The following is a 57671-nucleotide window of genomic DNA, read 5'->3' on the forward strand; positions in this document are numbered from 1 at the left end:
GAAAAAGCGGCTGGATCGATGCGATGAAGGGTAGAAAGCACCAGCATAAAACGATCAACCGCTTTTTTCAGACCGGCAAATTCGTCTGAAATCAGAAGAGAGCGCATTTCTTTCACGCAATCCAGTTTCGTTTCCTGACCAGCATCTTTACTCACCACTATACCTTTAGGTGCCGCGGCCGCTTTAGGCGCCACTGGAGTGCTTTGACCATCCACGTTCAACAGGCGGCGCAGAATGTCCGATGCGCTCTCACCAATGTGAAGGGTTTGGCCTGCAATGTAACGGTATAGATCCTCATCAACCTCAATTGTTTTCATTCGCTTTTCACAATCTCAATGTTTAAACTCTGGGGGATTATAGCGAGATCTTCGCTGAGACTCTACGTTAAACCCATTACTAATAAGATAAAATGTCAGCACTTCTGAATTACAAACTTGAAGGTGAGGGTCACACCGTTGTTTTGATCCATGGTCTGTTTGGTAGTCTGGATAACCTTGGGCTACTGGCTCGCGATCTAAAAAACGATCATCAAGTTCTGAGTATCGACCTGCGCAATCACGGTCACTCATTCCACTCTGACGCGCACAATTATGCGCTGATGGCCGCCGATGTAGATCAGCTATTGACCCACCTCAACATTCAACAAGCGACCATTATCGGTCACTCCATGGGTGGCAAAGTGGCGATGAAACTCGCCGATATAGCGGCAGAAAAAGTGGCGCAACTGGTGATTCTGGACATGGCGCCCGTCGCATACACCGAACGCCGCCACGAAAATGTGATTGCCGGATTGGAAGCCGTCTTGGAGCAAAAGCCGTCATCACGCAGCGAAGCCATGGCGATTTTAGCCAAACACGTTGAAATCGACGGAGTGCGCCAGTTTTTGGGTAAATCGATGATGAACCAAGACAGCGTGATGGTGTGGCGTTTTAACGTCGCGGCACTGAAAGCCAACTACGCATCAATCATGGGCTGGGAACCGATCGCACGCTGCGACATACCCACCCTGTTTATCAAAGGTGGCGACTCCAATTATCTGACCGCCGAACATCAAGCGCAGGTGCAAGCCCAGTTCAGTCATGCCAAAGCGCATGTCATTGCCAATACGGGCCACTGGCTACATGCGGAAAAACCGGCGGAAGTACTGCGCGCGATACGTAAATTTATCCTGTGAGGCAGCCCGCTTCACCACGCAACATCCACGATGTTCTCTTCATACAAGTGTGAAATCGATTCTCATCCGCGCATTAACTTTGCCGTATAACAATGGTATAGTGCGCGCAAGCAAATTGGCATAAAGGATAACCATGCTGTACGACTATATGAACATGATCGAATCGATAGGACTTGATCTCCTGTTTGCGTCTATTTTCTTCCTCATCGGGATGGCAATTAAAGACGTATTGAAACAAGGTAATGTTCCGGTATTTGGCCGTCGTATTGTGTGGCTTGTTCTGTTTTTAGGTTGTGCTGGCTTTATTGCCAAAGGCATTATCCAACTTAGTTGGGAAGGGACTGGCTTGGGCTGATGCCTGAGCGTTCAACCATCCGCCACCCCATTACAATTTAAAGGTAAAGACTCTATGGCAAGTGTAGGTATCTTTTTTGGTAGCGATACAGGTAACACCGAAGCTATTGCAAAGATGATTCAAAAACAACTCGGTAAACAACTTGTTCACGTTCAAGATATCGCAAAAAGCAGCAAAGAAGACATCGACAACTTCGATCTGCTACTGCTTGGTATCCCGACTTGGTATTACGGTGAAGCGCAATGTGACTGGGACGACTTTTTCCCAGAACTAGAAGCGATTGACTTCTCAACCAAGCTGGTTGCTATCTTTGGTTGTGGTGACCAAGAAGATTACGCGGAATACTTCTGTGATGCGATGGGCACTGTGCGTGACATCGTAGAAGCCAAAGGCGCCACAGTTGTGGGTCACTGGTCAACTGAAGGTTACGAGTTTGAAGCGTCAAAAGCGCTGGTTGATGAGAACCACTTCGTGGGTCTGTGTATTGATGAAGATCGCCAACCTGAACTGACTGAAGAACGCGTGACCAAATGGGTCAAACAAGTTTACGACGAAATGTGTCTGGCTGAACTTGAAGACTAATCCATAAAAAATCCCCAGCCAAGGCTGGGGATTTTTTTATCCATGAAGAACACATGACCACGAAGAACACATTACCAAAGAATGCTTCCCAGTAGCGGTGCAATCAGCACAGTGACCATCCCTGCAATCATCATCACCACACTCGAGACTACCCCTTCTGAATTGCCGATTTGATAAGCCTTAGCGGTACCCGCACCGTGCGCCGATGCGCCCAAGCTAGCACCTTTGCCGAGGCGAGAACGAATCGACAATACGGTCAACACGACTTCGCCCACAGCCATACCAATCACCCCAGTCAACACCACAAACAGCGCGGTTAGGTCGCTCTGACCCCCGATCGATTTGGTGGCTTCTACGGCAAACGGTGTGGTAATGGAGCGCATCGCGAGACTACGCTGCAATAATTCTGGCAAGTTTAACCAACGCGCCAACAGCACGGTGGAGCCGACCGCCACAATCACCGACACCAGCACGCCAACCGACAACGACAACCAGTGGCGCTGAATCAAATGGCGGTTGTCATACACCGGAATCGCAAATGCCACCGTTGCCGGGCCAAGCATCCACAACAGCCAATGTGATTCAGCCATGTAATCCTGATAAGGAATGTGAAAGCCCATGACCACTGCGACTAACAGCAATGGCGCCAGTAGTAAGGGCATCAAAAAGATGGAGCGTTTGCGACGATAAAGTGATTTGCTGCCGTAGTAAAATGCCAAGGTCAGCACCAGACACAACACGCCCAAGAGTGAATCATTCAAGCTCATCGCTTAAGCTCTCCGCAATTGATTGCTTTTACGACGTGCCAATTTGAGTTCAAACCGATACAGTTTATCCACCACCCAAGCTGTCGATGCGATCACCACAATCGTGCTCACAATCAGCACCACCATAATACGCAGCCCTTCTTGAATCATCAGATCCTGATAGTTCACGACCGCCACCACCGCAGGGACAAAAAATAGCAGCATTTCCGCCAATAACCATGTCGCGCCGCGGCGCAACCAATCCACCTTCACGATGTTGCTAAACACCAAGGCCAGCAACAGCAGCATCCCGGTGAGGTTGGCAGGGATGGGTAAATGAAACTCACGCACCAGAAAGTCTGCGATAAACCAAATCAACGCCAGTACCGCAATCTGGCTCAGCGTCATTAAGCTATTTCCTACCCGTTTCATGCTTGCTCTTCGCTTGTTTTGTGAAATTAGTCACAGTATAAGCAAGCTTAAAACCGTCACAAAATGACTTTTTATTATCAAATTTATGCCAAAATGGAATAGTTTAATTCAACGGGCACAATCATGGACATCAAAGCACTGCGTTATTTTGTCGAGTTGGTGAATGAACAAAGCTTTACCCGCGCTTCAGAAAAATTGTTTGTCACGCAACCCACCATCAGCAAGATGATTCGCAGCTTAGAACAAGATGTCGGGCAACCACTTTTGCATCGCGAAGGCCGACGCTTTTGGTTAACCGACGCTGGCGACATCGTGTTTCAGCGCGCGCAAGAGATCCTCGCGCAGATGTCGCAGCTCGAAGCGGAACTCATCGATTTGAATGAGCTACAACGCGGACATTTACGCTTGGGGATCCCGCCGATGGTCGGCCATGTCTACGCCGGCCTAATTCGCCGCTACCGCCAAACATACCCAAACGTCGAAATGACCATCGTCGAATATGGCGGGCGAAAAATTGAGCAAGCGGTATCTGAGGGCGATCTCGATGTGGCGGTGACGATGTTATCTTTAAATGCGGCGCAGAACCTCAACACCTTGGAACTCGACAGCTATCCGATTCGTGCAGTGTTGCCCGATACCGCGCCTTGGCGCGATCTCGAGACCGTTCATTGGCAGGATCTAAAAGACGAACCGTTCTATGTTTACACGCAAGAATTCACGCTCAGCGAATACATCGACACCTTGTGCCAACAAGAGGGCTTTGCGCCGCAAGTGGCCGCTCGCAGCAGCCAATGGGATTTCTTGGTCGCGTTGGTCAAAAGTGGGGTTGGTGTGGCCTTCTTACCCGAACCGCTGTGTCACCGCATACAGGGAGAAGGCGTGGTGGTCAAAACCATGACGCCTTCCATTGACTGGCAACTCGGCGTCATCTGGCATTCAGAGCGTTATGTGTCACGCACCGCCGACGCGTGGATCAGCCTGTGCCGTGACTATCGAGATCAAAAGTATCCCCAACCTTGAATGTCCTTTAGGACAGTGTCTGGGAATCAGCCAATTCGCGCTCCTGCGTCGGGTCGTCCGCATCTTCGCGGTATTTCGGTTTCTTCCGCACATACAGTTTGCGATGCACTTCAGACACTACTTCGCCATGCGCATTTTTAACGTGGATGATAAATTCGGGGAAACATTTATCACCGCAGGCCGTGGCACTTAAAATCGCATCCAGTTGCTGCTGAGGGATCAAAAACTCCGCGTACAAATCGGTATGACCCGGCTTAATAAAGTTGATGCTGGCTTCTTTGTCCCACACATAATATTGATCGCCTAAAATGCCCATCAACATCAGCGAGTAAACTGGGTCTGTGAGCGAAAAAATGCTGCCACCGTATTGGGAGCGATTAGCGTTTTTGTTCCACCAACGCAATTTCAGCCGCATGCGGGCTTCGCGAAAATCGTCACTGATGGATTCAATTTTTATCCCCGCGCCCCAGAATGGCGGCCAGCTATTCAGCGCCCATTTGACAATATTTGGTTTATATAGCTTTGCGAGAGTTTTATTCATGCTTTCCGTGCCTTAGACTCGATTTCGACCGCCTACATCAGTGCTTAAATCGACAGGGTCTATTAATCACGACGTAGACTTAACGCTCAGTTAATGTTAAACAATTGTAACTGGTCAGAGCACTTTTAGCAGTGATATCACGCGGCTTTACGAAAAAATAGTAGTAACCCTTTGAAGTTCGTGGTTTATTGTTCGCTGTGACTAACCTATAATGTTGGACAACATTGACTTCTGTTCATTACTGCAGATCATCAACGGGAAAGTATATGTCAGACAATAACCAAGCGCTAAAGGATGCTGGTCTTAAAGTAACCCTTCCACGGCTAAAGATTTTAGAAGTACTACAACAGCCTGAGTGCCAACATATTAGTGCTGAAGAGCTGTACAAGAAGCTGATTGATCTCGGTGAAGAGATCGGCCTTGCGACAGTTTATCGAGTACTAAACCAATTTGATGATGCAGGCATCGTGACACGCCATCACTTTGAAGGCGGCAAATCAGTATTTGAACTGTCGACTCAGCATCACCATGATCACCTAGTGTGCCTCGACTGTGGGGAAGTAATTGAGTTTTCGGACGAATTGATTGAACAACGTCAGAAAGAGATTGCTTCACAGTACAACGTACAACTGACTAACCACAGTTTGTACCTGTACGGCAAATGTGCAGACGGGAGTTGTAAAGACAACCCAGACGCACACAAAGCGAAAAAGTAACCATAAAAAAACCACCGCAAGCGGTGGTTTTTTTTCATGTCGGCGAAACCGAATCAGAAGTAGTCACGTACCAACACTTCCGCAATTTGCACCGCGTTAGTCGCTGCGCCTTTACGAACGTTGTCCGCCACAACCCACAAGTTCACGCCGCTGTGATGACTGATGTCATTGCGAATACGGCCGACCATCACATGATCTTTTCCGCCAGCATCACGCACTTGCGTTGGGAAGTCTTCCCCTTGGAACACTTCCACACCATCCGTTTGTGACAATAGCTCAATCACCTGCTCGGCATCGATTGGCGCACTGGTTTCCACGTGTAGCGCTTCCGCATGACCATAAAACACGGGCACACGAACACAAGTTGGGTTCACCATGATCGACGGATCATTGAAAATCTTTTGCGTTTCCCACACCATTTTCATCTCTTCTTTGGTGTAGCCATTGTCCATAAACACATCGATTTGTGGAATGCAGTTAAACGCAATTTGTTGGCTGAATGCTTTGTTCTCCGCAGGAATCCCGTTGAGCAGCTTCGCCGTTTGGCCAGCCAATTCATCGATGCCCGCTTTCCCCGCCCCTGAAACCGACTGGTATGTCGTCACGTTGATGCGTTCAATGCCCACCGCGTCGTAAATCGGCTTCAGCGCCACCAGCATTTGAATGGTAGAGCAGTTAGGGTTGGCAATGATGTTGCGGTTACGAAACTCTGCAATCGCTTCAGGGTTGACTTCAGGCACAACCAACGGGATATCGTAGTCGTAGCGGAAGTGCGACGTGTTGTCGATCACAACCACACCCGCATCCGCAGCAATCGGCGCCCACTGTGCAGACAGATCACCACCGGCAGAAAACAGCGCAATGTGCACTTGTGACCAATCAAACTCTTCCACGTTCTGGACGCGGACTGTTTTGCCGTTGAAACGGTAGGTTTTCCCTTCGCTACGCTCACTTGCGAGCAGGTACAGTTCGCCGACAGGAAACTTACGTTCCTGCAGCACTTCTAACATGGTTTCGCCTACGGCGCCTGTTGCGCCAAAGATGGCAACATTAAATTCTTGGCTCATTCGTTACCTCAATTTTAAAACCTAATTTCGCCAGTGGCTCCAGATGACAAGTCGCCTCTCCAACGAGTGTGATCGCGCTATACTCACGTCTGTCCCAATATTGTTTACGCATTTGGTCAAACGCGCCAGGTTTGTGTATTTCGCGACGGAACAGGGCGTCATCACGACGCACATCGTAAATCAGTTGTGTGAGTGTCAGCAGCGTCGCTTCATCCCATGCACGATCTAACGTGACTTCTGGGATTGGCGCCACAGGCAACAAGGTTGAAGGGTTCGCCCACAACGCGTTCCCAAGAAACTCACAGTAACTGTTAAAAATCATCGTTGTGCCACGCGCTTTACCTTCAAGGCCATATCCGGCCACGTGCGGTGTAGCAAACGCCAGCAGCGGCAGCAATGCCATATCCACTTGCGGTTCAAATTCAAATACATCCAACGCCGCGGTAAAACCATCACCCTGTTGCAGGCGCGCTTTGAGCGCGTCGTTGTCGACCACTGGACCACGCGCAGCGTTGATCAGAATCTGATCGCTGCGCAGGTTCTCCAACACCGTGCTGTCAATCAAATGATGGGTAGGCCATTCCCCCTCGGTGGTGATCGGCGTGTGCAGCGTGATCACATCCGACTGGCTCAACAGTACGTCCAGCGGTGTGAATTCACGGCTGTCCCCTTGTGCCTGTTTCGGTGGATCGTTCAACAGCACGTTGATCCCCATCCCCATCAAACACTCAGACAAATACGTCCCCACCTGACCGGCACCAATGATACCGACGGTTTTATCAAATACCGAGAATCCCTGTTGCTGTGAAAGCACCATCAGCACGCTGAACACGTACTCCGCCACGCCCACTTTGTTACAGCCTGGCGCCGCGGTAAAGAAAATGCCACGCTCTGCCAGCAGTGCTTGGTCCACATGGTCCATGCCTGCCGTGGCAGTGCCGACGAATTTTAACTTGTTGGCTTTGCTAATCAGCGCTTCATTCACCTTCGTTACAGAACGAATCATCAGCGCATCCACATCCACCAAGTCGTCTGCCGTCAATGTACGGCCCGGTTTCAGAACCACTTCGCCAAGCTGACTAAACAGCTCTGCGGCGTAAGGCATATTTTCGTCGATCACAATTTTCATAACAGAGTTCACACTATTTGAATTGACTGGTTGTTGTGTTGGAAAGTTTGCAAGGCATTGTGCAGAAAAGCACTGCCGGTGTCGAGGACTAAAGGGGCACGAATAAAAATGCCCGATGGCAAATTCGCCACCGGGCAACATCCAGAACAAAAGGATCCTATCCCGCTCTCCATGGGACAGAGTCTGCGTCTGTTCGATCAGCGAAGCCGATCAGTTCTGGAAACCTTTTACCTAAAGGTATGAGGTGCTTAACCTTGGTATTTTTTGATCACGAGCGTTGCGTTCGTGCCACCAAAACCAAAGCTATTCGACATCACTGTCGTTAATTCTTGTTCACGCGTCTCTGTCACAATGTCCAGACCTTGCGCCGCTTCATCCAAATTTTCAACGTTGATACTTGGCGCAATGAAGCCGTGATGCAGCATCAGCGTTGAGTAAATCGCTTCGTGTACACCTGCAGCACCCAGCGCGTGACCTGTCATCGCTTTGGTTGCCGAAATCGCAGGGCTGTTGCCACCGAAGATTTGTTGAATCGCGCCCAGCTCTTTCACATCACCTACTGGTGTTGATGTGCCGTGCGTGTTCACGTAATCCACTGCGTCTACGTTTTGCATCGCCATCTTCATGCAGCGCACTGCGCCTTCACCCGATGGTGCAACCATGTCGTAACCGTCTGAGGTTGCGCCGTAGCCCACGATCTCACCGTAGATTTTCGCACCACGCGCCAATGCGTGTTCTAACTCTTCCACCACGACCATACCGCCGCCGCCAGAGATCACGAAACCGTCGCGGTCTGCATCGTACGTACGAGACGCTTTTTGTGGTGTGTCGTTGTATTTGGTTGACAGCGCACCCATCGCATCAAACATCATGGTCAGTGACCAATCGAGTTCTTCACCGCCGCCGGCGAATACGATGTCTTGCTTGCCAAGCTGAATCAATTCCATGGCGTTACCGATACAGTGTGCAGATGTCGCACAAGCTGAGCTGATCGAGTAGTTCACACCACGGATTTTAAATGGAGTCGCCAAACAAGCAGAAACCGTTGAAGACATCGTGCGCGGCACCATGTAAGGACCAACACGTTTCACGCCTTTCTCACGCAACGTATCAACTGCCGTGACCTGGTTCATTGAAGACGCACCGCCTGAACCCGCGATGATACCAGTACGATCGTTTGACACTTGCTCCGGAGACAGACCAGAATCCGCAATTGCTTGTTCCAGAGATAGGTATGCATACGCCGCCGCATCACCCATAAAACGCATTTGTTTACGGTCGATGTGCTCAGCAGGGTTAATTTTCAGATCACCCCAAACTTGCGAGCGAAGACCGTTCTCTTTGAATTGCTCAGAAGCATTGATGCCTGACTTACCTGCTTTAAGAGACGCTAAAACTTCTTCGACGTTGTTACCGATACTTGAAACAATACCCATACCGGTGATTACGACTCGTTTCATGTGACATTCCTATAATTCAAAATTCCGCTAAATAATAACGAAGAAGGACAACAAAAGTGGTCAGCTTTCCCATAAATCCGTACAATCTCAGCCCATATTTCCGCCAGATTTCATAGAATCCATTCATAATGACTTCCATTACTCACGCGCAGCTCGGCTGGAACCATGTCGGCACACCGGTTTCAGACCAATTTGACGATGTCTATTTCTCGAACGTCAATGGCTTGGAAGAAACCCGCTACGTGTTTCTGACTCAAAATCATCTCCCACAAAGATGGCATGAATATGACCAACGTCGTTTTGTGGTGGCTGAAACGGGCTTTGGGACCGGCCTCAACTTCCTCGCCCTATGGCAATGGTTTGACAAGTTTAGACACCAAAACCCGCAAGCGACACTAAAATCGTTGCATTTCATCAGTTTTGAGAAATATCCGCTCAATAAAGACGATTTAATCAAAGCGCACGAGTCCTGGCCTGAACTGGCCGACTACGCCAAACAACTGCACGAACACTACCCGATTGCGGTGCCGGAATGCCATCGCATCGTGTTGGCAGACGGCGCCGTGACGCTCGATCTGTGGTTTGGCGACATCAAAGATTGCATGCCAAACGTTCCGGTTCCCGCCCAAGGTTTAGTGGACGCTTGGTTCCTTGACGGCTTTGCGCCCAGCAAAAATCCGGAAATGTGGAATCAAAATCTGTTCAACGGCATGGCAAAACTGGCCAAACAAGATTGCACCTGCGCCACCTTCACTTCAGCCGGCTTTGTTCGCCGTGGCTTAATTGAAGCCGGGTTCGCGATGAAAAAAGTCAAAGGCTTTGGCACCAAACGGGAAATGATCGTGGGGTCCCTCACCGAGAAACATCCTGACAGTAACATTAAACCGTGGTACAAGCTCAACTCCCTAGAGAACGTTCATGATGTGGCCATCATTGGTGGTGGTATCGCCAGTGCAGCGCTGGCGAAATCGCTGAGCGAGCGCGGTGTGACCGTCACCTTGTATTGTGAAGATGATGCCCCCGCACAAGGTGCTTCCGGCAATCGTCAGGGCGCGGTTTACCCGCTGTTGAATGGTGAGCACGTGGGGGTATCCCGTGTGTTTGCGCCTGCATTTCTCTATGCTCGTCAATTTGCCGAACGCGCAGCAAAGCACATCGACTTCGATCATGATTGGTGTGGCGTCACCCAACTGATGTGGGATGACAAATCGGCCGTCAAACTCAATAAAATGATCGACGGTGAGTTTTCAACGCAATTGGTGACCCAACTCGATGCAGAGCAAACATCCGCCATGATGGGGCTGCCCGTCTCGGTGCCGAGCGTTCATTACCCGCTCGGAGGCTGGCTGTGTCCGGCGCAGCTCACCACCGGGTTGCTCACAAAACTCAGTGAGGAAGGCAAATTAACCGCGCATTTCAATCACCGCGTGACGGCCTTGAATTGGGATGCAGCCAACCAAGTGTGGCACCTCAACGTTGCAGAGCGCCAAGCCGAGCACCAATGTGTGATCGTCGCCAACGGCCATCAGTTTGATGCCTTTGAGCAGACTCAATCGCTGCCACTCGGCAAAGTCAAAGGTCAGGTCAGTCACATTCCGACCAATGACACGCTCCAACAACTGCGCACCGTGCTGTGCTATGACGGGTACATGACCCCCAATAACCCAGCCTCAGGCACCCATTGCATCGGCGCCAGCTATGATCGCACGCACCTCGATTGCGAATTCGACCCTGCCGCGCAAATCGAAAACGGTGCCCGCCTGACAAAATGTATTGCCGACCAACACTGGCCAACATTGGTCGATACCCGCGACAACGCCTCTCGCCAAGGCATTCGTTGTGTTAGCCGCGATCACTTGCCGTTTGTGGGAAGTATCGGCAACCTAGATGCGATTTTGCGTCAGTATCATGACCTCGTCCATCAAGATGAGCAGCATGCCGAACCAGTCGCGCACTACCCGCACTTGTATGGCTTGCTAGGATTGGGCTCGCGCGGCCTCAGCTCCGCGCCATTGCTGGCGGAAGTGTTGGCCTCCATCATTTGTGGCGATCCGCTGCCGCTGCCCGTCGATGTGATGGAGACACTGCACCCAAGCCGCATGTGGGTACGCCGCTTGCGCAAAGGCAAAGCGCTCAGCGAACAATAATCGCGCCCATCCGCCAAAATACAAATCAGTAGACACACAAGTCAGCAGACACAAAAAAGCCTCGCAATGCGAGGCTTTTTCTTGATGAAAACTGTGCAAATTATGCCAGTGTTGCCACCGCTTGTTGAATTTCAGTGGCGATGGCTTCGTTGGTCACTTGACCGCTTGCGAGATCAAAGTTGTCGTAGAAGCTCGGTACTGAAACCGACGCTTTGACATTGCCACCAAAGAATGGCGCTGAACCTTTTGCCGCCGCCAAGACCGATTGTGCGCCGCCAGGGCCCGGTGAGGTTGCAAGGTAAACGGCCGGTTTGTTTTTAAACATTTCACGATCGATACGTGAGGCCCAGTCAAACAAGTTTTTGTATGCCGCTGGGTAGTGGCCGTTGTGCTCAGCAAAAGAGATCACAAACGCATCAGCTTGCGCCAAATCGCGTAGGAAGCCTTGTGCACCTTCAGCTTGGCCAATCTCTTTTTCAAGATCTTCACTGAACATCGGAACGTTGTAGTTGTTGATGTCCAGAACCTGAACGTCAGCGCCATCGATGAGATTCGCTGCATAGGTTGCCAAAGCTTTGTTGATTGATGTTGAGCTAGTGCTAGCCCCAAATGCGATAACTTTCATGCTGATATCCTTAAGTGCTCATTTGATGAAACTAGATTAAACATTCAGCACGCCAGCCACAACCGTAAAAATTGTAAGGAGTTATTCGAATAAATTGAATGACCCAGACGCAACCTGCCACGTCGGTCAATTACACCAACGCCACCAGTTCACGCCACAGATCCGAGACAATCACGCGGTCGGCCGGATTGAGCTCTGAACGCGCCGCATCCAAGCTCTGTTCAATGCGATTTTTCAGCTCTTCCACATCCTGCACACCGTCGTCTTCGCACGCCGCCGCCGATAACGAGATATGACCACGCAGATACCCTCCCGCAAACAATTCATCAGGGGAAGCGGTTTCGATGCGGGTGTCGATCAGCTCAAGGAGTTTTTCTTCAAATTCAATAATCATATTTATCTCGTTACTTCACTAAAAATTGGTCTGCGGTTAAAGGTGCGATGTGGTAAAAAGCGCGCAGTGCCTCCGACAACATCTTCACTCGCTGCGGCAATCCATCGGCTAAAATACGCAGCACTTCTTGATGCACCGTGTGCATAAACGCCAGTCGATCAGGCTCAAAATCGCCGTTGAGGTTGTCACAACTGACGGTAAAAGGAAACCCTGCACTCCGTGACAAAATCCATTCGTATGCCTGCGGGCGCACTTCCACTTTCTCAAACGCCGCTTGAACCGCCTCCGTGCGGCCATCCGGTTCATACCAATAGCCAAAGTCTTCCAATAGACGGCGCTCTGGCCCCGCCACGCACCAATGGGCGATTTCATGCAACGCAGAGGCATAGAACCCGCGCGCGAAGATGATGCGGTGATAAGCCACGCTATCATCGGCAGGTAAATAGATCGGTTCATCGCCTCCAAGTTCCAACTGAGTGTTGAATGAGGCAAAGAACGTCTCATTAAAAATGGTGATCAAATCTGTGTAGTGATGAGTCATAACATTACGGCTAACGATCCTCGACGCGGTGCATTCTGGCGATTTTTTTGTTCCGGGTAAAGATTTGCAACAAAGTTCATTAGTTTTAGTAATCCGGCAAACGGTTTCTTTGCACAAAATCTCATTCGTCAACGACGCGCTTTCCCTCTACACTTGCGCCTTTTATGGCGCATACGATTCATAGGGTCTTTTTCGATGCTTTTGAGTGTTTTATATATTATCGGGATTACCGCAGAAGCCATGACAGGCGCATTGAGCGCAGGCCGACGCAAAATGGATTGGTTTGGTGTCATGCTGGTTGCCAGTGCAACCGCCATTGGCGGGGGCACGGTGCGCGATATTCTGTTGGGTCACTACCCGTTGGGTTGGGTGAAACATCCAGAATACTTGGCCATTACTTGCTTAGCAGGGGTTCTGACCACCGGCATTTACCAATGGGTAATCAAACTCAAAGGACTGTTTATTCGCTTGGATGCGCTGGGGCTGATTGTGTTTAGCATCATCGGGACCAAAGTTGCGATGGGCATGGGCCATCATGCGATGATCTGCATGGTTGCGGCGCTGGTCACAGGCGTATTTGGTGGCCTGCTGCGCGATTTGATCTGTCGTCAGCAACCTTTGGTGCTACACGATGAGCTTTACGCCTCGGTCACCTTGGTCGCCTCCGGTTTGTACTTGGGCATGCTAGAGCTGGGCATCAACGACGTCACCACCACCATCGTCACCTTGGTGGTCGGTTATACGCTGCGCATGGCGGCTGTCCGCTTTAAATGGCGCTTGCCGTCATTCCATCTGGAAACGGAAAACTCATTGCACTGATGCAGTGCAATGAGCATTGATACATAAAAAAACGCCCCTATCATTGGGGCGTTTTTGTTTGATGTTTGTGGTGCGATTAAATCATCGGCGTTTCCGTGTGCACGCCGTGGTTTTGACCACGGTGACGCAACAGATGATCCATCAACACAATCGCCAGCATTGCTTCAGCAATAGGCACTGCGCGAATGCCCACACATGGATCATGACGACCTTTGGTGATGAGCTGCGTTGCTTCACCCGTGCGCGTGATGGTGTCGCCCGGAACCGTGATACTTGATGTGGGTTTCAGGGCAATGTTTGCCACCACATCCTGACCGGTTGAAATGCCGCCAAGAATGCCGCCCGCATGGTTGCTTGCAAACCCTTCAGGCGTCAGCGGATCACGATGTTGGCTGCCTTTTTGCTTCACCACATCAAACCCGTCACCGATTTCTACGCCTTTCACCGCGTTGATGCTCATCAGCGCGTGAGCAATATCGGCATCCAAGCGATCAAACACTGGTTCACCAAGGCCCACTGGCAGATTGGTGGCTACAACCTGAATCTTGGCACCAATCGAATCGCCCTCTTTTTTCAGATCACGGATCAGTTGATCAAACGCATCCACTTTGTCGACATCCGGACAGAAGAACGCGTTGTTGTCGATTTCATTCCAGTCCACTTTGTCGATCGACACATCCCCCATCTGTGACAGGTAGGCGCGAATCTCAACGCCGAATTCCTGCTTGAGGTACTTCTTGGCAATGCCACCTGCCGCCACACGCATCGCGGTTTCACGTGCCGACGAACGGCCGCCGCCACGGTAATCTCGAATGCCGTATTTCTGATGGTAGGTGTAATCCGCATGACCCGGACGGAACTTGTCTTTAATGTCGGAATAATCTTTGGAGCGTTGATCGGTGTTTTCAATCAGCAGTCCAATCGAGGTGCCGGTGGTTTTGCCTTCAAACACCCCCGAAAGGATTTTCACTTCATCCGGTTCACGACGCTGTGTGGTATAGCGCGATGTGCCCGGACGGCGACGATCCAAATCCACCTGTAAATCTGCTTCACTGATCTCTAAGCCCGGAGGGCAACCGTCAACGATACATCCCAGTGCGATACCGTGACTTTCCCCGAATGTCGTCACTCGGAAATGTTGTCCGATACTGTTTCCTGCCATTACTTCCTCAAATTAGCTTTCCGCAAGCCTGAACGTTTGGCTCGCGGCACACATTACAATTCTTCGTGGATTCATAGTCGCTTGATTACGAAATGATGTAAAGCCCCAAAATCGAACAATTTTGCGAGGCACAAAAAAGCCGGCGCAATGGCCGGCTTAGGTCGTTAATATGGCTAATTTGAGCGGCTTAGTCGCGGTAAAGCGAGAAATCGCTCGCGCATTCCACCAGTTGTTCACGGGTCAGCAGGAACACGCCGTGACCGCCGTTTTCAAACTCCAACCAGGTAAACGGAATGTGCGGATATTGATCCATCAAGTGCACCATGGAGTTACCCACTTCACACACCAGAATGCCGTTGTCTGTCAGGTAGTTTGGTGCATTCGCCATAATGCGGCGCACCAGTTTCAGGCCGTCAGTTCCGGCAGCCAAGCCAAGTTCTGGTTCATGTTTGAACTCATCAGGCAGACTGTTCATGTCTTCCTGATCCACATACGGTGGATTGGTGACAATGATGTCGTACGGTGCTTGCGGCAAGTCACGGAACAGATCCGAGCGAATCGGGAACACTTGTTGCTCCAAACCGTGATCTTGAATGTTTTGCTCAGCCACTTGCAGCGCATCGGCTGAAATATCAATCGCATCCACTTCGGCATCTGGGAACGCATGCGCACACGCAATCGCGATACAGCCACTGCCAGTACACAAGTCCATAATACGAGTCGGTTCATTGATCAGCCACGGTTCAAACTGGGCTTGAATCAACTCACCAATCGGTGAACGTGGCACGAGCACGCGCTCATCGACGAAAAATTCTAAACCACAGAACCACGCTTTATTCGTCAGGTAAGCGACTGGGGTACGGTCTTTGATTCGTTTGATGACACGTTCAACCACGCGCAGACGTTCACTGCTGGTCAAACGCGAGTTCAACACGTGAGGAGGCACATCAATCGGCAAATACAGCGTTGGCAGAATCAACTGAACCGCTTCATCCCATGCGTTATCGGTGCCGTGACCGTAAAATAAATTCGCAGCATTAAAGCGGCTCACTGTCCAACGAATCATATCTTGAAGCGTATGCAGTTCAGAAACCGCTTCATCCACAAAAATCTTATCCAAAATTGCCTCCGAAAAGCGCTACAATACTGCTAATTCCGATTAACCACAGAATATTTATTCCCTAATGAGCAAAAAAGACACCGATTTCAACGACGATCATGATTTCGATGCTGATGATGATTTCGCTTTATTTCAGGATGCAGTAAAGGGCGTTAAAAAGTTTTCGCAGGATACCATAATCCAGCAGCCAAACAGAAACCCCAAACAAAAAGAAATCCGCCGTAGCGCACGCGAAGCGCGAGACAACGACTTCTATTTTTCCGATGAGTTTGTCCCCATGCTGAGCGAAGAAGGCCCGATGCGTTATGCCCGTAGCGATGTCTCAAAGTACGAAGTCAAACGCCTGCGACGCGGCGTCTACGTGCCAGATGTATTTCTTGATATGCATGGCATGACACAACAAGAAGCCAAACGCGAATTGGGTGCGATGGTCGCGTACTGCATTAAAGAAGGCGTCCATTGTGCTTGTGTGCAGCACGGGATTGGCAAACACATTCTGAAACAGAAAGTGCCCTTGTGGCTGGCGCAGCATCCCGAAGTGTTGGCGTTTCACCAAGCGCCACTCGAATTTGGTGGCAATGGCGCATTGTTGGTGCTGCTGTCGGTGCCGGAGAAATAACACAACGCCCCAATCTTTGGGGCGTTGTTGTTGATGGGGTCAGTAGCGCATGTCCGGCGGAATCGGCATGTTCTCGTCTTTCAATTGTGGGCGCTGGCCGCCCTTGCGTCGGTATTGTTTGAGCTGGAATACGTACGCCAACACCTGCGCGACCGCCACGAACAAGCCATCCGGAATTTCTTGCTCCAATTCAGTGGTGTGGTACAGCGCACGCGCCAAAGGCGGCGCGGGAATAATCATGATGTCATGCTCGCGGGCCACTTCCCGAATCTTCAAGGCCAAATGGTCGATCCCCTTGGCGACCACCACCGGCGCTCTATCGGTATTTTGCTTGTAACGCAGCGCCACCGAGAAGTGATCCGGGTTGGTGATGATGACATCGGCCTGCGGCACATCGGCCATCATCCGTCGCTGGGCGGCTTCCCGTTGCAGCATACGAATTCGACCCTTCACTTCCGGTTTACCTTCCGTGTCTTTGTATTCGTCTTTCACTTCCTGCTTGGTCATTTTCAGTTGGTTGGCGTGTTGCCAAATCTGAAACGGCACATCAATCGCCACCACCACCAGCAACGAACAGCTGATCAGCAACACGAAGTTGAGCAGAATATCCAACGCATGGAAAATGTTTTGCGGAAAAGTATCAAGGCTAAGCTGAAACAGATCCTGCTTTGACGCTTCAATCAAATAGAAGGCGACACCGGCCACCAGCAAGACTTTCAGAATGGATTTGAGCAACTCGACCCAACTTTGCAGGCCAAACATACGTTTCAAACCGCTCAGTGGATTCATTTTCGAGAATTTTGGCATCGCTGCTTCGGCTGAGAAGTTAATGCCCCCCACCCCAGCGGCGCCAATCAGTGCCGCGACAAACAGCGTGATGAGAATCAGCAGCAGCGGCAGGATCAAATTGACCATCGCACCCGAGACGATATCAAACAGCTTGTTGACGTCGAAAATCTCTTCGCGGCTCAGATTGAACAAGCGCCCCATGGCAGCATACAACCCGCGTGCGAGCGCATCACCGAACCACATCAGTGATAATGCGCCCACCACCAGCACGGAAACCGACGCCAACTCCTTCGAACGCGCAACCTGGCCCTTTTCTCGAGCCTGTTGCAACCTTCGGGGCGTGGCCTCTTCGGTCCTTTCTTGTCCGTCTGATTCTGCCAATTCAGCCTCCTAAACGGGTCAACACGCGAGACGAATCAGGCGACAGACTTGCTGCTCGCCCTCCGCCCAGAACAGTTCATAATGCGAGAAAAGTCCGCTGAGGATGTACCAACACAGCAGCAAACCGACCAACAGCGCAAACGCAAAACCGAGTGAGAAAATGTTCAACTGCGGGGCCGCCCGCGTCATGACACCAAACGACAAGTTCACAGTCAGCAGCGCAACAATGCCCGATAGCGACATACTCAGCGCCACTTTGAACATGGTGCCAAGCCATAGCGCCAACTCACGAAAATCAACCGCGGTTAACGAATGGGTACCAATCGGTAAGCTCTTAAAGCTGAGCACCACCAGGTGAATCATTTTTAAGTGCCCGTCGCTGACCAAAAAGAACAGCGTGGCCAGAAACATGAACAATTGACCGAGCAGCGGCGTGTTCTGGCCGTTGGCCGGATCCACCATCGATGCAAACCCCAAGCTCGATTGCATGCCGAGGATTTGCCCCAACATCACGAAAGTTTGAATCATAAACTGCGTCACCATGCCCATCGCCACCCCAATGATGATCTGATTCAGCGTGGTCAAAAAGCCATTAAACGACAACAACTCAAGGTCGGAAGGCACTGCAGGAATCGCCGGCATGACTGCAAACGTGATCGCAAGCCCAAGGTAGAGACGAATACGGGTGGAAACAAAACGCGCCCCGGTCACCGTCATCACCATCAACATCGCGGAGATACGGGCGTAGGGCCAAAAGTAGTTGGCAATAAACTCAAGGATGACGCTGGTTGGGTACTCCATAAGCCGCCCTAATACAGCACCTGAGGCAAGCGCTCAATCATGGCGAAGAAGAACTCCATCATCATCTGCGTCATCCAGTGGGCAAACAACATCAGCGCCAACAAGGTCACAATCAGACGCGGCAAAAAGCTCAGCGTCTGTTCGTTAATCGAGGTGGCGGCTTGGAACACCGCCACCACCAAACCAATCAGCAAGCTTGGCACAATGATCGCACACACCATGATCAGCACCATCCACAGCGCATCACGGAACATTTCGACAAAGACTTCAGGTGTCATGATCGTCCCCCGCTACATGGCAAAACTGCCGGCCAGCGTCGAGAGGATAAGGTTCCACCCATCCACCAACACAAACAGCATCAGTTTAAACGGCAATGAGACAATCATGGGCGACAGCATCATCATACCCATAGCCATCAGCACCGAGGCGACCACCAAGTCGATGATCAAGAATGGCAAAAACAGCATGAAACCAATCTGGAACGCGGTTTTCAGCTCCGACGTGATGAACGCCGGGATCAGCACCGCCATCGATACATCTTCCGGGTTTTGCACTTCTGCGCCCGCAATATTGACGAACGTTTCCAAATCTTTGACGCGCGTTTGCTTGAGCATGAAGGCTTTCATCGGCTCCTGAGCGCGATCAAACGCCTGGCGCGCCGAAATTTGCTCATTGAGATACGGCTGAATGGCCTGATCATTAATCTTGTTCAGCACCGGCGACATGATGAAAAAGGTCAAGAAGATAGCAATGCCGACGATAACTTGGTTAGATGGCGTCTGTTGCAAACCCATGGCTTGGCGCAGAATCGACATCACTACCACAATCCGGGTGAACGAGGTCATCAAAATCACCATCGCAGGCAAGAAGCCCAGCATGGTCATCAGCGCCAGAATTTGCAGGTTGACCGAATAGTCTTCGCTACCATCCGGGTTGGTGGTCATGGTGAACGCAGGAATGCCGCCGCTGCCACTCGCGCTGCCCAGCGCCATGGTGCGGGAATTGCCCTGCTCTCTTTCCATCGCAGACACCGTCACGCTGCTCGCTCCGGCGGCCGTGGCCGGAATCGGCGTCTCTAACTCCTGCTGCGCACTGGCGAGCGGCGCAAACAGCAGCGCGCTCAACCACATCACCATCGCCACACGGTGCGTGAGCACCGACAGCACATTACTCAGACGTTTTCTTATCATGCTTTTTCAGTAGCTGAGTCAATTGGTTCGAGAAAGGCGTTGACTCCAGCTCCTCCTGCTTGAGTGGCGTTTCCAATTTTGAAATCAGTTGAATCGACTGCGATGTTACGCCGATCAGAAATTGTGCGTCACCGGCCTGCACAATCATCACCCGCTCTTTGGTACCGACGGGCAACTGGCGAACCACGCTCAGCCCCTTTTGCTGGCCAAATGCAGGCACGCGCATGCGTTTCAACAGCCAAGCCATAAAAAGGATCAGCGCAATAACGAACAAAAGCGACCCGAACGTGGTCGCTAAATCCAGTGATGTGTTTTCGGCCGCCAACGCAGGCGCCGAAAACAATCCTAAGCTTATGAACTTTTTCATAAGCTATCTCAGTTTCTTAATGCGTTCAGTCTGGCTGATCACGTCGGTGAGACGAATACCAAATTTGTCGTTGACCACCACGACTTCGCCATGGGCAATCAAAGTGCCGTTCACCATCACATCCAGCGATTCACCCGCAATGCGATCCAGCTCAACCACGGATCCTTGGTTCAATTGCAGCAGGTTACGAATACTGATTTTTGAACGCCCAACTTCCATAGAAATGGTCACCGGAATGTCCATGATGGTGTCGAGCTTACGACGTTCATCATCGGAAATTGGCGAGGTGGTGTCTTTGAGTTCATCCAGAGGTGCCGCGAGCACTTCATCGACATCGATGTCTGGCGCGGAAGGATCTTCGCCCAGCGCCGCTGCCCACTCATCTGCCAGCTTTTGATCATCTGATTTTGACATCTTTGTTACCTATTGTTTTATTCTACCGTTTCTTCATCTTCATCCTCGTCGTTCTCCAGCTCAGCAATAATATCTTTGCCTAAGAACGCAAGGTCGGTTTTCACCACATCCGGGCGACGGATTTTTTCGGAGACCTGGACCGCCAGCTTCTCTCCCGAACGCCCCATTTTCACGCGATACGTCGGTAATTCTTCGACGAACATGGTCGCATGTTCGGGCATTTTAATGGGAATGATGTCGCCGACTTGCAGCTCCATCAGATCGCGAAGGGCCAAATCTTGTTCCAGTAGATTCACACGAAAATTCACCGGCACATCCATGATTTCTTCCCGCAGCGCAGAACTCCAGCGCACGTCGGTTTCCATCTTGTCCGATTGAACACCGGCATCAAGCAGCTCGCGAATCGGCTCCACCATGGAGTACGGCATCACGATGTGGAAATCGCCGCCTCCGCCATCGACTTCGATATGGAATGAACTGACGACGATCACTTCAGTCGGACTGACGATGTTCGCCATGCTGGGGTTCACTTCGGAATCGAGGTACTCAAATTCAACCCCCATCACTGGCGCCCAAGCGTCTTTGTAATCACCAAATACGATTTTGAGCAGCAGCTGAATAACGCGACGTTCAGTCGGCGTGAATTCACGCCCTTCAATCCGCGCGTGATAGCGTCCATCACCGCCAAAAAAGTTCTCCACTAAGATGAACACCAAGCGCGCTTCCATGGTCACCAAGGCCGTCCCTTTTAACGGACGAAAACGCACCATGTTCAAACTGGTCGGGACATACAGCGTGTTTTGGTATTCGCCAAATTTCATCATCTGCACGCCATTGATGGAGACTTCGGCGGTTTTGCGCAGCATGTTAAATAAGCTAATGCGCATGTGACGAGCAAAACGTTCGTTGATCAGCTCCAGCGTCGGCATTCGACCACGCACGATCCGATCTTGCGACGAGAAGTCAAACGAGACCGCACTGGCGTCCGAGGTGTCTAACTCTTCTTCGGCTTCATCGACGCTGTCTACCCCGTGGAGCAGCGCATCGATTTCGTCTTGGCTTAATAAATCAGTCACAAGTCACCTACTGCATTACAAAGTCAGTAAACAGAACGCGTTCAATCACCGGTTGACCAACCACTTTGGTCATCGCCGCTTTAATGTCATCGGTCGCTTTGTCACGCAATTCCACACGTCCAGTTGCGCTGCGCAATTGCTCCACAGTGGCAGATGCAAACGTTGCCAACAACGTACTTTCGACCAACGGCGAGTGGTAACGCGCCAAGCCTTCATTTTTGCTGCCGCGCACCATCAACTGCACTTTGATCTGCACCATGCGATCGCGCGTGTCGCCGCTGACATTAAACACGAACGGCTGAGCGATGTTGACGTAAGACACCGGGTCTACGGGAGCTGCCGCTTCTTGGGTTGTTTCCGCTTTCGCGTCAGCACCGCTGTCTGAGCCCATGAGGAAGAAAGCAGCACCGCCCCCGCCAAGCAGCAGCACAACGGCCGCCACAATGATGATCAGCAGTTTCTTTTTGCTCTTCGGGGCGTCTTGTGGGAGTTCTTCAACAGCCATAACCTACTCTATGTCGTTATTTTCTATTTAGTTTAAGCGTAATAACTGATTCCATCACGCTTTGATGCCACATTCAAATCAAGTTTGACGTCTGTATCAATATTTTCTTCACCGCCAAAGTGCTCATTGCCTGCCGATTGACCAGACTGGCCGCCGCTTCCCGCCGCATAGCGCTGTTGCTGCCCCGAGTTCTGTTGCTGCACCGACGTATCCGCCAGTTGCACGCCTTGCTGGGCAAGCATCTCTCTCAACCTTGGCATCGAGTGTTCTAGCACATCACGCGCCTGTTGGTTTGAGACGGTAAATTGCACGTTTGCACCATCGCCATGCATGTTCAGGCGAATGTGCAAGCGGCCCAATTCGGGGGGATCAAGACGAATGTCAACATGCTTTAAGTTTTTCGACATCATGACCTGCACGCGCTCGGCCATTTCATCGGCTGTCATTTCTTTGCTCAGTTGCATCGGCACCGATTGCGGCTGCTGCACTTGCTCACCGCGCAGGTTCTGCGTCACGTTTAAGCCTTGCTGACCCGCCGCAGCGGCCACTTGATGGGCGAAATGGCCATCACTACCGGTGCTGCCCTTCACATCCTCAATGCCACCCAGCCCTTTGGTTTGCAGCGCCGCTTTCAGCATCGCTGGGGTAAGAGACTCTGCTTTGCCCGCGAGCTCAGCATGCAGCATGGGAACGGCGTGGCTTGCCCCTGGCGCGGGATGCGCTGAAGGATGGGCAGCATCGGCTTGCGCTGCGGGCTGACCTTGCGCCGCTAACGCGTGTTGGGTCTGCTGTAATGAAGACTGCGCTTGCTGCTGTTGAGCCGGTGTTGCATGCTGCGCTCCCGACGCGAGGTGCGCTGACATTGCTGATTTGGCTTTCGTACCATCCTCATCGCTCACGTCATCTAACGGCGCATGATGCGCCTGATCGGCATTGGCTTTTGCCCACGGCATTGCCGCGGCTTCCATCGGTGACAGTGGCTGACTGTTTGGATCCGTTGCGCCATCTGTCGGTCCGGTTTGGGTCTGAACGGCCATGAGCGCCGCCATGTCACTGTCGCTCAATGCATGGGTATTTTTGTTCGCTTTGGCTGCTTTCAACTCGGGTGACACGTCATCTTCTGCGACCGAATTAGAGACCTGAAGGCGCTGCGCTTGCAACGCCTGAAGTTCATCCTCACTCAACGATTCAAGTGCGGGATCTTGCTTGGCTTGAAGCTGCGCTAACGCATCATCAGTTATCGCATCGGCCTGCACCTTGCCACCACTGCTGGCTTGTTCAGTGGCAACCGAGGCGGCCAGCTCACTTGTAGGAACCGTCTGAGGCAAACTCTTGCCGTTGTGCTGAGACAAAGCTTGATTCGCTTGTTGCAGCCGACCGAGCAACGCGCCACCGTCGCTCATCGCCTGAGCCGTTTGGGCGGACGTTGCAGCGTTAGCTTTGTTCGCATCGCTGGCGACAAAACGTTGTAAATTCTTTGGAATTTCAGCACGTTGCTTTGACGCATTCGCACTGTTGGGTTGATTTTGATTGGCTTTGCTACTGTCGGCAGGCTTGCCTTGTTTGAGCACGGCATCGGTGCTGGTCGCAGCTGTATTTTTGGCGGCTGCACTTTTCGCGGGATCAGCACCGGGGGTGGCAACTGGCGTCACTTGACCCGCACTCACTGATGGCGTGCCCACCTTGGTGTTTGCATTCGCGTTTGCGTTTCCAGTGCCAACACGCTGACCTTCCGCATTAGGTGTCGCGCCAAAGAAAAACGCAGACAACTGATCCAAAAAGCTCCCGTTGTCTCCGGCGTCACCCTCTTTAACGCTTTGTCCAGCAACGCCTTTAGTCACCGCGGTGACTTTCGCATTATCAACTGAAGAGGTGGAATTGACGTTCATATTCACTTAGCTCGCATTTCGTACTGCATCAAACGCTACCGCAAGACCGGCTGTCAGTAGCACAGAGTTTTCAAACTTATTGCGTATCGTTTTGCAAAAAACACGCCAATTCCATCTAATCCATAAGGAAATTAGCGAAAGTTGGAATCAGTACGACGTCGGTTAAAGCTGAGTGTTGAAAATTCATCCATCAGCTTCTGTTCACGTTTTTCTTGCAGGCGAGCTTTTTCCGTGTGCTTCTTCTCAATCAGCCATTCGTAGGAGCGGCGCTGCTTGCGCACTTCCATCCAATGCTGTTCACAGTTCTCGACCTGAGTTTTGAAGTGCTGCTCGGCATTGCGCTGTTTGGCCAGTGTTTCATCGAGCTGCGTTAAAAAGCGGTTCAAGTGGCCATATTGGCTAGCGGTTAACCCGGCTTGACCGCGCTCCACCAGTTGCTGGCAATATTCAAGTCGATATTGCTCAATCTGCTTTAACTGATGGTAGTAACCATCTAGCTCACTGCGCGCTTTACCAAGCGCCATCACAGCTTTGTCTTCGTTGTCTCGTGCTTGATCAAGCAAAAACTCCAGCGCGTTATCCATTCACTTACCCCAAACTCAAGACGTTTTTCAGCATGCTTACGCACATCTCATACGGCACGGAATCTTTCATGCCCTGTTGCAGGTAGTTGTCCAACTTTGGTTTCAAGGTAAAGGCACTGTCGATGGCCTGATCGGTGCCCGGCTTGTACGCGCCAATCGACACCAGATCTTGGTTCTTGCGGCAAATAGACAGAATCTGACGCACGGCTTTTGACATCAGAACATGTTCATCGGTGGTGATTTGCGGCATGACCCGGCTGACGGATTTCTCGACGTCAATCGCAGGGTAATGACCAGCATCGGCCATTTCACGCGAAAGCACGATGTGACCATCGAGGATCGCTCGCGACGCATCGGCAATCGGATCTTGCAAATCATCGCCTTCGGTCAGCACGGTAAAAAATGCGGTAATTGAGCCTTGATGCGGGCCACCGTTACCGGCACGTTCCACCAGCGCAGGCAGTTTCGCAAACACCGATGGCGGATACCCTTTGGTCGCGGGCGGTTCACCGACCGACAGCGCGATTTCACGCTGAGCCTGAGCGAAACGGGTCAACGAGTCCATCAGCAGCAACACATCCAAACCTTGATCGCGGAAATACTCCGCAATGGTCAGGGCCGTTTGGCACCCTTTCAAGCGCATCAGCGGTGACGCATCGGCAGGCGCCGCAACCACAACAGAACGTTGCCGGCCATCGACGCCTAAAATTTCTTCAATAAATTCTTTTACTTCGCGGCCACGTTCACCAATCAGCCCGACCACCACCACTTGCGCTGTGGTGCCACGCGTCATCATGCCCAGCGTGACCGATTTACCCACACCGGAACCGGCAAACAGCCCGATACGTTGGCCTTTGCCAACGGTCAGCAGCCCATTGATCGCTTTGATGCCCACATCGAGCGGCTCGCTGATCGGTTTACGGGCCAGCGGGTTAATCGGCTGCGCATTGAACGAGGCGCGTTGGTCGGTATAAATCGGCCCCAGCCCATCAAGTGGATTGCCCACGCCATCAATCACGCGCCCGAGCAGTTCCATGCCCACCGACAAACCTGCTTCTTCAGTGAGCGGTGTCACTTTTGCACCGGGCAGGACACCCGTGATCTGTTCACTCGGCATCAAAAACAGACTGTCCCCAGAAAAGCCCACCACCTCCGCTTCCATTTCACCGGACATGGTTTGCACTTTGCACAGCGAACCTATCGGCGCTCGACAGCCAGTGGCTTCAAGCGTCAGCCCCACCACGCGAATTAACTTACCGGACGCCACTGGGCGACTGGTGAGTCCTTCGGTTTTGTACTGCGCTAAACGATCCGCCAGTGCCAGCATTATTCATTACCTTGTTGATGACGATTGGTGCCACAAAAACTGTGTAGCACGTTGCGAATGCGCTCTTCCATGCGGTAGTTCACACTCGATTCCGCCGCTTCAATTTGCACATCGCCTCGGTTGAGCGCGGGCTCATTGACCAACGTCCAGTGACGCTGCTCCAGCTCTTGCTCGCCGTACGCTTGCTTGATGATGTCGCCATCGTCTGGATTGAGTTTGAGCGTGATGGCGTGGCCTGCAATCGGCAGCGCTTCAACAGAAGCTTTGACGGTGTCGAGGATGACTTGCGGATTGGTCTGCACTTCAACGTGCACCACTTCTTTCACCAGCGTCAGTACCATGTCCACCAGCTGTTTTTCCACCTGCGCGTTCATCAGCTCCAGTGGCTGCGCAAACTGATTGGCTAGACCGACGAAGGTATGTACATGCTCTTCAATCACCGATTGACCCGCTTGCAGCCCTTCGTCTTTCCCGGCAACCAGTCCTTCTTCATGGCCAGTCTGAAAACCGGCCTCTTTGCCTTGTTCGAATCCTTGCTGATAGCCTTCGGCTTGTCCCTGCTCAAGACCTTCCTGATGGGCAAGCTGCTTGATCAGTTCGATGTCTTGCTCAGTCAGTTGAACCGGCTCTTCATTCTCCGGTTCATCAAAACTCGGCATCCAGCTGGGATCGTAGTTCATCGCCGTTTCACGAGCGTGTTTATGCGTTTCCGCGCCATAGTCTGGCAGCCCCCACTTTTTCGGAGGCTCCACTGTGTTATCCGACCCTAAACGAATAAAACCGCGTTTTCTATCACCTGACATGGTTCACATCCTACCCAAAGATAAAAAGGGCCCGCTGATTCAGCTGGCCCTTGGCATTACAAGAATTCGTCTGCCCCGCCAGACAACATGAGTTCTCCGTTGTCGGCCATTCGGCGGGCAATCGCCAAAATTTCTTTCTGCGCCGCTTCCACATCGGAGACCTTGATGGGCGGCATCGCCTCGAGGTCGTCTTTCATCAGTTCAGCAGCACGTTTCGACATGTTCTTGAAGATCTTGTCGCGCAGCGTATCGTCGGCGCCTTTGAGTGCTTTTTGCAGCACATCTTGAGGCACATCGCGTAGCAGTTTCTGAATCCCTTGATCGTCGACTTCGACCAAGTTCTCGAATACAAACATCAGATCCTGAATCTGCGTTGCCAAGTCTTCGTCTTGGTCGCGCATCTGGTCCATCAACACACCTTCGATGTTGTTGTCCAGGTAGTTCATGATATCTGCGGCTGCTTTCAGGCCGCCAATTTTCGCAGCTTGCGCGCCCGCTTGACCAGCGAACTGTTTCTCCATGATTTCGTTCAACTCCGCCAATGCCGATGGTTGAACTTCTTCCAAGTTGGCAATTCGCATCATCAAATCAAGGCGATCCCGTTCAGAGAACTGCGCCAGAATCTCGGCGGATTGATCCGGTTCGAGGTACGACAACACGATGGTTTGAATTTGCGGGTGCTCGTTGACGATGATACTCGCCACCTGACGGGGATCCATCCACTTGAGCGAGTCCAGACCTTTTGAGCCGGTACCGAGCAGAATTTGATCCACCAAGTTATTGGCTTTGTCTTCACCCAGAGCGGCGATCAACGCATTACGCATGAAATCTTCGCTGCCCATACCGATATTGGTGTACTTCTGAATATCTTCCAAAAACGCGCGGTGCACGGCACTCACTTTGTCTTGGCTTAAATCTTTGGCGCGGGCCATGGCACTACCCACGCGCTGAACCTGTTTCGGTTCTAAATGACGAATAATACCCGCGGCATCTTCTTCATTGAGGCTGAGCAGCAAAATGGCAGCCCGCTCTTCGCCGGGAATATTGGAAATATCAACCGATGATTCGACCACTTCACCACCATCTTTTTTTACGATTTCGTTAGGCATTTTGCATCCAGTTCTTCACAACTTGAGCCGCCAATTCAGGCTCGTTGGCCACCAGAGCACGTACTGCTTTCAGCACATCCTCATCCTTGTGTAGATTTGGCAGGTCGATGCCTGAACCAAATTCGAACAGCTCGCCACCTTCAATGTCTGAGCCAATCAGGCTGGTTTCACCATCCGCACCGATAGGCAACCCATCCGGTCCGTACAGTTGTTCGTCGTCTTCTGCCGCTGGGTTGAGCAGTTTCTTCAATGCTGGACGCACCAGCACCAACACCACCACAATAATCACCAACGCACTTGCCAACCAACGAATCCAATCGCTGAAGTTCGGGTTATCCCAAATCGGCACATCCGCCAATTGGTCCATCTCCGGCTCAGCAAACTGCATGCTCAGCACATTCAGCAAGTCGCCACGATTTTCATTGTAGCCAACGGTGCCGATCAGCACCTGACGAATCGAGTTCAGTTCACTCTCGCTCAGTGGCGTATAAGTCACTTCACCGGTATCAGCGTTAACGCTAGAACGGTTCTTCACCGCGACCGCCACGGTTTGACGGTTAATCACCCCGGTTTGTTTGCGTTCATGACTGATGGTGGTATCCAGCTCAAAGTTACGCGTGGCTTCTTTGTGCACGGAGCCTTGCCCCATCACCGAACCATCTTTCATCTGCGCCACATCTTGCGGAATCGACGCATCTGCCGGCGGTTGGTTACTTAGCGCACCCGGCACGCCAGCAACCACGTTACCGTTGTTGTAATCTTCCAGTGTGTATTCACTACGAGTGGCAGGTGTGTTCGGATCGAAGCGCTTGCGTGTTTGTTCAATCGCACTGAAGTCGAGTTCAATGTCCACCTGCGCGGTGTAGTTGCCTAACCCCAAAATCGGAATGAGGACTGAATCAATTTTGTCACGCAGGTTTTGCTCTTGTTTGCGCTCCAGCTCTTGCTCTTTGCGACGAGCAGCCGAGACCGGATCTTGCGAGCCTGAGCTCAGCAGACGGCCGTGTTGATCGGTGACTGTGACACGCGTCGGCGTCATGCCCGGTACGGCACTCGCCACCATATCAACGATCGAATCGACTTCTTCTTGTTTGAGGTTAGAGCCTGTGCGCAGGGTTAAGAAGACCGACGCGGAGGCTTCTTGATTATGACGCACAAACACGCTCTGTTTTGGCAACGCCAACAACACACGTGCTTTGTTCACTTGACGCATCTCTTCAATGGCTTTGCCGAGCTGACGCTCGCGGCTCAGTTTGAGACGCTCTTGCTCAAGGCGTTGAGACACACCAAAGCCCATGTCTTGCAGCAGAATGTCATCTCCCGCTTGACGAGACTGGTTAAGCCCGGCGCGAACCATGTTGAGTTTGATGCTGTTGTAATCGCTGTTCGGCACCAGAATGGTATTGCCGTCCAGTTTGTAGGTCTGTTTCTGTTGGTCGAGATAATCCAACACTGGGATCAGTTCTTCGGTTTCATAGGCGCCTAGGGGACGCATTTCTGGCTCTTTGACCCAGAAAAAGAGCATCACAATCAAAGCCACACAGATCGAAATCGACAGCACCAGCACGATCTGACGCAGCAGGTCGAGATCGCCCATGGCAAAATCAAGTTTGGAGGAGCTTTTTTCGTCTAAATCCGGGTTTTGCGCACCACCGTCAAGGTCGGTGCTGGACACCAATCCATGTTCACCGCCGTTAGACAGTGCCAGATCCGTCGTTTGCTTATCGTCAGCCACAGTTCACACCCTACACTTACACTGGCATGTTCATCAGTTCTTTGTACGCTTCAACAAGCTTGTTGCGTACTTGAATCGTGGCTTCAAAGGCCACACTCGACTTGTTGCGGGCGATCATGACGTCCGACAGGGAAACCCCTTCGTCCCCACGGTCAAAACGCATCTGTAAATCGCTGGAAGTTTTTTGCAGTCCGTTCACATTATTGATGGCTTGAGTGAGCATATCGCCAAAGTCAGCGCCAACTTTTTGTCCTGTTGCTGCCGGACGACTGTTGGCCGCTTCCACCATCATCGCCTGCATTTCGCTTTGTATGCCGTCTAGTCTCATCATTACCTCTGATGCCAATTCTTTGACTCAAACCATTCTCTGTGTATGAATGCAGCAATTACTGTGCCACACTCCGTACGACTGCCGTTAACCCGGAATATCGATTCCCGCATCGCGCATTTTAGCTAGTTTGTAGCGCAATGTGCGAGGACTAATCCCCAGCTTTTCAGCCATTTCTTTGCGGCGGCCGTGACATTCCACCAAGGTTTCCATGATGATGGCGTATTCCTGATCGCGCAGCTCACCCCCCAGGCCCGCGCCCGTGTTGATGGATTTGGCAAAATCAACGTCCGCCACCGGTTTGATTTCTGGCGTGGCAACGTCTCCCGTTTCCACCACCCGTTGCAAACTTGACGCATCCTGCCAATCAAGCCCTTCCAACAGAATGTGCTCTTGGTCGATGTTGTCTTGTTCACTCAAAATCAGCGCGCGCTGAATCACGTTGTCGAGTTCACGCACGTTGCCCGGCCAGTTGTAGCTCAGCAGTTTGGCAATCGCTTGAGGCGACACGGTAGGCACCGCCAACCCCAGTTTCTTACAGTGACGTTCCACCAGATGATTGGCCAGCGGCTCGATGTCCCCTTTGCGCTCACACAATGCAGGCCAAGCGATGGGGAACACGTTCAAGCGGTAGTATAAGTCTTCACGGAATTTATTTTCTTGCACATACGCTTTGAGATCGCGGTTACTGGTCGCCAGCACACGCACATCCAGCTTGATGCTCTTGCGGCTTCCTAGGCGTTCCACTTCGCGCTCTTGCAGCACACGCAGCAATTTGGCTTGCAGGTTTAAGTCCATTTCGCTGATTTCATCGAGCAAAATCGTCCCGCCCTGCGCCTGTTCAAATTTGCCCGGACAAGCTTGCACCGCGCCAGTAAACGCGCCTTTTTCGTAACCAAACAGCGTGGCTTCGAGCATGTTGTCTGGAATCGCCGCACAGTTGATGGCGACAAACGGGCCATCTTTGCGTGGTGACGCGTTGTGAATGTAGCGAGACATCACCTCTTTGCCTGAACCACTTGGGCCCAGCACCATCACGTTGGCATCGGTTTTGGCCACTTTGTCGGCCAGCAGCAGTAACTTTTGGCTTTTCTCATCCGCCACCACCGCATCGCCGTTGTCGTCGGATTTCACCGGCGCGTAGCGACTAACCATGTTCAGCAGCACTTCTGGCGCAAACGGCTTGGCCATGTAATCAATTGCGCCCTCTTTCATCGCCGAGACCGCATCTTCAATGTTGGCGTAAGCGGTCATCAGCAACACTGGCAAATTAGGCCAATGCTGTTTGATGTTGCGCAGCAGCGCCAAACCACCCATACCCGCCATCTGCACATCAGACACCACGATATCCACTGGATAAGTTTTCAGTTTCACCAAAGCGTCTTCGGCGCAATCGGCTTCCAGCCATTCATAGCCAGCCAGTGCCAAGGTATCGACCAGAGCTTCGCGTAAACCTTCGTCATCTTCAACGATCAGGACTTTGCTTTGAGCCATCATCATTCTCCAGTGTCTGATTGAGAAATAGGTGATTGACGTTCCAGAGGCAGACACATGGTGAAACATGCGCCATCCCCCGGTTCAGAAATCAATTCGAGGCGGCCGTCGTGTGCACGACAGACCATTTGTACCACGGCCAGACCAAGTCCCGTGCCCTGAGAGCGGGTGGTAAAGAATGGCTCCATGATTTTTTGTTGGAGCTCTTTCGCCACGCCGGGGCCGTTGTCCTGCACCGAAATTTTGAGTTCGCCGTTGACCGGACGGAAAAACACGTCGATTTGCGCGCCCTTGCCAACGATTTGGATCGCGTTCATGACGAGGTTACTCAACGCGGAGGCAATCGCATTGACGTTGCCCAACAAAAGCGTCTCTTCCTGCTCCACTTCTTGACCATAATCGATGTGGCTGTTTTTCACCGCCGTTTCGATCATCGGCATGAATTCGGTCACCAAATCTGCGATCGTAAACGGCTTAATTACTTTGTTGTCACCACCTTTGGCAAACAACAGCATGTCATTGACCTGCTTTTCCAAGTCATGCAGACGGTCGAGCAATTTGGTCTGAAAGCGATCGCGCGTCGGCTGCGGCAAATTCGGAGTCGATAAGTTGGCGGCGTAGAGCATCGCACTCGACAGCGGGGTACGCACCTGATGCGCCAAAGACGCCACCATACGACCCAGCGATGACAAGCGTTGCAGATCGCTGATGCGCGATTGCAGCAGACGCGTTTCGGTCAGGTCCGTAATCAAGATCAGTTGTCCGGTCGCCGAGGCTGAAATCGCCAAACGCACTTTGCGTCCGTTACGCAGTGAGATTTCATGCCCGTCATCTTCACGCGGCGCAAATGCCGCTTGAATCACGGTGTACCAACGTTCGCCGACCAGTGGCACTTCCAATAAACGGCGTGCTTCCGGGTTGGCTTCGCGCACAATGCCTTGCGTATCTAGCAAAATCACGCCCGCGGGCATCACATCCAGCACTTGTTGGTAGCGCTCGACCTGATGTTCTAATGAGTCTAAATGTGAATGCTGCTCTTGCGCTGCGTCTTCCATCGTCGAAAATCTGCCTTTAAATACAACAATAGCCTGACACGCAAGATACATGCCAGGCTATTTCTATTTATTTTCAATTACTTATCGCAATGACAATAAATTGACTCACCAATTGTGAGGTTTAAATCAACGTTGCATGTTGTATTTGCGCATTTTTTCAACCAGTGTCGTGCGGCGCATACCCAGCATGTCTGCGGCGCGAGCGACGACACCGCCTTGCGCTTCTAACGCCTGATTAATCAGGTTCACTTCCAAGTCAGCCAACAGCTCTTTCAGGTTGACCCCTTCCGGTGGTAACGACTGCGGCGCATCCAAACGACCATTGAGTTCTTCTTCCTGATCGAAACTGAATTCTTCCGAGAAGATATCCGACAGCACGTCGCGTTCTTGCTCTTCAACGGAGCTGAAACGGCTCGGCTCGGGTTGGAATTCGGGAATGTCGCTGTAACGGTACTTGGTTGGCAGATGGTTCACATCGACCAAGCTGTTCGGATACAAGATCACCATGCGCTCGACAAGGTTTGCCAATTCACGCACATTACCCGGCCAATCATGTTCCATCAACGAGTTAATCGAACGTGGCGTAAAGCAAATCGGCAACCCGCCTTCCGCTTCCAAGCGCGTCATCAGCTCTTGCAGCAACAACGGAATGTCTTCTTTACGCTCTTTCAGCGCTGGCATTTCAATTGGGAACACATTGAGGCGGTAGTAGAGATCTTCGCGGAAACGTTGGTCTTCGATCATGGTTTCCAGATGGCGGTGCGTCGCGGCAATCACGCGGACATTGGCTTTGATGGTGGTGTTGCCACCGACACGCTCAAAGCAACGCTCTTGCAGTACTCGCAGCAGTTTGACCTGCATGCTCATCGGCATGTCACCGATTTCATCCAAAAACAGCGTGCCACCCTCAGCCAGTTCAAACCGACCTTTGCGTGACGTGATCGCGCCCGTAAACGCGCCTTTTTCGTGTCCAAACAGCTCGCTTTCTAGTAGCTCGGCCGGAATCGCGCCACAGTTGATCGGCACAAATGGCCCATTACGACGAGAAGAGTGATAGTGAATATTGCGCGCAACGACTTCTTTACCCGTGCCCGATTCACCCAGAATCAGCACGTTCGCTTCCGTCCCGGACACTTGTTCAATCAAATGACGCACTTCTTGAATGCCGTGGCTCTGACCGACCAGACTACGAAATAAGGTGTTTTTGCGGGCGGTTGCCAGCACGTGAATGCCTTTACGCCCTAAGAATTCTTTGCAGTGTCTCAATGCTTCGCTCAGCTGCGGGTAATTGAGCGGAAAATCCAACTCACCCACAAACTGCGGGAATTCTTCCAGAGAGTATGGCTGCTTATTCGCCATTAAAAGTGGAATGTGATTGGCCTTTGAAAGAGACTCAGATAGTGATTCAGGCAACGCCTGAGATTGAATCGAACCAAGAATGCATCCAGCCCACACAGCAGACCAGTCAATCTGATCCAACTGAGAAGACTCAATCACCTCACATTGCTCTCCTACAAATTCTAATATGGTACTGAGACTCAGACGAATAGACGGATCGTCCTCGCTCACAAGTAGTTTTGCTAAACCTTGCATAGGTGAGAATATTTGCCTTAATTCTGGGATGTTGTGGTTGCACCTTTGAAAATCATCGACAGGCCTTTGATATTTTAATATTCGCCTGACTAAACGATAGACAATCTGTGGAATTCAGCAACAAAAAAGCCACTCGGCTAGTTAGTGGCTTCTATTCTATTTAATTAAAAAAATAAGGCAACCAAGCAATTAGCTGGTGTGATGTTAGTTATAAGTTTCAGAAATATCTCACAGTCCCACTTCTGAAGCGGTCAAATTGTGATACTCCGCCGGGATCTGATCCCAAGCCGACTTAATCTCACGAATAATGTCGATCACATCATCCAATAGCTGCGGTTCATTCTGATGGTTTGCTGCCGTGATCTGCGTGATCATGAACTCGTACAACTGATCGAGATTTTGCGCGATATCGCCGCCATCATCCATCGAAAGGCAGCTACGTAGGCTGATAATGATATCTAACGCCTTACCAAGACGTTCACCTTTCGCCGGGATGTTGCCCTGCATCATGGCCGCTTTACCCTGAATCAAACGCTCGATAGCACCGGCCATCAGCATTTGCACGATTTTATGCGGTGAGGCCGCACTGAGCTGGCTATCCACTGATACTTTTTTGTACGCCTGTAAAGAACCACGCATAGTCTTCCTCTTTATAAAAACTTTTTGTATTGCTGAACTGATTTATTACCGTGGCGATATTTATGAAGCGTTTTGCCTATCGCGGCGGTTTTTAACTGCATCAATTCAACAAGATGTTGTGTATCTTGAACGGCATCACGCCACTCATTGGAACGCGCAAAGCCCGGATGCTCTGACACGTAGGTCAGAAGCTCCTGCAATAACTGTTCTCTTTTATCGACCAGCGCGGTAATTTCTTCACTGTTTATGTCATCAACTGCAAGCTTTTCTTTCATTTGGTGATTCAAATCACACAATGCTTGAAGTGTATTCATCATCTTACTGGCCCAATGCGTTCATCATGCTCGCCAGTTGCGACTGCATTTTGCCGGTGGCATCCTGCATGGCCGAAAATTTGGCATGGGTCCGTTTTTCCAACGTGTCCATGCGGCGGTCAAGCGCCAGTTGGTCGTCCGATAAACGGCGTGTCTGATCACCCAAACTTTTTTCACGCGTGCGAATCGAACCGGTCACGCCCGTCATACTCTGAATCGCATCTTCAACACGTTTGGCAAAGCCGCGATTGCCGCCAAAGAAATCACCCAGCTTGGTGAAGTTATTATTCAGCTGGCGATTGAGCATATCATAATTGATTTCCAGCGTCCCTTGACGGGTTGTGGTGATGCCAAACTCAGTCAGGCTTTTGATCTCGTCCGGCGCTTGCTCGATCGCCGATGAAAAGACCGCTTTCAAACGCGAATCGGCACTACGCACAATGCTGTCACCCGCCAGCGGGCCAGCGGCACCGGTGCGCGGATCCACGCTGCTCAGTTGTTTGCTGATTTGGAAGAACTGGTTATAGGCCGCGACAAACTGTTCGATGTCGTCACGCACGCCATCGCGATCGTATTCAATCCCAATTTCTGCTGGGCGTTCACCGGTGTTGGTTTTGCTTTTGAGGGTCAAATCGACGCCGTCAATCGCATCTTCAATCACGTTGTTCTCGCTGGAAAGTTTTGCCACACCGTCGAGCAAGACCAGTGAATCTTGCCCCGCTTGCACTTGCGTCATCCCTTGATACGTATCAAACGATTCCTGCGCAGCTTTCAGTTTGGCTTGCACCGCTTCCGCTTTCTCAATCGCTTCGCGCTCTTGCGGCGACATCTTCGCACGTTCAGCCTGCTTAGCCTCTTCCGGCGTCATTTTGCCGCTTTTCACCGCTGCATCAATCGCCGCTTTCTCTTTGGCCAATTGTGCATCCAGCTTCGCCTGTGCCTCTTTGGGCGTGACATACGAATCGGTCAGCGTACCGGAAGCCGTATTGTTCCAACCGGGAACATCTGGCGCTTTTTCGCGCGCTTTGGCATCCAGTTCGGGTTCCGGCTCTGAATAAGAATCGAGCAAAGTGCCGGAGGCGGTTTCTGTCCAGCCGGGAATGCGATCTTCGGGTTTAAGGTATCGATTGACCTGAGACCCCGCCACCGCGGCTGCTTTCAGCGCAGCATCGGGTAATTCGCCCGGGCTGCCTTCGGGTTTTGGTTCGCCATCGGCTGCATTTTGCGCGGCCTGGTCGATGTGCTCCGCCACAGATTGATCCACCTCACGGGCGGCATCGCCGATCTTCTCTGCCACTTTAGCGGCAATTTTTTGCTGCTCCGGCGTGAGAGGGGCAAGGAGTTGCTGCGCTTCCGCGCGTGCTTTTTCTAAATCTTTGACTCGGTCTTCGAGCGTTTTGTATTCCAGACGTTTTAATGCATCACCGGGCTGAGCTTCTGCGCGCAGACCAATGCGATGTTCTTGTCCGGATAAATTGGAAGCCACAATCAGACGCGGGCCGTCAACGTCGTTGATGACGGAGGCGCGCACACCTGGGTTGGCTTTTTCGCCGTTGATGCCGCGAACGATATCAATCAGCTTGGAATTGGCATGTACATCGACATGAAAGGATTTGTTGCCTAGCGAAATATGCAGCTTACCCGGCCCAAATTGAGCGTCTTCCGGAAACACCTCAGACGCCAACTTATGGCTCTGAGCAAGCTGCAACACATCGACGGCGTATTTGCCCGCAATGGCATCGGTGGTCGCGGTCGCTGAGACGGCCTTGTCGTCAGAAGTATCGACTTTGCGCGCAGCAAACGCCTTCTCCTGACGAAAGTTCGTCATCAGATTTTTCATCGTATCCAGCGACTCTCTGAGTCTGCCGTAGGCACTGATGCTCGAATCAATTTCGGTTCGCTTATTGTCAATGCTTTGCTGCTTAGGCACACGCTCCGCATTCACAATTTTGCTGACCATTGAATTGATATCAAAGCCAGTGTTCATCCCCATTGGGCCTAAACTCATCCAATCACCTCAAAAAATACGATTACGCCTTCACCACTAACAGGCCCGATTTATGGTTCTGTTCCTTGGCGAGACGCCGCAATACTTCAAGCATTTCCTCTTCTGGGATCTGACGAATGATGTCGCCGGTTTTGGCTTCATAAATCGTCACCACTTCGCGTCCAGATTCTTCATCTACTCTGAACGCCAGCCCCTTGTTGATCGAATTGACGAAGTCGTTCATTCGCTCAACAATTTTCGCGCGTTGCTCCTCGTTGACCCGTTCCCGCTCGCGAGATTGTTCAACGGCAGCTTCCAGCATTTGGTTCTGGCTGCGTTTCAGCTGTTCAGTCGCGTGCTCCGACGTTTTTTCTGTGCGTCGCACGGGACGGTAGTCTTCCCTTGAATCAGAAGCGCTTTTCACGCTTTCGTTTTCTGAAGCAAGTTTAATGCCACTTTGCGAGCCGTAAGGCTGGATGTTCGATGTGTAGGATGGTACTTCCATAACAATCTCCCTTCCACCTTATAGGTAGTTTCATACCACGTCAAAACTACCCATGAAGCTCATTCAACCCGAGGGATTAACCCAACAGGCTCAGAGCTGCAGATGGTGACTGCTTCGCTTGTGCCAACACAGAGGTACTCGCTTGCTGCAGAATCTGTGACTTGGTCATCGCCGTTGTTTCACGCGCGTAGTCGGTATCTTTGATACGGCTGCGAGACGCGTTCACGTTTTCGTTGATGTTATCCAAGTTGCTGATCGCGTGACCAAAACGGTTCTGGAAAGCACCCAGAGACGCACGTTGGCTATCCACAGATTTCAGCGCGCCGTCCAGAACGGCAACCGCTTCTTGTGAACCGGCAACGCTGGTCACATCGATGTCTTTCACGGTCACTTCTTGAGCCGCGCCAAAGCCGATCTCAGAACCCAGATCACCACCAATGGTCACATCGCCAGTCACTTTTTGTGAGGATGCGAACAGTTGCAGTTTTCCGTCTTCACCGACAGACGCTTTCACGTCGTCGCTTTGACCGTTGATGTAAGTCGCGACTTCTTCCAGATCATCACCACTTTTCGCGGTAATGGTCAGTTCACGGGCTTCGCCCTGTTTGTCAGTATAATTCAGGGTTAGGTCTTTCGCGTCGCCAACCGTCCAGTCAGCTGCTTTGCCTTCCTGAGCACGGTAAGATTTACCGCCCATCGCTGCGTTGTCTGAACGCATGTTCCCCATGGTTAGGTTCACTGCTTCGCCAGAATCCGCACCGATTTGGAATGATTTGCTACCGAACGTGCCGTTCAGCAGTTTGTTACCACCGAAAGAGGTTGTTTCTGCGATACGGTTCAGTTCGTCGTTTAGCGCAGACACTTCTTCTTGAATCGCAACACGCTCAGAACGTGAGTTTGAGCCGTTAGACGATTGCAGTGCCAAGTCACGCATACGTTGCAGAATGTTGGTGCTCTCATTCATTGCACCCTCAGCGGTTTGTGCAATAGAGATACCATCATTCGCGTTACGTACCGCCATGTCCAGACCGCGACTTTGTGACGTCAGTCGGTTTGAAATTTGCAGGCCGGCTGCGTCGTCTTTCGCGCTGTTAATACGGTAGCCCGAAGACAGACGTTCCATAGATTTCTGAACACCGTCAGCTGCACCGTTCAGGTAACGCTGGGCGGTCATCGCCGAAACGTTAGTACTTACGTTGATTGCCATATTGTTGATCTCCTTAGGCGGATAGTTAGTGTGCCTTCGAGTCTCTCACCTCTCGTCAGCACACCTCATTTCTCTCGTATCCTTTAACGGCCCGAGATTCATATCCTTTAGGAAAAAATTTAGCTTTTTTTAAAATAATTTCGAATCGCTTAAAAAACGTGATGATGAACACATAATCGCAGGCATAAAAAAATCCAGCCGAAGCTGGATTTTTCTGTGATGCTTGGGGATTAACCCAGCAGGCTCAATGCCGCTTGTGGCGCTTGTTTTGCTTGCGCAAGTACAGAGCTTGAAGCCTGAGAAAGAATTTGTGACTTGGTCAGTGCAGTCGTTTCTTTCGCGAAATCAGTATCTTTGATACGGCTCTTAGACGCATTCACGTTTTCGTTAATGTTGTCCAAGTTGCTGATTGCGTGGTTGAAACGGTTCTGGAATGCACCCAGTTCTGCGCGGTGGCTGTCTACGTATTTCAGTGCAGCATCCACAATCGCGACGGACTCTTGAGCACCACCGACGCTGGTGACGTCGATTTTATCAACCGTCACTTCTTTGCCTTCTTTCATGCCCAGCTCACCGGCCAGACCGCCGCTAAACGAAACTTCGCCAGACACTTTGTTGTTTCCTGCGAACACTTGCAGTTGGCCTTTTTCGTTCACAGACGCTTTCACCATGTCGGTTTGACCGTTGATGTAAGTCGCCAGCTCTTCGATGTCGTCGCCCGCTTTCGCGTTGATGTTGATCGACTGCTCGTTGCCTTTGTCATCGTTCAGTGTGATGGTCAGGTCGTTTTTACCCTGTTCAACGCTCCAGTTTTTGTCTTTCGCGTTTTCAGCTTGGTAGCTTGAACCACCCATCATACGGTTGTCGCTGCGCATGTCTTTCAGAGACAGCATGACCGCTTCACCGTTGTCCGCACCAATCTGGAATGATTTGGTTTGGAATGTGCCGTTAAGCAGTTTGTTACCACCAAATGATGTGGTTTCTGCGATACGGTTCAGTTCATCGTTCAGTGCAGTCACTTCTTCTTGAATCGCCACACGCTCTGCTTTTGAGTTTGAGCCGTTAGACGATTGCAGTGACAAGTCACGCATACGTTGCAGAATGTTGGTGGTTTCGTTCATCGCACCTTCTGCGGTTTGCGCAATTGAAATACCGTCGTTTGCGTTGCGTACTGCGACGTCCAGACCACGGCTTTGCACGTTTAGGCGGTTCGAGATTTGCAGACCCGCTGCGTCATCTTTCGCGCTGTTGATTTTGAAGCCAGATGACAGACGTTCCATTGAGGTTTGCTGAGCGTTGCTCGCGCTGTTCAAGTAACGTTGTGCTGTCATTGCTGATACGTTGGTATTTACATTCACTGCCATGGTGATTTCTCCAATTGATTTTCCGATGTTTCCGGTTTCCGACGTCTCGGAAAACCAAGTAGTTCTCTCAAAGTTACTTTCTTTAACGGCGCCCCCCGAAAAAGCTTTAGGAAGTTTTTAAGATTTTTTTGAAAAAACTTCCGTTGGTAGGGCAAACGTGATGAACAAAGAAAAATATGCAAAAAAGTGTTTTTTATCGCTAAAGCTTTTCAGGTGCGCGTCGATACAACTCAGTTTCACTTAGCTGCTAAGCAGCGTCAGCGCTACGTTTGGTTGATTTTTCGCCTGTGCCAATATAGAAGTGCCCACTTGTTGCAGGATCTGCTGTTTGATCATTTGTGTGGTTTCTTTGGCGTAATCCGTATCTTTGATTCGGCTTTTCGACGCGGCGAGATTTTCATGCACGTTATCGAGGTTACTCACGGCATGACCAAAGCGGTTCTGAAGCGCCCCCAGCTCCGCGCGATGGCTATCGACGTATTTCAGCGCCGTATCCAACACCGAGACGGCACGCTGCGCGCCGCCAACGGAGGTAATGTCGAGGTTGTCGACCGCTTCATACCCTTTCAAATTCATCTGCAACTCATCAGCTAAATTGCCGCTAAACGACAAAGTACCTGCGGTTTCTTTGCCGGCCATATAGAGTTGCAATTGGCCTTTGTCATTGACCGACGCAGAGACTTTGTCGGTCTGACCATTAATGTAAGTGGCAAGCTGCTCAATATCGTCCCCTTGCTTGGCATGAATGTGGATCTGCTCATCCTCGCCCTGCGCGTTGGTAAACGATATTGTGAGTTGATTCCGCCCAGCCCCCACCTGCCACTGGCTGTTGGCTTCGCCAGCCGCCACATAGCTGAACCCGCCCATATTGAGGTCATCAGAGCGCATGTTCTTGAGCGACACCTGCACCGCTTCTCCCGATGACGCGCCAATTTGGAACGACGTTTGACCAAACGAACCATTGAGCAATTTTCGACCACCAAAAGAGGTCGTTTCAGCGATTCGGTTCATTTCATCATTCAAAGCGCTCATTTCTTCCTGTAAGGCAACGCGCTCCGCTTTGCTGTTCGAGCCATTGGCCGATTGCAACGACAAGTCGCGCATGCGTTGCAGCAAACTGGTGGTTTCTTGCATCGCGCCTTCAGCGGTTTGCATGATGGAGATGCCATCGTTGGCGTTGCGTACAGCGACATCTAAGCCGCGCATTTGGGATTCAAGGCGATTGGAAATCTGCAACCCTGCCGCATCATCTTTCGCACTGTTGATCCGGTTGCCGGACGAGAGGCGTTCTAATGATTGATTGAGCAGATCGGTCGCGGTGTTTAAATGTCGTTGAGCGACCAACGCCGAAACATTTGTATTAACCGTGATAGCCATGCGGGTGACAGAGTCCTTGGATTGAATGCTTTACCTGTATGACTATCGACTGAAGCGGGGAAATCTTTAGCACAAAAAAGCCAGGCAGAACGCCTGGCTGTTTGATTCGACACGGGATTTAGGCTTTCAGGCTGAGCGCCTGCAGCATCTCTTGCGATGGCGCAAAGAAATACGCCCCGGTCACCGCTTGCGTAAAGCGCAAGAGTTGGTCAACTTTACCATCGGTCACACCGTACATGCTTTCCATCATGGTTTTGATGTTGTGCAGCGTGTGGCAGTAAGCAATAAACAGTAGGCCATGGTCGCCACTGGCGGTGCCATACGGCAAGCTGTGACGCACGATCTTCAGGCCTTTGCCTTCCTCTTTAATGTCCACGCGGCCCACGTGAGACGCAGCAGGTACATTGTCGAGTTCAATCGAATCCGGTTTGGTACGGCCAATCACTTTTTCTTGAGCCGACAGATTGAGGCGGTTCCATGCAGGCAAATTGTGTACAAAACGCTGCACCATCACGTAACTGCCACCGGCGAATTCGCCATCCGCCACCACCGCCACTTCGCGACGTTTTTCGTCTTTCGGGTTCTCCGTGCCATCAATGAAACCCGTCATGTCACGAGCATCCAGGTAGCGGAAACCGTAAGTTTCATCGACCACATCAACGTCTTCGGCAATGTCGGTTAAACATTTACGCATCACGTAAAACAGTAAGTCGTGGCGTTTTGCATGGCAGTGGATCAGCACATCGACATCCGTGCTTGGCGCCATGGTGCTGCCTTCGCCCAACACTGGAAAGTCAATCAACTCTTCTGGCATCGGCGCTTCAAAACGCTGCCAAAAGGCTTTGGTAAAGGCTATGGAGAGCGTCAGCTCTGCGCCCGGTTGATTGGCATTCACTTCGTCCACCAAGGCAGGCAAGGCTTGCAGCTGGGCAAGTACCTGCGCGTGGTTGTGTTTGATTTTTAATATGCTGTACAGAGCAAATGGCTCCGCTTCTGGCAAAATAGCCGACTGTGGCGTTGACATGTTGTCCTCACTTTTTCTTTTTTGCTCAGTGTGTACCCAATACGGTCAAAGGGTATGCTTCAAATTCATAGTCTGTGTTGATACTGATCATGGCTTGGCCATCAACGGCGACAAAAAACAGTCACGCACGCTGCGACTACGATAAACGTATAAAATTAACCAGAGTAGAATCAACAAAGTAAGTGCATTTGTCCAGTGGAAGGCACCGTGTTGTAAGTAGACATGATAGCCCGTCTGAAGAAACTGCGCGACCGCGGTCAGCAGTGTCACCCAGCGTCCGATATGGCACAGCGCATTGACCCAGCGTCGCTCCGGATGGCGCAAACTGATAAGCCACATCAAGGCGATGCTTGGCACGCCCGCGGCCAAGCCGAGATAGAGCGCCGTGTTGCCCGGATAGACAAAGCTCAGGATCTGCGATCCGCTGTCGCGGCTGACACCCGCCACGACAAACACAATCCAAGCCCGAGCCAAAAACAGCCATCCCAGCCACAACCAAATCGGGGCTTTCAGAAAGCCATGGGTATCATATTGTTCTATCGCGTAACGCACGTTGTTTCATCGTTGGTGGTGATTGCCCTTCACTTTAGCGCAATGATTTCAAATAGCTATATCTCAAGGTCAGTTTTTGGTGACAATCAAGCGTCGTGATACTCTAACCAAAACATAAGGGACACTCACGATGACCAATAAAATTGTTCCATCCCCACAAACGCAACAAGAAGCGATGAAAGTGGCAAAAGCAACACAGAAACCCGGACAAACCAAAGAACAAACCAAGCTGATCGCGCAGGGCATCGAAAAAGGCATTGCGCTCTATAAAAAGCAGCAAAAAGAAAAAAGCCGTCAAGCAGACCGCGCACGTAAAAAAGCGATTCGCAGCAAACCGTCTGTCACAGCTGATGCGGGCGATGTTGACCCGTCGTTTGACACCGAAACCACCCCCACCGCCACTCGGTCATGGCTGCCATGGGCGCTGCTGGCCGCCAGCTGGCTCGGGTTCATTCTGGTTTGGATGCAAAACGCCGCATAACCGCCGCCGTATCATCCCCGCAATATAGTTCAGTTGACGCGTGAATATGCAGCTTGATGGCAGGCTGTGTATTCCACGTTAAAACTGTAAACGATTCCACACCATCTGTTACTTTCTTCCCACTCTGACTCATCACCCCATGATATGAATTGGGTAATTAACTCGCCAAAATTCAATAGATACGTTGAATAACTAAGCAAAAACAACTCAAAACAAATGATTTTTAGTAAATTCATTTGGCAAAGTGTGACAAAGTTAGCACCGATTAAAAGTGGAAACGTTTACATTAACGCCCATCACGGAAACTAACTTTAGGAACAAAACATGTCTCACATTCAAAATGGTCTGAGCTTTATAGACATCATGGTGTTTGTTGCTTACGTTGCGATTATCATTGCGGTTGGGCTGTGGGTCTCGCGCGATAAGAAAGGCGTCAAGAAAAGCACCGAAGATTATTTCCTTGCAGGTAAATCCCTGCCTTGGTGGGCCGTGGGTGCCTCACTGATTGCTGCCAACATTTCTGCTGAGCAGTTCATCGGGATGTCAGGTTCGGGCTACTCGATTGGCTTGGCGATTGCGTCCTACGAATGGATGGCGGCCCTGACATTGATCATTGTCGGTAAATACTTTCTGCCGATCTTCATTGAGAAAGGCATCTACACCATTCCCGAATTTGTTGAACAACGGTTTAATAAAAATCTAAAAACCATTCTGGCCGTGTTCTGGATTGCACTCTACGTCTTCGTGAACCTGACATCCGTGCTCTATCTGGGTGGTCTGGCGCTAGAAACCATTCTCGGTATTCCATTGATGTACGCCATCATTGGTTTGGCACTGTTTGCACTGGTTTACTCCATCTACGGCGGCCTGTCTGCGGTGGTATGGACCGACGTCATTCAAGTGTTCTTCCTTGTCCTGGGTGGCCTGTTAACCACATACATGGCGGTGGGCTTCATTGGTGGCGACAACGGTTGGTTCAGTGGCCTATCGACCATGGTTGAGGCTGCGCCAGAACACTTTGAAATGATTTTGGATCAAAGCAACCCACAATACATGAACCTGCCGGGCATCGCGGTGCTGATTGGTGGTCTATGGGTGGCAAACCTGTACTACTGGGGCTTCAACCAATACATCATTCAACGCACACTAGCCGCGAAATCAGTTCCTGAAGCACAAAAAGGGATTTTGTTTGCCGCGTTCCTCAAACTGATCGTGCCATTTTTGGTGGTCATTCCGGGGATTGCTGCGTACGTGATCACCAGCTCTCCAGAACTGATGGCGAGCATGGGCGACTTAGCGACACAAAACATGCCAAACGCCGCGCACGCCGACAAAGCGTACCCATGGCTGACACAGTTCCTGCCGGTCGGGATTAAAGGTGTGGTATTTGCCGCCTTGGCTGCCGCAATCGTGTCATCACTGGCATCGATGCTGAACTCCACCGCCACCATCTTCACCATGGACATCTACAAAGCGTACATCGCACCACAAACTGGCGATCACAAACTGGTGAACGTGGGTCGAATCACCGCGATTGTGGCCTTGGTTGTGGCATGTTTGATTGCCCCAATGTTGGGTGGCATTGGTCAGGCATTCCAATACATTCAAGAGTACACTGGCCTCGTGAGCCCAGGTATCTTGGCGGTCTTCCTGCTAGGTCTGTTCTGGAAAAAAACCACCAGCAAAGGCGCCATCACCGGTGTGGTTCTGTCGATTCCGTTTGCGCTGTTCCTGAAATTCATGCCACTGAACATGCCGTTCATGGATCAGATGCTTTACACCTTGTTGTTTACAATGGTCATCATCGCCTTTACCAGCCTGAGCACATCGGTCAACGACGATGATCCAAAAGCCATTACGCTGACTTCCGCCATGTTCGCGACTGGCAAGAACTTCAATATTGCCGCGTACGCCATCATGATTGCATTGGCAGCGTTGTATACTGTGTTCTGGTAACGAGCTCGGGCCGCTGCGCCCTGAGGTCTTCGCTCCAAGCCCTGTCATGTTGGCAGGGCTTGATCACTTTGTTCTCCACAAATCACGAGCGGGTTCAACATGCATCAAGAGTTACTTCCCAACATCGTCTCCTTCCTTCAAACCATGTCGCCGTTTGATCAACTCAACGCAGACACGTTAAATGCCATCGCCGGATCCATCGAAATCCTCTACCTCGGCCAGCACCAACACCTCGAGCCCCTGACTGCGCCGCCACAGCATTTCTTATACATCGTTCGCACCGGTGTCATTGAACAGCGTTACCACGACGGCTCCTTGCGTTCGCGCCTTGGGGCTGATGATATTTTTGGGTTCAGTCAACACGATGGTGCCGCGCTCGATTACCAAGTGGTGGCGATTGAGAATTCGCTGCTCTACCGCATCGATTACCCCACTTTGCTGACGTTGGTGGACCCGTACCCAGACGTCATTGCGCAGCTCGCCCCCAGCATTTCAACACGCCTGATTCACTCCGTCAGTTTGCCGCATCCCGCGCAAACGGAGAGCATTTTTCTTCAACCGGTACGCAAGCTTGCCAGCCAAAATCTGGTGATGGTCACACCCGACACTCCCATTCAGCAGGCGGCCGATAGGATGAGCCGCGAGCCCAACAGCTCGTGTGCGGCCATCGTCGATCAGCAGCAGCGTTTAATCGGCTTGGTCACCGACAAAGACATGACCAAACGTGTGATTGCACACGGGCTGGATGTACAGCCGCCCATCGCCACCATCATGACGCATCAATTGCACACGGTGTCGGTCGATGATTTGGTGATGAAAGCCTCCGAAATCATGATCCAGCATCACATTCAAAACGTGCCCATTGTCGATGACAACTTCACTCTGCAAGGCATCATTACGCCGCAGCAATTGATTCAACAAAACAGCATTCAAGCCATCTTCCTGAGTGAAAAGATAAGCCAAGCGCCTTCGTTGCCCGCGCTGGTCGCGCTCGCGGCAGAGCGCAACGCCATCTTCAGTGTGTTGGTTGAAAACGGCGTCTCTAGCGATGTGATCGGCAAAGTGATGTCATTGATTTACGATGCATTTACCTGCCGCTTGCTGGCGCTAGCGGAGCAGCATCTCGGCGCGGCGCCTTGCGAGTATTGCTGGATTGCCGCCGGTTCTCACGCGCGCAACGAAGTGCATTTGGGCTCCGATCAAGACAACGCATTGATTCTTGACGATGGCGCCACCGAATCAGACAAAGTTTATTTCAGCCACTTGGCAATGTATCTGTGCAAAGGCTTGGATCAATGCGGCTATGCGCTGTGCAGCGGCCGTTTTATGGCGGCGACGCGGCGATGGTGCCAACCGCTACACGTGTGGGTGGAATACTACCGCAAGTGGGCACGCGCGCCGGAATACGAACACCTGCTCAACCTGAATGTCTTCATCGAAATTCGCTATATCGCAGGCAATAAATCCCTGTTTGATGCGCTCAATGACGTGCGATTGCAGCAAATCACCCACAATCCGAAATTGATTGCCGCGCTGGTGACCAACGCCCTGCGCACGCGTCCGCCGCTGGGTATTTTCAATAATCTGGTGTTGAAAAAAGATGGCGACAGCGGAGAGAAAACACTCGACATTAAACACGCAGCGTTAAGTAGTTTGGTGGACATGGCGCGCATCTACACACTCAGCGAAGGCGGAGCGATGCAAGAGACGCTCTCGCGTTTGCTGTTTGTCGAACAAAAAGGGCTGATGAGCCATTCGTCGTATCTCGATTGTTTGGGGATTTATCACTTTGTGACTGGATTGCGAAACAAGCACCAAGTGGAAGCGCTGCAGCAGGGCAAACCGATTGATAACCTACTGCAACCGACGCGCTTTGGTAGTTTTGAACGGCAGCACCTCAAAGATGCATTTCGCATTGTCTCCGGATTACAAGAGGCACTTCGCATTAAGTTTGGTCAATAGTATGTTACATAAGTTAGGTCGGTTATCCCCGCTCAGAAAACTAGAACAACACCGCTTGCAGATGCGCGAACACCACCTGCCTCTGCCAGCGTTCGTGCAGGCCATTTTGGAAACACCGCTGCCACAAGCTGATTTTGATGTTCGCCAACAACCGTTATTGAGTTTGGATATCGAAACGTCCGGGTTGGATGCCGAACACGACCACATCGTCAGCATCGGCTGGGTACCGATCGTGAATCAGGTGATCCGTTTAGCCGAGGCGCGCTATTTTTTAATCACGCCATCGGGCCAGAATGACCCACAACAAGTGGTGCTACACCACATAATGCCGCAAATGCAGCGGCAAGGCATACCCTTGGCACAGGCAATTGAGTTACTATTTACCCAATTGAAAGGCAAAGTATTATTGGCACATGGCAGTGTTGTCGAACGGCAATTTATTCACCATTTTATGCAGCAACACGGATGGCCCGATTTACCCATTGTGTGGCTGGATACGTTGAAAATAGAACAGGCATACGCGCAGTACGCCCCCTACAACATGCCCCATTCGAATGCGAACGATTGGCGCCTGAGTACCGTGCGAAAACGCTATCACTTGCCTGCGTATCAAGCGCACCACGCGTTGTCGGATGCCATTGCCACGGCTGAACTTTACCTCGCACAGCAAAATAGGCTATTTGCCAAAGCGTATGTTCCGTTAGAATTGCTGATGAAAGCCTCTGTGTAACAAACACATAACCGCCGAACGGCAAACAGAATTGAAAAGGTTAACCCCATGACAACTATTAAAGATGTCGCCAAGTCCGCAGGTGTCTCCGTGGCCACTGTGTCTCGCGTCATCAATAAATCGCCCAAAGCCAGTCAAGCATCGATTCATGCGGTCACGCAAGCGATGCAAGCTCTGGGCTATCGCCCGAATGCCGCGGCGCGTGCGCTGGTTAGCCAAAGCACCAACACCATGGGCGTGTTGGTGTCCGATGTTTCCGACCCATTTTTTGGCACCCTCGTCAAAGCCGTTGATACCGTGGCGCGCCACAATGGCAAGCACCTGTTGGTCGGCAATGGTTACCACAATGAAGAAGACGAACGCCGCTCGATTGAATTGCTGATCAACAACCGCTGTGACGCCCTGGTGATTCACGCCAAAGCGTTGTCCGATGAAGAGCTGATCGCGTTTTCCAAAGAGGCCAAAAGCATGGTGGTGATCAACCGCCATATTCCGGGGCTAGAAGATCGCTGTATTTCGCTCGACAATCACAAAGGCGCATTCATGGCGACGGAGTACCTGATTCGTCAAGGGCACAAAAAAATCGCCTGCATTGTTTCCAACCACGCGATTGCCGATGCCGTTGAACGTGAAACGGGCTATCAAGATGCGCTCGAAGCCCATCACATTACATTACCAGACACCTACATTGCGTATGGCGAACCCAGCAGTGAAGGCGGCGAGCAAGCGATGTTGTCGCTACTCACCAAAGGCATCGACATCACCGCGATTGTGGCCTACAACGACAACATGGCCGCGGGCGCGCTGTCGGTGATGGAAGAGAATGGTATTGAATCGCCGGGGCAAATCTCGATCATCGGTTTTGATGACGGCTTGATTGCTCGCTATGTGAAACCTCATCTGACAACTGTTCGTTACCCCATTCAGATGATGGCCGAAACCGCCGCGCAGCTTGCGCTGGACTTGTCAAAAGATGACACCTTAAATGACGGCAGCCCGAAACGTTATTCACCGACCATGGTGAAACGCGATTCGGTGAAGTCACTCAACGACTGACACGCCCCACCCGCACCGCCATGGCGGCGTGACGAGAACACAAAGCGAACACAAAAAAGGCTTACCGCGCGGTAAGCCTTTTGTCATTACCTTTGACTATCGTCCGTTCACTTGCCCGCACTACGGGAAAAGATCCCCATAGGCAACACGAAAGCCGCACCGAAATATCACTCCCCCAAGCATAAATCGGCTTGAGCATTCTGGCGGAGTCCTTGACCAGCCGCTCACCTCTGACACTTTCGATTGCCATGGGAAAATGGCATCGTGCCGCGCGCATCAATCAATGCCCGCAGACTTCTCACGATCGCCATTCAAGTGAGACTCACTCGAATGCGTTGACGAGTCCAGCGCCATCTTTGGCCTGACACACGTAAATGGTTTCTTTGAGTCCGGTCGCCGCTTGATACTGCTGCTCAATCGCAGCGGTCACAGGCGCCACTAAAGCAGGCGGCATCAAGGCGACCACACAGCCACCAAAACCGCCGCCAGTCATGCGCACGCCGCCTTGATCACCAATCACCTGTTTGACGATATCGACCAAGGTATCAATCTCTTTGACCGTAATCTCAAAGTCATCACGCATGGACGCGTGAGACGCCGCCATCAACTGACCCAAGGTCGTCATGTCGTTGGCTCGCAGCGCTTGTGCCGCAGCTAACGTCCGGTCATTTTCCGTGATCACGTGGCGCGCCCGTTTGGCCACCAACTCGGGCAATTCCGCTTGGCGACGTTCAAACGTCTCGATCGTCACATCACGAAGCGCTTTCACGCCAAAAATCTGCGCCGCTTCTTCACACTGCTGACGACGGGTGTTGTATTCGCTGTCCACCAACCCGCGTTTTTTGTTCGAGTTGATGATGACAATCGCCATGTCTTCGGGCATGGAGACGGCTTGTGTTTCGAGGCTACGACAGTCGATCAACAGCGCATGATTCGCCTGCCCTTCGGCAGAAATCAGTTGATCCATGATGCCACAGTTGCACCCCACAAATTGGTTCTCAGCCTGCTGCCCATTGAGGGCAATTTCAGCTTGGCTGATCGCAAGCGAAAACAGCGCTTTGAATGTCTGACCGATGACCACTTCCAACGCTGCTGATGAACTCAGGCCAGCGCCTTGCGGTACGTTACCGCTCACCGCGATGTTTGCGCCGCCCAGCGTGTAACCGCGCTCAAGCAAAAACTTCACCACGCCGCGAATGTAGTTGGCCCACATTTTATCGGCTTGAAACTCAATCGGTGCATCGAGCGAAAATTCGTCCTGCGCGTTAGCGTAATCAACGGCAATGATGCGCACGCGATTGTCATCGCGTTTCGACGCGGCCACCACGGTTTGATAGTTAATCGCACACGGCAACACAAAGCCGTCGTTGTAATCGGTGTGCTCACCAATCAGGTTAACGCGACCCGGCGCTTGAATGACATGGCTCGGTGCAAACCCCAGCACTTGTTCAAATGAATGAATCACGTGTTGAATTAGATCAGACATAGGACTTCCCATCATATTTTTTGAAAGGTGCCAATGCATCGGCACCCTTCTTGTTATTGGTGATAGCTGTTATTAGTGATCAGCGATGATTGATGATTCGCGTTTATTGGTCATCTGCACGTTCTTTGTAGTGAACATCGCTCAGTTCACGCAGACGTTGCGCCGCCTGCTCCGGCGTTAAATCGCGCTGGGTTTCGGCCAGCATCTCATAGCCCACCATAAACTTGCGCACGCTTGCGCTACGTAGCAACGGCGGATAGAACAGCGCGTGCAGTTGCCAATGGTCAATGTCGCGCCCATCGTCAAAGAACGGCGCGTAATGCCAACCCATGGAATATGGGAACGAGCACTGGAACAAGTTATCGTAACGACTGGTCAGTTTTTTGATCGCCAAGGCCAAGTCGTCACGCTGTGCGTCACTGAGCTCGCTCATGCGGCGAATGTGTGTTTTGGGCAGTAGCATGGTTTCAAAGGGCCACGCAGCCCAGTACGGCACCACGGCCAACCAATGCTCGGTTTCAACCACGGTGCGTGCCCCATCGGCCAGTTCCGCCTGCACATAATCCACCAGCAGGTTGCTACCTTGCTGATCAAAATACGCTTTTAAATGTTTATTTTTGCGTTCAATTTCGTTGGGTAGAAAGCTATTGGCCCAAATTTGACCATGCGGGTGCGGCTGAGAGCAGCCCATGGTTTCGCCTTTATTTTCGAACGCTTGCACCCAAACGTACTCTTGGCCCAGCGCTTCAATCTGTTCATTCCACGTGTCAATCACGCCCCGAATGTTGGCGACTGGCAGCTCAGGCAAGGTTTTGCTGTGATCCGGTGAAAAACAGATCACTCGGCTCAACCCGCGCACGCCCTGAATTTTAAACAGCGGATTAGTGGAGGGCGGCGCATCAGGTGAATCGGCCATCAATGCCGCAAAATCGTTGTTAAACACATAGGTGCCGGTGTAGTTCGGGTTCACATCGCCAGATACGCGCGTGTTTCCCGGACACAAGAAGCAGTGTGGTTCATAGCTCGGCAGTTGGGCGGTCGACGGCGTTTCATCCTGACCACTCCAAGGGCGTTTTGCACGATGCGGTGACACCAGCACCCATTGGTCGGTCAGTGGGTTATAACGGCGGTGGGGATGATCCACCGGATTAAATTCAATCGTTGCCATGGGGTTACCTCGTTTACTCGTCATAGCCCAGTGGGTTGTGGGATTGCCAACGCCACGTGTCGGCGGTCATGTCCGCCAAGCTCCGTTTGGCTTGCCAGCCCAATTCACGTTGGGCTTTTTCGGTGCTGGCCCAGCACTCGGCGATGTCCCCCGGACGACGAGGACAGATATCGTACGCGATCGGTTTGCCACACGCATCGCTGAACGCGTGAACCATATCCAGCACGCTTGAGCCTTTGCCCGTGCCCAAATTGTAGATGTGCAGCCCGGCTTTCTCTCCCACCGCTTGCAGTGCGGCGATGTGACCGTCGGCCAAATCCATTACATGAACGTAATCGCGGACGCCCGTGCCATCCGGCGTTGGGTAGTCGTTGCCAAAGACCGCCAGTTTTTCCCGGCGACCAACCGCCACTTGGGCAATAAACGGCATCAGGTTATTAGGAATGCCTTGGGGATCTTCGCCCATGGTGCCCGACGGATGCGCGCCAACCGGGTTGAAGTAGCGCAGCAGCGTGATGCTCCATTCAGGTGCTGCAACCACTAAATCCGACAAGCACTGCTCCACCATATATTTGCTGCGACCGTACGGGTTGGTGGTCGCGCCCGTTGGAGAGGTTTCGGTAATCGGCACCGTTTGTGGGTCGCCATACACGGTCGCCGATGAACTGAACACCAAACTTTTCACGCCCGCTTTGCGCATGCTGCGCACCAGCACCAAGGTGCCGTTGACGTTGTTGTCGTAGTACTCAATCGGTTTGCTGACCGACTCGCCCACCGCTTTGAGACCGGCGAAATGAATCACGGCTTGGACGTGATGCTGTGCAAACACGCTATCGAGAAATGCTTCATCACGAATGTCACCTTGATAAAACGCCGGACGCACGCCCGTGAGCGCTTCAATACGATTGAGCACTTCGGCTTTCGCATTGCACAAGTTGTCGACCATGATCGGGGTCATCCCCGCTGCAATCATCTGCACACATGTGTGGCTACCGATGTAACCCATACCGCCAGTGATCAAAATCTCCACCTGTCATCACCTCTCCGCTGATTTGATTTGCAATGAGTCTATCAGCAGCCCAAGGCTCACTTCTGTGACTACACTCTCAAAGTGAAAACGTTTCCACAACTTATCGCCACAGTAAAACTCCGTCATGACTGACCAAATAATTTAAGCCACGATAAAGAAAATGAATTAGGGTAAACGTTTCCAATTACAATCAAACGCAACGATCACCCAGCAAGAGCAGCCGATTCGCTGACGAATCGGCAGGAAAAACGAAGAAAAAAGGATGGCCGTAAGAGACACGATCACCACCTTCAGAGAAGGTGGTTCATAGAAGAGAAAAAAGCCAGCACAGGCTGGCTTGGTTATGCACTAAATCCTAGACTTGCCGCGATATCACCTTTGCGGTCAAGTACCCATTGACTGTCAAACGGCCCCCAGTCTGATAACTGGTAGTAGCCATCGTTATGGCGGCGGCCATCCTGAACAAACATCAGTTCAATACCGATGCCCGGCAGGGCTTTGAGAACGTCCTGAATAGTACGACGAGGCCAGCCCGTTTTCTCGATTAACTTGGGAACATTGGGGCGTTCCAGACTTTCAACAAGCAAGGCTAAATAAAGGCGCCTTGCAAAAACAGGACTCAATTCCATTGATTACCTCCTAATCTGTGCAAGGCTCATTATTTCTGTTTTGCCAGTAAGTTTGTTGAGTTCGATCAATAACTCTCTAATCCTAGTCAACCGCAGAAGTTTTTTTTTATTCAGTAAAATATCCGCATCACACTTTTGTCAGATGAGAGGCTTCCTGTTAGGATTTGGCAAACACCAAAATAAGCAGCATTTAAAGGATTTTTATGACCATCACCCTCTACGGCATCCCCAACTGCGACACGATGAAAAAAGCCCGCAAGTGGCTGGAAGCGCAAGGCGTTGATTACCAGTTTCACGACTACCGCAAAGACGGCGTCGATGCCACGCTGGTGAGCGAATTTTGCCAGGCCTTAGGGTGGGAAAATGTGCTCAATAAACGGGGCACCACATTCCGCCAATTGACTCAAGCGCAGAAAGACAGCCTCAATGGCGACACCGCCATCACGCTGCTGGTTGAGCAACCGGCGATGATCAAACGCCCCGTGCTGCGCGTGAACGGCGAGCTTCATTTGGGCTTTAAAGCCGAGCAATACGCTGCTCTTTTCTCTTAATAGACGTTTCTCTGACTACAAGGATTTCAAGGATGACAGACAGCCCTGTACTGGCTCTCGCAAAAGATTTAATCAGCCGCCAATCAGTGACACCGGTCGATGCCGGTTGCCAAGACTTGATGATTGAGCGTCTCCAAGCGCTTGGATTTGAAATCGAAATGATGGTGTTTGAAGACACCACCAACTTCTGGGCGCGTCGTGGCACACAAGCACCGCTGTTTGCATTTGCCGGTCATACCGATGTGGTGCCTGCAGGCCCGCTCACCCAATGGCACACCCCCCCGTTTGAACCGACGGTGATTGATGATCATTTGCATGGTCGCGGCGCGGCCGACATGAAAGGCTCGCTGGCGTGTATGGTGGTTGCGGTAGAACGCTTTATTGCCGAGTATCCGAACCACACGGGCTCGATTGCCTTTTTGATTACTTCCGATGAGGAAGGCCCATTTATCAACGGCACCACACGCGTGGTGGACACGCTGATGGCACGCAATGAGATCATCGACATGTGTGTGGTGGGCGAACCGTCCAGCACTCGCGCAGTCGGCGATGTGGTGAAAAATGGTCGTCGCGGCTCCATCACCGGTGATTTGACGGTGAAAGGCGTGCAAGGTCACGTGGCTTACCCGCATCTCGCCAACAACCCAGTGCATCAAGCCCTGCCTGCATTGGCTGAACTTGCGTCCACCACATGGGATGAAGGCAACGAATATTTTCCGCCAACCAGTTTTCAGATCCCGAATCTGCAAGCTGGCACGGGCGCGTCTAACGTGATTCCAGGCGAGTTTCATGTGCAGTTTAACTTCCGTTTCAGCACCGAGCTGACCGATGAAGACATCAAACGCCGCGTGCACTCCACGCTGGATGCGCATGGTCTGGAATACGATCTGAAATGGACGCTCAGCGGCCATCCTTTCCTCACCGACACTGGCGCGCTGCTTGATGCGGTGGTGAAAGCCGTGGGTGAAGTGAATCACCAAGAGCCACAACTGCTGACCACCGGCGGCACGTCTGACGGGCGCTTTATCGCGCAAATGGGAGCGCAAGTGGTTGAGCTGGGGCCGGTCAACGCCACCATTCACAAAGTGAACGAGTGCGTGAATATTGCCGACCTAGAAAAACTGACCGACATGTACCAAAAAACGCTGGAGAATTTACTCGTCCAATGATGACACCCGAGCAGCTGACCGGACAAACCGAGTCGCATCTTGTTGAAGTGATGGTGGGCCAGAAAGCCTTTCTGGTCCACCCACAGGTCACCGCCGATTTGCTGGCCCTAAAACAGGCCGCGGATGCGGCCGGTTTTGTGTTCAACATTGCCAGCGGCTTTCGTCCGTTCGAACGCCAACTGGCGATTTGGAATCGAAAGATGGCGGGCGAAACCGCGATTTTGGATGCCAACAGTCAGCCGCTCGACACCACGCATTGGTCCGAAGCCGACAAAGTGCACGCGATTTTGCGCTGGTCTGCACTGCCCGGTGGCAGCCGCCATCATTGGGGTACCGACTTTGACGTCTTTGATCGCAGCGTGTTGCCGCCCGACCAAGGGTTGCAATTGGAACCATGGGAGTATCTTGAGGCGCATCAACGCCCATTCTATGAATGGTTGAAAGCCAACCTCGCCCGCTTTGGGTTCTTCTTCCCGTATCAGTCAACCGGTTCTGGCGTGGCCTTTGAACCGTGGCACATCAGCCATCGTGCCACCAGCGAGCAATGCCTGACTGAACTGACGTTGCCAATATTGGCCCAGCAATTGGCATCCGCGCCGTTGTTAGGAAAGCCGACGGTGAAGCGAGAATTGCGCCAGATCTACACACATTACATGACTCAGATCAGCCGAGGAGACCGCGTATGATCGATTTTCTGTTTAACCCATGGGTGATCACCCTCATCATCGTGTGTGTGTTTGTCGGCAACATTGCCGCATTGAAACACACCGCCACCATGAAACTGGGAATGAAAGGGAAAAAGAGCGATCTCGATAAGCTTAACGAGCTGGATCAAAAGCACCGTTCGTCAGCTGCGGAAGAAGAGACAAACAAAAAGGGACGCTAAGCGTCCCTTTTTTCTGTGCAAGCCGACTCGCTTATTGCTGAGTCGGTGTGCGCTCATCCACGATAGCGGCCAATACAGGCACCATCTCTTTCAGTAGCTCTTCCTCAACTGGTTTACCCGCTGAGTTGGTGACGTTGATTGATGTCCGGTTCCCCAAATCACCAAACAGGAAGGTGTAGGTTCCTGAATTCAGGTTCATCGGTTTCACGCCAATCTCATTCCAGAATTCGTCATCCGGTGAAGCGTACTTGGCTTTCATGGTGCCTTGCGACTGGTTACGTTCTTCAATCTTGAAGCCCATCTTCGGCAGCAGGTCTGGCAGACGTTGCCACAGAATGTCGTATGGCGTCCGCGCGATGATCACCGGGAAGCCGCTGCGGTCAGAGCCCATCGTAATTGGAATCTGTTTCACCAGCTCTTGCGCTTTACGCGCCGCTTCTGCTCGCACATCTTGATCGTAGCGAGCCGTCACCAAGTTGGTCATAAACGCGTTGTAACGCTCTTTGTTGGTCGCGGTCACCGGCTTTTGTTTGCCGCCTTCACGCCAATCAATCAACGAGATCTTAAATCCGTAACGGTTGTTGGCTTCCACGCGACTCAATTCGTAGCGGCTGCCAATTTCCATATCTTCATCTTCCGACACCCAAGTCACCCAGTCGGTTTCGACGTGGTTGGCATTAGATTGCACGGCTTTGATGTTGCGCTCTTGCATCATGGTGTTGGCGATTTGCCACACTTTGTCTGCTTCGTCTTTACGGATCATCCACAAAGTGACTTCGCCATTTTGACGTTCAGCGCGCGCGCCCGGGATCAGCTCCAGCACTTGCTGCGGCGGACGAATGTCAACCACTGGGCCGATGCCACCGTTAAAATCACCTTGGGGAATATCGTAATCAGGATAAAACTGCGGGGTGGCGTCTTGCGGCAAAACCCACGGTTTAAAATCTTTTGTATCCAGGTAGTTAAAATCATTTTTGGCTTGGCGGCGTTGCGTCGGAGAGCTTGAACAGGCACTCAAAACCAAAACAGCCAGTGATCCAACCACTAGCTGGCGCGATAACTTCATTGAAACTCCTAAAATTTGCCGAGGCATGAAAACCTCGGCATTGTAATGGATAGCGCCTTATAAAATACAGGCTTCTGTCATTGCTTGGGCAACAAGTGGGCGCGCTTGTTCAGAGAGTTCCGTTAAAGGTAGACGTAGATCACCTTCTGCAATCAGACCCAGCTTATGCGCCGCCCATTTCACAGGAATAGGGCTCGACTCAATAAACAAGCCTTTGTGCAGTGGCATCAGGCGTTGGTTGATGATTTCCGCTTCCTCAAATTTGCCAGCCAGTGCTAAGTGCATCATGTTGGCCATATCGGCAGCGGCCACGTTGTTCGTGACTGAAATCACCCCTTGACCACCCAACTTCACAAATTCCAGACCGGTGGCATCATCGCCACTCAGCAGCACAAAGTCGTTGCCACACAGTTCACGGTGCAGCGCTACACGGCTCAAATCAC

At 51.6% G+C, this 57671-nt stretch carries 62 protein-coding genes (2 of these 62 cut by a window edge); 17 read left to right on the forward strand and 45 right to left on the reverse strand.

Annotated features, from left to right (window positions below; translation table 11 throughout):
* A protein-coding gene (gene seqA / locus VFA_RS02945; protein ID WP_004724593.1) for a replication initiation negative regulator SeqA crosses the window boundary here: on the reverse strand, window positions 1-317 show its 5' portion. The gene continues 223 nt to the left of window position 1, outside the view; the window shows 317 of its 540 coding nt (coding positions 1-317); its start codon is at window positions 315-317; its stop codon lies off the left edge, out of view.
* 92 nt (window positions 318-409) lie between these two features.
* Here seqA and VFA_RS02950 point away from each other — a divergent pair, with 92 nt between their 5' ends.
* From VFA_RS02950 to fldA, 3 genes are all read left to right on the forward strand, one after another.
* Window positions 410-1174 (forward strand): alpha/beta fold hydrolase, encoded by a 765-nt coding sequence (locus tag VFA_RS02950; RefSeq protein WP_004724595.1) that lies wholly within the window; start codon window positions 410-412, stop codon window positions 1172-1174.
* A 133-nt stretch (window positions 1175-1307) separates the two neighbouring features.
* Window positions 1308-1529: a DUF2788 domain-containing protein gene (locus VFA_RS02955; RefSeq protein WP_004724598.1), complete on the forward strand. Its 222-nt coding sequence runs from the start codon at window positions 1308-1310 to the stop codon at window positions 1527-1529.
* A gap of 54 nt (window positions 1530-1583) precedes the next feature.
* On the forward strand, window positions 1584-2111 hold the full coding sequence (fldA, locus tag VFA_RS02960; protein WP_004724600.1) for a flavodoxin FldA: 528 nt from the start codon (window positions 1584-1586) through the stop codon (window positions 2109-2111).
* A gap of 71 nt (window positions 2112-2182) precedes the next feature.
* Here the strand turns inward: fldA and VFA_RS02965 are convergent, their stop codons facing one another.
* Together VFA_RS02965 and VFA_RS02970 are read right to left on the reverse strand one after the other, a co-directional pair.
* On the reverse strand, window positions 2183-2872 hold the full coding sequence (locus VFA_RS02965) for an LrgB family protein (RefSeq protein ID WP_086027258.1): 690 nt from the start codon (window positions 2870-2872) through the stop codon (window positions 2183-2185).
* A gap of 9 nt (window positions 2873-2881) precedes the next feature.
* On the reverse strand, window positions 2882-3289 hold the full coding sequence (locus VFA_RS02970) for a CidA/LrgA family protein (RefSeq protein WP_038150800.1): 408 nt from the start codon (window positions 3287-3289) through the stop codon (window positions 2882-2884).
* Between the two features lie 123 nt (window positions 3290-3412).
* On the opposite strand from VFA_RS02970, the gene VFA_RS02975 reads away from it, so the two are divergent.
* Window positions 3413-4309, forward strand: a complete 897-nt coding sequence (locus tag VFA_RS02975) for a LysR family transcriptional regulator (protein ID WP_004724605.1) — start codon at window positions 3413-3415, stop codon at window positions 4307-4309.
* 7 nt (window positions 4310-4316) lie between these two features.
* Here the strand turns inward: VFA_RS02975 and VFA_RS02980 are convergent, their stop codons facing one another.
* On the reverse strand, window positions 4317-4850 hold the full coding sequence (locus VFA_RS02980; protein WP_004724607.1) for a DUF4442 domain-containing protein: 534 nt from the start codon (window positions 4848-4850) through the stop codon (window positions 4317-4319).
* 266 nt (window positions 4851-5116) lie between these two features.
* On the opposite strand from VFA_RS02980, the gene fcrX reads away from it, so the two are divergent.
* Window positions 5117-5566 (forward strand): ferric iron uptake transcriptional regulator FcrX, encoded by a 450-nt coding sequence (gene fcrX / locus VFA_RS02985; protein ID WP_004724608.1) that lies wholly within the window; start codon window positions 5117-5119, stop codon window positions 5564-5566.
* Between the two features lie 53 nt (window positions 5567-5619).
* On the opposite strand, the gene VFA_RS02990 is transcribed toward fcrX, so the two are convergent.
* From VFA_RS02990 to fabB, 3 genes are all read right to left on the reverse strand, one after another.
* Window positions 5620-6633: an aspartate-semialdehyde dehydrogenase gene (locus VFA_RS02990; RefSeq protein ID WP_004724610.1), complete on the reverse strand. Its 1014-nt coding sequence runs from the start codon at window positions 6631-6633 to the stop codon at window positions 5620-5622.
* A complete protein-coding gene (locus tag VFA_RS02995; protein WP_004724612.1) occupies window positions 6617-7762 on the reverse strand; it encodes a 4-phosphoerythronate dehydrogenase in 1146 nt (381 codons plus the stop codon). The genes VFA_RS02990 and VFA_RS02995 overlap by 17 nt, the downstream gene beginning before the upstream one ends.
* Window positions 7763-8010: 248 nt before the next feature.
* Complete coding sequence (gene fabB / locus VFA_RS03000) at window positions 8011-9222, reverse strand: beta-ketoacyl-ACP synthase I (RefSeq protein WP_004724617.1); 1212 nt, start codon at window positions 9220-9222, stop codon at window positions 8011-8013.
* Window positions 9223-9350: 128 nt separating this feature from the next.
* On the opposite strand from fabB, the gene mnmC reads away from it, so the two are divergent.
* Window positions 9351-11369, forward strand: coding sequence for a bifunctional tRNA (5-methylaminomethyl-2-thiouridine)(34)-methyltransferase MnmC2/FAD-dependent 5-carboxymethylaminomethyl-2-thiouridine(34) oxidoreductase MnmC1 (gene mnmC / locus VFA_RS03005; RefSeq protein ID WP_004724620.1), 2019 nt, complete (start codon window positions 9351-9353; stop codon window positions 11367-11369).
* Between the two features lie 100 nt (window positions 11370-11469).
* On the opposite strand, the gene VFA_RS03010 is transcribed toward mnmC, so the two are convergent.
* The 3 genes from VFA_RS03010 to VFA_RS03020 form a co-directional block, all read right to left on the reverse strand.
* Window positions 11470-11994 (reverse strand): NADPH-dependent FMN reductase, encoded by a 525-nt coding sequence (locus VFA_RS03010; protein ID WP_004724621.1) that lies wholly within the window; start codon window positions 11992-11994, stop codon window positions 11470-11472.
* Window positions 11995-12124: 130 nt separating this feature from the next.
* Window positions 12125-12388 (reverse strand): YfcL family protein, encoded by a 264-nt coding sequence (locus tag VFA_RS03015; RefSeq protein ID WP_004724623.1) that lies wholly within the window; start codon window positions 12386-12388, stop codon window positions 12125-12127.
* Between the two features lie 10 nt (window positions 12389-12398).
* Window positions 12399-12929 carry an elongation factor P hydroxylase gene (locus VFA_RS03020; RefSeq protein ID WP_004724625.1) on the reverse strand — a complete coding sequence of 177 codons (531 nt, stop codon included), beginning with the start codon at window positions 12927-12929 and terminating at the stop codon, window positions 12399-12401.
* Between the two features lie 195 nt (window positions 12930-13124).
* Between VFA_RS03020 and VFA_RS03025 the strand changes: the two genes are divergently transcribed.
* Entirely contained in the window at window positions 13125-13748 is a 624-nt protein-coding gene (locus tag VFA_RS03025) for a trimeric intracellular cation channel family protein (protein WP_004724627.1), read from the forward strand.
* Between the two features lie 76 nt (window positions 13749-13824).
* Here the strand turns inward: VFA_RS03025 and aroC are convergent, their stop codons facing one another.
* Both aroC and prmB read right to left on the reverse strand, forming a co-directional pair.
* The gene (gene aroC / locus VFA_RS03030; protein WP_004724629.1) at window positions 13825-14910 is read right to left on the reverse strand and encodes a chorismate synthase; all 1086 of its coding nucleotides are present in this window, start codon (window positions 14908-14910) and stop codon (window positions 13825-13827) included.
* Between the two features lie 187 nt (window positions 14911-15097).
* Window positions 15098-16030, reverse strand: coding sequence for a 50S ribosomal protein L3 N(5)-glutamine methyltransferase (gene prmB, locus VFA_RS03035; protein WP_004724631.1), 933 nt, complete (start codon window positions 16028-16030; stop codon window positions 15098-15100).
* Window positions 16031-16094: 64 nt separating this feature from the next.
* Between prmB and smrB the strand changes: the two genes are divergently transcribed.
* The gene (gene smrB, locus VFA_RS03040) at window positions 16095-16649 is read left to right on the forward strand and encodes an endonuclease SmrB (RefSeq protein WP_004724633.1); all 555 of its coding nucleotides are present in this window, start codon (window positions 16095-16097) and stop codon (window positions 16647-16649) included.
* A 39-nt stretch (window positions 16650-16688) separates the two neighbouring features.
* Here the strand turns inward: smrB and flhB are convergent, their stop codons facing one another.
* From flhB to VFA_RS03175, 27 genes are all read right to left on the reverse strand, one after another.
* A complete protein-coding gene (gene flhB / locus VFA_RS03045) occupies window positions 16689-17819 on the reverse strand; it encodes a flagellar biosynthesis protein FlhB (RefSeq protein ID WP_038150802.1) in 1131 nt (376 codons plus the stop codon).
* 18 nt (window positions 17820-17837) lie between these two features.
* Window positions 17838-18620: a flagellar biosynthetic protein FliR gene (gene fliR, locus VFA_RS03050; protein WP_004724639.1), complete on the reverse strand. Its 783-nt coding sequence runs from the start codon at window positions 18618-18620 to the stop codon at window positions 17838-17840.
* A gap of 8 nt (window positions 18621-18628) precedes the next feature.
* A complete protein-coding gene (fliQ, locus tag VFA_RS03055; RefSeq protein ID WP_004724641.1) occupies window positions 18629-18898 on the reverse strand; it encodes a flagellar biosynthesis protein FliQ in 270 nt (89 codons plus the stop codon).
* A gap of 12 nt (window positions 18899-18910) precedes the next feature.
* Complete coding sequence (fliP, locus tag VFA_RS03060) at window positions 18911-19810, reverse strand: flagellar type III secretion system pore protein FliP (protein WP_004724643.1); 900 nt, start codon at window positions 19808-19810, stop codon at window positions 18911-18913.
* A complete protein-coding gene (gene fliO / locus VFA_RS03065; protein WP_004724645.1) occupies window positions 19788-20177 on the reverse strand; it encodes a flagellar biosynthetic protein FliO in 390 nt (129 codons plus the stop codon). Before fliO ends, fliP begins: the two co-directional genes overlap by 23 nt.
* Window positions 20178-20180: 3 nt before the next feature.
* A complete protein-coding gene (gene fliN, locus VFA_RS03070; RefSeq protein ID WP_004724647.1) occupies window positions 20181-20591 on the reverse strand; it encodes a flagellar motor switch protein FliN in 411 nt (136 codons plus the stop codon).
* Between the two features lie 17 nt (window positions 20592-20608).
* On the reverse strand, window positions 20609-21667 hold the full coding sequence (fliM, locus tag VFA_RS03075; RefSeq protein WP_004724649.1) for a flagellar motor switch protein FliM: 1059 nt from the start codon (window positions 21665-21667) through the stop codon (window positions 20609-20611).
* A 7-nt stretch (window positions 21668-21674) separates the two neighbouring features.
* Complete coding sequence (fliL, locus tag VFA_RS03080; RefSeq protein WP_004724651.1) at window positions 21675-22172, reverse strand: flagellar basal body-associated protein FliL; 498 nt, start codon at window positions 22170-22172, stop codon at window positions 21675-21677.
* Between the two features lie 32 nt (window positions 22173-22204).
* Complete coding sequence (locus VFA_RS03085) at window positions 22205-24061, reverse strand: flagellar hook-length control protein FliK (protein ID WP_004724653.1); 1857 nt, start codon at window positions 24059-24061, stop codon at window positions 22205-22207.
* A gap of 131 nt (window positions 24062-24192) precedes the next feature.
* Window positions 24193-24645, reverse strand: a complete 453-nt coding sequence (gene fliJ, locus VFA_RS03090; RefSeq protein ID WP_004724655.1) for a flagellar export protein FliJ — start codon at window positions 24643-24645, stop codon at window positions 24193-24195.
* 4 nt (window positions 24646-24649) lie between these two features.
* The gene (gene fliI, locus VFA_RS03095; protein ID WP_004724657.1) at window positions 24650-25972 is read right to left on the reverse strand and encodes a flagellar protein export ATPase FliI; all 1323 of its coding nucleotides are present in this window, start codon (window positions 25970-25972) and stop codon (window positions 24650-24652) included.
* On the reverse strand, window positions 25972-26775 hold the full coding sequence (gene fliH / locus VFA_RS03100; RefSeq protein WP_004724659.1) for a flagellar assembly protein FliH: 804 nt from the start codon (window positions 26773-26775) through the stop codon (window positions 25972-25974). The genes fliI and fliH overlap by 1 nt, the downstream gene beginning before the upstream one ends.
* 56 nt (window positions 26776-26831) lie before the next feature.
* Complete coding sequence (gene fliG / locus VFA_RS03105) at window positions 26832-27884, reverse strand: flagellar motor switch protein FliG (protein WP_004724661.1); 1053 nt, start codon at window positions 27882-27884, stop codon at window positions 26832-26834.
* Window positions 27877-29619 (reverse strand): flagellar basal-body MS-ring/collar protein FliF, encoded by a 1743-nt coding sequence (gene fliF, locus VFA_RS03110; RefSeq protein ID WP_004724662.1) that lies wholly within the window; start codon window positions 29617-29619, stop codon window positions 27877-27879. The genes fliG and fliF overlap by 8 nt, the downstream gene beginning before the upstream one ends.
* Window positions 29620-29635: 16 nt before the next feature.
* Window positions 29636-29947, reverse strand: a complete 312-nt coding sequence (fliE, locus tag VFA_RS03115; RefSeq protein WP_038150871.1) for a flagellar hook-basal body complex protein FliE — start codon at window positions 29945-29947, stop codon at window positions 29636-29638.
* A gap of 87 nt (window positions 29948-30034) precedes the next feature.
* Window positions 30035-31441, reverse strand: coding sequence for a sigma-54-dependent transcriptional regulator (locus VFA_RS03120; protein WP_038150805.1), 1407 nt, complete (start codon window positions 31439-31441; stop codon window positions 30035-30037).
* 2 nt (window positions 31442-31443) lie between these two features.
* A complete protein-coding gene (locus VFA_RS03125) occupies window positions 31444-32496 on the reverse strand; it encodes a sensor histidine kinase (RefSeq protein ID WP_004724669.1) in 1053 nt (350 codons plus the stop codon).
* A 126-nt stretch (window positions 32497-32622) separates the two neighbouring features.
* Window positions 32623-34089, reverse strand: coding sequence for a sigma-54 dependent transcriptional regulator (locus VFA_RS03130; protein WP_038150807.1), 1467 nt, complete (start codon window positions 34087-34089; stop codon window positions 32623-32625).
* A 228-nt stretch (window positions 34090-34317) separates the two neighbouring features.
* The gene (fliS, locus tag VFA_RS03135) at window positions 34318-34728 is read right to left on the reverse strand and encodes a flagellar export chaperone FliS (RefSeq protein ID WP_004724672.1); all 411 of its coding nucleotides are present in this window, start codon (window positions 34726-34728) and stop codon (window positions 34318-34320) included.
* An 11-nt stretch (window positions 34729-34739) separates the two neighbouring features.
* The gene (locus VFA_RS03140; protein ID WP_014204621.1) at window positions 34740-35045 is read right to left on the reverse strand and encodes a flagellar protein FliT; all 306 of its coding nucleotides are present in this window, start codon (window positions 35043-35045) and stop codon (window positions 34740-34742) included.
* 1 nt (window position 35046) lies between these two features.
* A complete protein-coding gene (gene fliD / locus VFA_RS03145) occupies window positions 35047-37050 on the reverse strand; it encodes a flagellar filament capping protein FliD (protein WP_004724675.1) in 2004 nt (667 codons plus the stop codon).
* Window positions 37051-37072: 22 nt separating this feature from the next.
* Complete coding sequence (gene flaG / locus VFA_RS03150) at window positions 37073-37534, reverse strand: flagellar protein FlaG (protein WP_004724678.1); 462 nt, start codon at window positions 37532-37534, stop codon at window positions 37073-37075.
* A 76-nt stretch (window positions 37535-37610) separates the two neighbouring features.
* Window positions 37611-38741, reverse strand: coding sequence for a flagellin (locus tag VFA_RS03155; RefSeq protein WP_004724680.1), 1131 nt, complete (start codon window positions 38739-38741; stop codon window positions 37611-37613).
* A gap of 230 nt (window positions 38742-38971) precedes the next feature.
* Window positions 38972-40105 (reverse strand): flagellin, encoded by a 1134-nt coding sequence (locus VFA_RS03160; RefSeq protein WP_004724681.1) that lies wholly within the window; start codon window positions 40103-40105, stop codon window positions 38972-38974.
* Window positions 40106-40345: 240 nt separating this feature from the next.
* A complete protein-coding gene (locus VFA_RS03165; RefSeq protein WP_004724683.1) occupies window positions 40346-41482 on the reverse strand; it encodes a flagellin in 1137 nt (378 codons plus the stop codon).
* Between the two features lie 118 nt (window positions 41483-41600).
* A complete protein-coding gene (locus VFA_RS03170) occupies window positions 41601-42506 on the reverse strand; it encodes a Dyp-type peroxidase (RefSeq protein ID WP_004724686.1) in 906 nt (301 codons plus the stop codon).
* A gap of 87 nt (window positions 42507-42593) precedes the next feature.
* Complete coding sequence (locus VFA_RS03175; RefSeq protein WP_004724688.1) at window positions 42594-43058, reverse strand: DUF2919 domain-containing protein; 465 nt, start codon at window positions 43056-43058, stop codon at window positions 42594-42596.
* A gap of 130 nt (window positions 43059-43188) precedes the next feature.
* On the opposite strand from VFA_RS03175, the gene VFA_RS03180 reads away from it, so the two are divergent.
* From VFA_RS03180 to VFA_RS03200, 5 genes are all read left to right on the forward strand, one after another.
* A complete protein-coding gene (locus VFA_RS03180) occupies window positions 43189-43539 on the forward strand; it encodes a DUF2956 domain-containing protein (RefSeq protein WP_004724690.1) in 351 nt (116 codons plus the stop codon).
* 324 nt (window positions 43540-43863) lie between these two features.
* A complete protein-coding gene (locus VFA_RS03185) occupies window positions 43864-45495 on the forward strand; it encodes a sodium/sugar symporter (protein ID WP_004724693.1) in 1632 nt (543 codons plus the stop codon).
* 99 nt (window positions 45496-45594) lie between these two features.
* Window positions 45595-47457: a DUF294 nucleotidyltransferase-like domain-containing protein gene (locus VFA_RS03190; protein WP_004724695.1), complete on the forward strand. Its 1863-nt coding sequence runs from the start codon at window positions 45595-45597 to the stop codon at window positions 47455-47457.
* 1 nt (window position 47458) lies between these two features.
* Window positions 47459-48187: a 3'-5' exonuclease gene (locus tag VFA_RS03195; RefSeq protein WP_232281680.1), complete on the forward strand. Its 729-nt coding sequence runs from the start codon at window positions 47459-47461 to the stop codon at window positions 48185-48187.
* 48 nt (window positions 48188-48235) lie between these two features.
* Complete coding sequence (locus VFA_RS03200; protein WP_004724699.1) at window positions 48236-49243, forward strand: substrate-binding domain-containing protein; 1008 nt, start codon at window positions 48236-48238, stop codon at window positions 49241-49243.
* Between the two features lie 322 nt (window positions 49244-49565).
* On the opposite strand, the gene galK is transcribed toward VFA_RS03200, so the two are convergent.
* The 4 genes from galK to VFA_RS03220 form a co-directional block, all read right to left on the reverse strand.
* Complete coding sequence (gene galK, locus VFA_RS03205) at window positions 49566-50729, reverse strand: galactokinase (RefSeq protein WP_014204613.1); 1164 nt, start codon at window positions 50727-50729, stop codon at window positions 49566-49568.
* A gap of 103 nt (window positions 50730-50832) precedes the next feature.
* A complete protein-coding gene (locus VFA_RS03210; RefSeq protein ID WP_004724703.1) occupies window positions 50833-51897 on the reverse strand; it encodes a UDP-glucose--hexose-1-phosphate uridylyltransferase in 1065 nt (354 codons plus the stop codon).
* Between the two features lie 13 nt (window positions 51898-51910).
* The gene (galE, locus tag VFA_RS03215) at window positions 51911-52927 is read right to left on the reverse strand and encodes a UDP-glucose 4-epimerase GalE (protein WP_004724706.1); all 1017 of its coding nucleotides are present in this window, start codon (window positions 52925-52927) and stop codon (window positions 51911-51913) included.
* A 341-nt stretch (window positions 52928-53268) separates the two neighbouring features.
* On the reverse strand, window positions 53269-53556 hold the full coding sequence (locus VFA_RS03220; protein WP_004724708.1) for a winged helix-turn-helix domain-containing protein: 288 nt from the start codon (window positions 53554-53556) through the stop codon (window positions 53269-53271).
* A gap of 203 nt (window positions 53557-53759) precedes the next feature.
* Here VFA_RS03220 and VFA_RS03225 point away from each other — a divergent pair, with 203 nt between their 5' ends.
* The 4 genes from VFA_RS03225 to VFA_RS03240 are packed head-to-tail and all read left to right on the forward strand — an operon-like array spanning window position 53760 to window position 56162.
* On the forward strand, window positions 53760-54107 hold the full coding sequence (locus tag VFA_RS03225) for an ArsC family reductase (RefSeq protein ID WP_004724710.1): 348 nt from the start codon (window positions 53760-53762) through the stop codon (window positions 54105-54107).
* A 32-nt stretch (window positions 54108-54139) separates the two neighbouring features.
* On the forward strand, window positions 54140-55276 hold the full coding sequence (gene dapE, locus VFA_RS03230) for a succinyl-diaminopimelate desuccinylase (protein ID WP_004724713.1): 1137 nt from the start codon (window positions 54140-54142) through the stop codon (window positions 55274-55276).
* Window positions 55276-55962, forward strand: a complete 687-nt coding sequence (locus VFA_RS03235) for a M15 family metallopeptidase (protein ID WP_038150873.1) — start codon at window positions 55276-55278, stop codon at window positions 55960-55962. Before dapE ends, VFA_RS03235 begins: the two co-directional genes overlap by 1 nt.
* Window positions 55962-56162, forward strand: coding sequence for a DUF2897 family protein (locus VFA_RS03240; RefSeq protein WP_172475428.1), 201 nt, complete (start codon window positions 55962-55964; stop codon window positions 56160-56162). The genes VFA_RS03235 and VFA_RS03240 overlap by 1 nt, the downstream gene beginning before the upstream one ends.
* 31 nt (window positions 56163-56193) lie before the next feature.
* Here the strand turns inward: VFA_RS03240 and bamC are convergent, their stop codons facing one another.
* Entirely contained in the window at window positions 56194-57228 is a 1035-nt protein-coding gene (gene bamC, locus VFA_RS03245; RefSeq protein ID WP_004724720.1) for an outer membrane protein assembly factor BamC, read from the reverse strand.
* Between the two features lie 57 nt (window positions 57229-57285).
* Window positions 57286-57671, reverse strand: the final stretch of a protein-coding gene (gene dapA, locus VFA_RS03250) for a 4-hydroxy-tetrahydrodipicolinate synthase (protein ID WP_004724721.1). It continues 493 nt past the right edge of the window; the window shows 386 of its 879 coding nt (coding positions 494-879); its start codon lies beyond the right edge, outside the window; it ends in the stop codon at window positions 57286-57288.

The organism is Vibrio furnissii CIP 102972, from assembly GCF_000176175.1.
GTDB classification, from domain to species: Bacteria; Pseudomonadota; Gammaproteobacteria; order Enterobacterales; family Vibrionaceae; genus Vibrio; species Vibrio furnissii.

Coding starts and splice junctions, on each gene's coding strand:
- VFA_RS02950 (WP_004724595.1), top strand. CDS start 410: ATGTCAGCACTTCTGAATTACAAACTTGAAGGTGAGGGTCACACCGTT.
- VFA_RS02955 (WP_004724598.1), top strand. CDS start 1,308: ATGCTGTACGACTATATGAACATGATCGAATCGATAGGACTTGATCTC.
- fldA (WP_004724600.1), top strand. CDS start 1,584: ATGGCAAGTGTAGGTATCTTTTTTGGTAGCGATACAGGTAACACCGAA.
- VFA_RS02970 (WP_038150800.1), bottom strand. CDS start 3,289: ATGAAACGGGTAGGAAATAGCTTAATGACGCTGAGCCAGATTGCGGTA.
- VFA_RS02975 (WP_004724605.1), top strand. CDS start 3,413: ATGGACATCAAAGCACTGCGTTATTTTGTCGAGTTGGTGAATGAACAA.
- VFA_RS02980 (WP_004724607.1), bottom strand. CDS start 4,850: ATGAATAAAACTCTCGCAAAGCTATATAAACCAAATATTGTCAAATGG.
- fcrX (WP_004724608.1), top strand. CDS start 5,117: ATGTCAGACAATAACCAAGCGCTAAAGGATGCTGGTCTTAAAGTAACC.
- VFA_RS02990 (WP_004724610.1), bottom strand. CDS start 6,633: ATGAGCCAAGAATTTAATGTTGCCATCTTTGGCGCAACAGGCGCCGTA.
- VFA_RS02995 (WP_004724612.1), bottom strand. CDS start 7,762: ATGAAAATTGTGATCGACGAAAATATGCCTTACGCCGCAGAGCTGTTT.
- fabB (WP_004724617.1), bottom strand. CDS start 9,222: ATGAAACGAGTCGTAATCACCGGTATGGGTATTGTTTCAAGTATCGGT.
- mnmC (WP_004724620.1), top strand. CDS start 9,351: ATGACTTCCATTACTCACGCGCAGCTCGGCTGGAACCATGTCGGCACA.
- VFA_RS03010 (WP_004724621.1), bottom strand. CDS start 11,994: ATGAAAGTTATCGCATTTGGGGCTAGCACTAGCTCAACATCAATCAAC.
- VFA_RS03015 (WP_004724623.1), bottom strand. CDS start 12,388: ATGATTATTGAATTTGAAGAAAAACTCCTTGAGCTGATCGACACCCGC.
- VFA_RS03020 (WP_004724625.1), bottom strand. CDS start 12,929: ATGACTCATCACTACACAGATTTGATCACCATTTTTAATGAGACGTTC.
- VFA_RS03025 (WP_004724627.1), top strand. CDS start 13,125: ATGCTTTTGAGTGTTTTATATATTATCGGGATTACCGCAGAAGCCATG.
- aroC (WP_004724629.1), bottom strand. CDS start 14,910: ATGGCAGGAAACAGTATCGGACAACATTTCCGAGTGACGACATTCGGG.
- smrB (WP_004724633.1), top strand. CDS start 16,095: ATGAGCAAAAAAGACACCGATTTCAACGACGATCATGATTTCGATGCT.
- fliR (WP_004724639.1), bottom strand. CDS start 18,620: ATGGAGTACCCAACCAGCGTCATCCTTGAGTTTATTGCCAACTACTTT.
- fliQ (WP_004724641.1), bottom strand. CDS start 18,898: ATGACACCTGAAGTCTTTGTCGAAATGTTCCGTGATGCGCTGTGGATG.
- fliP (WP_004724643.1), bottom strand. CDS start 19,810: ATGATAAGAAAACGTCTGAGTAATGTGCTGTCGGTGCTCACGCACCGT.
- fliO (WP_004724645.1), bottom strand. CDS start 20,177: ATGAAAAAGTTCATAAGCTTAGGATTGTTTTCGGCGCCTGCGTTGGCG.
- fliN (WP_004724647.1), bottom strand. CDS start 20,591: ATGTCAAAATCAGATGATCAAAAGCTGGCAGATGAGTGGGCAGCGGCG.
- fliL (WP_004724651.1), bottom strand. CDS start 22,172: ATGGCTGTTGAAGAACTCCCACAAGACGCCCCGAAGAGCAAAAAGAAA.
- VFA_RS03085 (WP_004724653.1), bottom strand. CDS start 24,061: ATGAACGTCAATTCCACCTCTTCAGTTGATAATGCGAAAGTCACCGCG.
- fliJ (WP_004724655.1), bottom strand. CDS start 24,645: ATGGATAACGCGCTGGAGTTTTTGCTTGATCAAGCACGAGACAACGAA.
- fliI (WP_004724657.1), bottom strand. CDS start 25,972: ATGCTGGCACTGGCGGATCGTTTAGCGCAGTACAAAACCGAAGGACTC.
- fliH (WP_004724659.1), bottom strand. CDS start 26,775: ATGTCAGGTGATAGAAAACGCGGTTTTATTCGTTTAGGGTCGGATAAC.
- fliG (WP_004724661.1), bottom strand. CDS start 27,884: ATGCCTAACGAAATCGTAAAAAAAGATGGTGGTGAAGTGGTCGAATCA.
- fliE (WP_038150871.1), bottom strand. CDS start 29,947: ATGAGACTAGACGGCATACAAAGCGAAATGCAGGCGATGATGGTGGAA.
- VFA_RS03120 (WP_038150805.1), bottom strand. CDS start 31,441: ATGGCTCAAAGCAAAGTCCTGATCGTTGAAGATGACGAAGGTTTACGC.
- VFA_RS03125 (WP_004724669.1), bottom strand. CDS start 32,496: ATGGAAGACGCAGCGCAAGAGCAGCATTCACATTTAGACTCATTAGAA.
- VFA_RS03130 (WP_038150807.1), bottom strand. CDS start 34,089: ATGCAAGGTTTAGCAAAACTACTTGTGAGCGAGGACGATCCGTCTATT.
- fliS (WP_004724672.1), bottom strand. CDS start 34,728: ATGCGTGGTTCTTTACAGGCGTACAAAAAAGTATCAGTGGATAGCCAG.
- VFA_RS03140 (WP_014204621.1), bottom strand. CDS start 35,045: ATGATGAATACACTTCAAGCATTGTGTGATTTGAATCACCAAATGAAA.
- fliD (WP_004724675.1), bottom strand. CDS start 37,050: ATGAGTTTAGGCCCAATGGGGATGAACACTGGCTTTGATATCAATTCA.
- flaG (WP_004724678.1), bottom strand. CDS start 37,534: ATGGAAGTACCATCCTACACATCGAACATCCAGCCTTACGGCTCGCAA.
- VFA_RS03155 (WP_004724680.1), bottom strand. CDS start 38,741: ATGGCAATCAACGTAAGTACTAACGTTTCGGCGATGACCGCCCAGCGT.
- VFA_RS03160 (WP_004724681.1), bottom strand. CDS start 40,105: ATGGCAGTGAATGTAAATACCAACGTATCAGCAATGACAGCACAACGT.
- VFA_RS03165 (WP_004724683.1), bottom strand. CDS start 41,482: ATGGCTATCACGGTTAATACAAATGTTTCGGCGTTGGTCGCTCAACGA.
- VFA_RS03170 (WP_004724686.1), bottom strand. CDS start 42,506: ATGTCAACGCCACAGTCGGCTATTTTGCCAGAAGCGGAGCCATTTGCT.
- VFA_RS03180 (WP_004724690.1), top strand. CDS start 43,189: ATGACCAATAAAATTGTTCCATCCCCACAAACGCAACAAGAAGCGATG.
- VFA_RS03185 (WP_004724693.1), top strand. CDS start 43,864: ATGTCTCACATTCAAAATGGTCTGAGCTTTATAGACATCATGGTGTTT.
- VFA_RS03190 (WP_004724695.1), top strand. CDS start 45,595: ATGCATCAAGAGTTACTTCCCAACATCGTCTCCTTCCTTCAAACCATG.
- VFA_RS03195 (WP_232281680.1), top strand. CDS start 47,459: ATGTTACATAAGTTAGGTCGGTTATCCCCGCTCAGAAAACTAGAACAA.
- VFA_RS03200 (WP_004724699.1), top strand. CDS start 48,236: ATGACAACTATTAAAGATGTCGCCAAGTCCGCAGGTGTCTCCGTGGCC.
- galK (WP_014204613.1), bottom strand. CDS start 50,729: ATGTCTGATCTAATTCAACACGTGATTCATTCATTTGAACAAGTGCTG.
- VFA_RS03210 (WP_004724703.1), bottom strand. CDS start 51,897: ATGGCAACGATTGAATTTAATCCGGTGGATCATCCCCACCGCCGTTAT.
- VFA_RS03220 (WP_004724708.1), bottom strand. CDS start 53,556: ATGGAATTGAGTCCTGTTTTTGCAAGGCGCCTTTATTTAGCCTTGCTT.
- VFA_RS03225 (WP_004724710.1), top strand. CDS start 53,760: ATGACCATCACCCTCTACGGCATCCCCAACTGCGACACGATGAAAAAA.
- dapE (WP_004724713.1), top strand. CDS start 54,140: ATGACAGACAGCCCTGTACTGGCTCTCGCAAAAGATTTAATCAGCCGC.
- VFA_RS03235 (WP_038150873.1), top strand. CDS start 55,276: ATGACACCCGAGCAGCTGACCGGACAAACCGAGTCGCATCTTGTTGAA.
- bamC (WP_004724720.1), bottom strand. CDS start 57,228: ATGAAGTTATCGCGCCAGCTAGTGGTTGGATCACTGGCTGTTTTGGTT.